Source organism: Vibrio phycocola, from assembly GCF_053850235.1.
The window spans coordinates 1-57,671 of the sequence record NZ_JBSQDJ010000011.1 but is presented as its reverse complement, the minus strand read 5'-3'; the positions used below and the strand labels follow the sequence as shown (position 1 = coordinate 57,671).

General features: G+C 41.0%; 54 protein-coding genes and 1 riboswitch (1 of these 55 running past the window's edge). Of the genes, 18 read left to right on the top strand and 36 right to left on the bottom strand.

Features of this window, described 5'->3' with window-relative positions; translation table 11 throughout:
* On the bottom strand, positions 1 to 880 hold the 5' portion of the coding sequence (locus tag ACWU4D_RS14855; protein WP_456052227.1) for an EAL and HDOD domain-containing protein. It extends 320 nt beyond the left edge of the window; 880 of the gene's 1,200 nt are visible here — the first part of the coding sequence; the start codon lies at positions 878 to 880; the stop codon falls past the left edge of the window.
* Between the two features lie 137 nt (positions 881 to 1,017).
* Between ACWU4D_RS14855 and ACWU4D_RS14850 the strand changes: the two genes are divergently transcribed.
* The 3 genes from ACWU4D_RS14850 (at position 1,018) to ACWU4D_RS14840 (ending at position 3,751) form a co-directional block, all read left to right on the top strand.
* Positions 1,018 to 2,016 (top strand): alpha/beta fold hydrolase, encoded by a 999-nt coding sequence (locus tag ACWU4D_RS14850; RefSeq protein WP_456052226.1) that lies wholly within the window; start codon positions 1,018 to 1,020, stop codon positions 2,014 to 2,016.
* Between the two features lie 107 nt (positions 2,017 to 2,123).
* A complete protein-coding gene (locus tag ACWU4D_RS14845) occupies positions 2,124 to 3,143 on the top strand; it encodes a hypothetical protein (RefSeq protein ID WP_456052225.1) in 1,020 nt (339 codons plus the stop codon).
* A complete protein-coding gene (locus ACWU4D_RS14840) occupies positions 3,140 to 3,751 on the top strand; it encodes a tRNA-uridine aminocarboxypropyltransferase (protein ID WP_456052224.1) in 612 nt (203 codons plus the stop codon). Before ACWU4D_RS14845 ends, ACWU4D_RS14840 begins: the two co-directional genes overlap by 4 nt.
* Here ACWU4D_RS14840 and ACWU4D_RS14835 read toward each other — a convergent pair.
* From ACWU4D_RS14835 to lptM, 7 genes are all read right to left on the bottom strand, one after another.
* Positions 3,740 to 6,235, bottom strand: coding sequence for an EAL domain-containing protein (locus ACWU4D_RS14835; RefSeq protein WP_456052223.1), 2,496 nt, complete (start codon positions 6,233 to 6,235; stop codon positions 3,740 to 3,742). The two genes, ACWU4D_RS14840 and ACWU4D_RS14835, sit on opposite strands and share 12 nt — an antisense overlap.
* Positions 6,236 to 6,319: 84 nt before the next feature.
* The gene (gene yigB / locus ACWU4D_RS14830) at positions 6,320 to 7,036 is read right to left on the bottom strand and encodes a 5-amino-6-(5-phospho-D-ribitylamino)uracil phosphatase YigB (RefSeq protein WP_456052222.1); all 717 of its coding nucleotides are present in this window, start codon (positions 7,034 to 7,036) and stop codon (positions 6,320 to 6,322) included.
* Positions 7,036 to 7,971 carry a tyrosine recombinase XerC gene (gene xerC, locus ACWU4D_RS14825; protein WP_456052221.1) on the bottom strand — a complete coding sequence of 312 codons (936 nt, stop codon included), beginning with the start codon at positions 7,969 to 7,971 and terminating at the stop codon, positions 7,036 to 7,038. Before xerC ends, yigB begins: the two co-directional genes overlap by 1 nt.
* A 2-nt stretch (positions 7,972 to 7,973) precedes the next feature.
* Entirely contained in the window at positions 7,974 to 8,645 is a 672-nt protein-coding gene (locus ACWU4D_RS14820) for a DUF484 family protein (RefSeq protein WP_456052220.1), read from the bottom strand.
* 11 nt (positions 8,646 to 8,656) lie between these two features.
* Entirely contained in the window at positions 8,657 to 9,487 is an 831-nt protein-coding gene (dapF, locus tag ACWU4D_RS14815; RefSeq protein WP_456052354.1) for a diaminopimelate epimerase, read from the bottom strand.
* Between the two features lie 9 nt (positions 9,488 to 9,496).
* Positions 9,497 to 10,750, bottom strand: coding sequence for a diaminopimelate decarboxylase (gene lysA, locus ACWU4D_RS14810; protein ID WP_456052219.1), 1,254 nt, complete (start codon positions 10,748 to 10,750; stop codon positions 9,497 to 9,499).
* Positions 10,751 to 10,777: 27 nt separating this feature from the next.
* Positions 10,778 to 10,897: an LPS translocon maturation chaperone LptM gene (gene lptM, locus ACWU4D_RS14805; protein WP_456052218.1), complete on the bottom strand. Its 120-nt coding sequence runs from the start codon at positions 10,895 to 10,897 to the stop codon at positions 10,778 to 10,780.
* A gap of 74 nt (positions 10,898 to 10,971) precedes the next feature.
* Between lptM and cyaY the strand changes: the two genes are divergently transcribed.
* On the top strand, positions 10,972 to 11,286 hold the full coding sequence (cyaY, locus tag ACWU4D_RS14800) for an iron donor protein CyaY (RefSeq protein ID WP_456052217.1): 315 nt from the start codon (positions 10,972 to 10,974) through the stop codon (positions 11,284 to 11,286).
* Positions 11,287 to 11,358: 72 nt separating this feature from the next.
* On the opposite strand, the gene ACWU4D_RS14795 is transcribed toward cyaY, so the two are convergent.
* The gene (locus ACWU4D_RS14795) at positions 11,359 to 13,890 is read right to left on the bottom strand and encodes a class I adenylate cyclase (RefSeq protein WP_456052216.1); all 2,532 of its coding nucleotides are present in this window, start codon (positions 13,888 to 13,890) and stop codon (positions 11,359 to 11,361) included.
* Between the two features lie 351 nt (positions 13,891 to 14,241).
* Here ACWU4D_RS14795 and hemC point away from each other — a divergent pair, with 351 nt between their 5' ends.
* The 4 genes from hemC to ACWU4D_RS14775 are packed head-to-tail and all read left to right on the top strand — an operon-like array spanning position 14,242 to position 18,368.
* On the top strand, positions 14,242 to 15,186 hold the full coding sequence (hemC, locus tag ACWU4D_RS14790) for a hydroxymethylbilane synthase (RefSeq protein ID WP_456052215.1): 945 nt from the start codon (positions 14,242 to 14,244) through the stop codon (positions 15,184 to 15,186).
* A gap of 4 nt (positions 15,187 to 15,190) precedes the next feature.
* On the top strand, positions 15,191 to 15,949 hold the full coding sequence (locus ACWU4D_RS14785; protein ID WP_456052214.1) for a uroporphyrinogen-III synthase: 759 nt from the start codon (positions 15,191 to 15,193) through the stop codon (positions 15,947 to 15,949).
* Positions 15,946 to 17,184, top strand: a complete 1,239-nt coding sequence (locus ACWU4D_RS14780) for a uroporphyrinogen-III C-methyltransferase (protein ID WP_456052213.1) — start codon at positions 15,946 to 15,948, stop codon at positions 17,182 to 17,184. Before ACWU4D_RS14785 ends, ACWU4D_RS14780 begins: the two co-directional genes overlap by 4 nt.
* Positions 17,184 to 18,368, top strand: coding sequence for a heme biosynthesis HemY N-terminal domain-containing protein (locus tag ACWU4D_RS14775; RefSeq protein ID WP_456052212.1), 1,185 nt, complete (start codon positions 17,184 to 17,186; stop codon positions 18,366 to 18,368). Before ACWU4D_RS14780 ends, ACWU4D_RS14775 begins: the two co-directional genes overlap by 1 nt.
* A gap of 96 nt (positions 18,369 to 18,464) precedes the next feature.
* On the opposite strand, the gene hemN is transcribed toward ACWU4D_RS14775, so the two are convergent.
* The 5 genes from hemN to ACWU4D_RS14750 form a co-directional block, all read right to left on the bottom strand.
* On the bottom strand, positions 18,465 to 19,853 hold the full coding sequence (hemN, locus tag ACWU4D_RS14770; RefSeq protein ID WP_456052211.1) for an oxygen-independent coproporphyrinogen III oxidase: 1,389 nt from the start codon (positions 19,851 to 19,853) through the stop codon (positions 18,465 to 18,467).
* Between the two features lie 160 nt (positions 19,854 to 20,013).
* Positions 20,014 to 20,481: a DUF2489 domain-containing protein gene (locus tag ACWU4D_RS14765; RefSeq protein WP_456052210.1), complete on the bottom strand. Its 468-nt coding sequence runs from the start codon at positions 20,479 to 20,481 to the stop codon at positions 20,014 to 20,016.
* Positions 20,482 to 20,487: 6 nt separating this feature from the next.
* Entirely contained in the window at positions 20,488 to 21,060 is a 573-nt protein-coding gene (yihI, locus tag ACWU4D_RS14760) for a Der GTPase-activating protein YihI (protein WP_456052209.1), read from the bottom strand.
* Positions 21,060 to 21,698 carry a class I SAM-dependent methyltransferase gene (locus tag ACWU4D_RS14755; protein WP_456052208.1) on the bottom strand — a complete coding sequence of 213 codons (639 nt, stop codon included), beginning with the start codon at positions 21,696 to 21,698 and terminating at the stop codon, positions 21,060 to 21,062. The genes yihI and ACWU4D_RS14755 overlap by 1 nt, the downstream gene beginning before the upstream one ends.
* Before the next feature lie 152 nt (positions 21,699 to 21,850).
* Positions 21,851 to 22,468: a c-type cytochrome gene (locus ACWU4D_RS14750; RefSeq protein ID WP_456052207.1), complete on the bottom strand. Its 618-nt coding sequence runs from the start codon at positions 22,466 to 22,468 to the stop codon at positions 21,851 to 21,853.
* 133 nt (positions 22,469 to 22,601) lie between these two features.
* On the opposite strand from ACWU4D_RS14750, the gene yihA reads away from it, so the two are divergent.
* Entirely contained in the window at positions 22,602 to 23,270 is a 669-nt protein-coding gene (gene yihA, locus ACWU4D_RS14745; RefSeq protein WP_456052206.1) for a ribosome biogenesis GTP-binding protein YihA/YsxC, read from the top strand.
* 496 nt (positions 23,271 to 23,766) lie between these two features.
* On the opposite strand, the gene ACWU4D_RS14740 is transcribed toward yihA, so the two are convergent.
* The 3 genes from ACWU4D_RS14740 to hemB form a co-directional block, all read right to left on the bottom strand.
* Positions 23,767 to 23,814: a hypothetical protein gene (locus ACWU4D_RS14740; protein WP_456052353.1), complete on the bottom strand. Its 48-nt coding sequence runs from the start codon at positions 23,812 to 23,814 to the stop codon at positions 23,767 to 23,769.
* A 190-nt stretch (positions 23,815 to 24,004) separates the two neighbouring features.
* Positions 24,005 to 26,803, bottom strand: coding sequence for a DNA polymerase I (gene polA / locus ACWU4D_RS14735; RefSeq protein ID WP_456052205.1), 2,799 nt, complete (start codon positions 26,801 to 26,803; stop codon positions 24,005 to 24,007).
* Positions 26,804 to 27,446: 643 nt separating this feature from the next.
* Positions 27,447 to 28,496 carry a porphobilinogen synthase gene (hemB, locus tag ACWU4D_RS14730; RefSeq protein WP_456052204.1) on the bottom strand — a complete coding sequence of 350 codons (1,050 nt, stop codon included), beginning with the start codon at positions 28,494 to 28,496 and terminating at the stop codon, positions 27,447 to 27,449.
* Positions 28,497 to 28,683: 187 nt separating this feature from the next.
* Between hemB and ACWU4D_RS14725 the strand changes: the two genes are divergently transcribed.
* On the top strand, positions 28,684 to 29,445 hold the full coding sequence (locus tag ACWU4D_RS14725; protein WP_456052203.1) for a TatD family hydrolase: 762 nt from the start codon (positions 28,684 to 28,686) through the stop codon (positions 29,443 to 29,445).
* Between the two features lie 13 nt (positions 29,446 to 29,458).
* Here the strand turns inward: ACWU4D_RS14725 and tatC are convergent, their stop codons facing one another.
* The 7 genes from tatC to rmuC all read right to left on the bottom strand — a co-directional run bounded on the left by tatC (position 29,459) and on the right by rmuC (position 35,528).
* Entirely contained in the window at positions 29,459 to 30,208 is a 750-nt protein-coding gene (tatC, locus tag ACWU4D_RS14720) for a twin-arginine translocase subunit TatC (protein ID WP_456052202.1), read from the bottom strand.
* Positions 30,209 to 30,241: 33 nt separating this feature from the next.
* Positions 30,242 to 30,595 carry a Sec-independent protein translocase protein TatB gene (gene tatB / locus ACWU4D_RS14715; RefSeq protein WP_456052201.1) on the bottom strand — a complete coding sequence of 118 codons (354 nt, stop codon included), beginning with the start codon at positions 30,593 to 30,595 and terminating at the stop codon, positions 30,242 to 30,244.
* An 8-nt stretch (positions 30,596 to 30,603) separates the two neighbouring features.
* Positions 30,604 to 30,834, bottom strand: a complete 231-nt coding sequence (gene tatA / locus ACWU4D_RS14710; protein WP_456052200.1) for a twin-arginine translocase TatA/TatE family subunit — start codon at positions 30,832 to 30,834, stop codon at positions 30,604 to 30,606.
* Between the two features lie 58 nt (positions 30,835 to 30,892).
* Positions 30,893 to 32,530, bottom strand: coding sequence for a ubiquinone biosynthesis regulatory protein kinase UbiB (gene ubiB / locus ACWU4D_RS14705; RefSeq protein WP_456052199.1), 1,638 nt, complete (start codon positions 32,528 to 32,530; stop codon positions 30,893 to 30,895).
* Complete coding sequence (locus tag ACWU4D_RS14700; RefSeq protein ID WP_456052198.1) at positions 32,527 to 33,132, bottom strand: ubiquinone biosynthesis accessory factor UbiJ; 606 nt, start codon at positions 33,130 to 33,132, stop codon at positions 32,527 to 32,529. Before ACWU4D_RS14700 ends, ubiB begins: the two co-directional genes overlap by 4 nt.
* 10 nt (positions 33,133 to 33,142) lie before the next feature.
* Positions 33,143 to 33,910 carry a bifunctional demethylmenaquinone methyltransferase/2-methoxy-6-polyprenyl-1,4-benzoquinol methylase UbiE gene (gene ubiE / locus ACWU4D_RS14695; protein ID WP_456052197.1) on the bottom strand — a complete coding sequence of 256 codons (768 nt, stop codon included), beginning with the start codon at positions 33,908 to 33,910 and terminating at the stop codon, positions 33,143 to 33,145.
* Positions 33,911 to 33,995: 85 nt separating this feature from the next.
* Entirely contained in the window at positions 33,996 to 35,528 is a 1,533-nt protein-coding gene (rmuC, locus tag ACWU4D_RS14690; protein WP_456052352.1) for a DNA recombination protein RmuC, read from the bottom strand.
* Between the two features lie 167 nt (positions 35,529 to 35,695).
* Between rmuC and ACWU4D_RS14685 the strand changes: the two genes are divergently transcribed.
* The 4 genes from ACWU4D_RS14685 to ACWU4D_RS14670 all read left to right on the top strand — a co-directional run bounded on the left by ACWU4D_RS14685 (position 35,696) and on the right by ACWU4D_RS14670 (position 42,533).
* The gene (locus ACWU4D_RS14685) at positions 35,696 to 36,580 is read left to right on the top strand and encodes a DMT family transporter (RefSeq protein WP_456052196.1); all 885 of its coding nucleotides are present in this window, start codon (positions 35,696 to 35,698) and stop codon (positions 36,578 to 36,580) included.
* 177 nt (positions 36,581 to 36,757) lie between these two features.
* Positions 36,758 to 38,125 carry a TolC family protein gene (locus tag ACWU4D_RS14680; RefSeq protein WP_456052195.1) on the top strand — a complete coding sequence of 456 codons (1,368 nt, stop codon included), beginning with the start codon at positions 36,758 to 36,760 and terminating at the stop codon, positions 38,123 to 38,125.
* Positions 38,122 to 39,372, top strand: coding sequence for an efflux RND transporter periplasmic adaptor subunit (locus ACWU4D_RS14675; RefSeq protein WP_456052194.1), 1,251 nt, complete (start codon positions 38,122 to 38,124; stop codon positions 39,370 to 39,372). The genes ACWU4D_RS14680 and ACWU4D_RS14675 overlap by 4 nt, the downstream gene beginning before the upstream one ends.
* A gap of 2 nt (positions 39,373 to 39,374) precedes the next feature.
* Entirely contained in the window at positions 39,375 to 42,533 is a 3,159-nt protein-coding gene (locus ACWU4D_RS14670; RefSeq protein ID WP_456052193.1) for an efflux RND transporter permease subunit, read from the top strand.
* A 99-nt stretch (positions 42,534 to 42,632) separates the two neighbouring features.
* On the opposite strand, the gene ACWU4D_RS14665 is transcribed toward ACWU4D_RS14670, so the two are convergent.
* The 3 genes from ACWU4D_RS14665 to ftnA all read right to left on the bottom strand — a co-directional run bounded on the left by ACWU4D_RS14665 (position 42,633) and on the right by ftnA (position 44,846).
* Positions 42,633 to 43,820: an NAD(P)/FAD-dependent oxidoreductase gene (locus ACWU4D_RS14665; protein ID WP_456052192.1), complete on the bottom strand. Its 1,188-nt coding sequence runs from the start codon at positions 43,818 to 43,820 to the stop codon at positions 42,633 to 42,635.
* Positions 43,821 to 43,926: 106 nt separating this feature from the next.
* Positions 43,927 to 44,250: a universal stress protein UspB gene (gene uspB / locus ACWU4D_RS14660; protein WP_456052191.1), complete on the bottom strand. Its 324-nt coding sequence runs from the start codon at positions 44,248 to 44,250 to the stop codon at positions 43,927 to 43,929.
* A 68-nt stretch (positions 44,251 to 44,318) separates the two neighbouring features.
* Entirely contained in the window at positions 44,319 to 44,846 is a 528-nt protein-coding gene (ftnA, locus tag ACWU4D_RS14655; protein ID WP_456052190.1) for a non-heme ferritin, read from the bottom strand.
* A gap of 301 nt (positions 44,847 to 45,147) precedes the next feature.
* Between ftnA and ACWU4D_RS14650 the strand changes: the two genes are divergently transcribed.
* Complete coding sequence (locus ACWU4D_RS14650) at positions 45,148 to 45,573, top strand: universal stress protein (protein WP_456052189.1); 426 nt, start codon at positions 45,148 to 45,150, stop codon at positions 45,571 to 45,573.
* Positions 45,574 to 45,629: 56 nt separating this feature from the next.
* Entirely contained in the window at positions 45,630 to 46,502 is an 873-nt protein-coding gene (locus tag ACWU4D_RS14645) for a carboxylate/amino acid/amine transporter (protein WP_456052188.1), read from the top strand.
* A gap of 118 nt (positions 46,503 to 46,620) precedes the next feature.
* On the opposite strand, the gene ACWU4D_RS14640 is transcribed toward ACWU4D_RS14645, so the two are convergent.
* Entirely contained in the window at positions 46,621 to 47,400 is a 780-nt protein-coding gene (locus ACWU4D_RS14640; RefSeq protein ID WP_456052187.1) for a class I SAM-dependent methyltransferase, read from the bottom strand.
* Positions 47,401 to 47,576: 176 nt separating this feature from the next.
* On the opposite strand from ACWU4D_RS14640, the gene asnC reads away from it, so the two are divergent.
* Positions 47,577 to 48,044, top strand: coding sequence for a transcriptional regulator AsnC (asnC, locus tag ACWU4D_RS14635; protein WP_456052186.1), 468 nt, complete (start codon positions 47,577 to 47,579; stop codon positions 48,042 to 48,044).
* 47 nt (positions 48,045 to 48,091) lie between these two features.
* On the opposite strand, the gene tsrA is transcribed toward asnC, so the two are convergent.
* Positions 48,092 to 48,373 (bottom strand): H-NS-like global regulator TsrA, encoded by a 282-nt coding sequence (gene tsrA, locus ACWU4D_RS14630; protein ID WP_456052185.1) that lies wholly within the window; start codon positions 48,371 to 48,373, stop codon positions 48,092 to 48,094.
* A gap of 276 nt (positions 48,374 to 48,649) precedes the next feature.
* Here tsrA and ACWU4D_RS14625 point away from each other — a divergent pair, with 276 nt between their 5' ends.
* Positions 48,650 to 50,443, top strand: coding sequence for an aminopeptidase P family protein (locus ACWU4D_RS14625; protein ID WP_456052184.1), 1,794 nt, complete (start codon positions 48,650 to 48,652; stop codon positions 50,441 to 50,443).
* A gap of 77 nt (positions 50,444 to 50,520) precedes the next feature.
* Here ACWU4D_RS14625 and thiH read toward each other — a convergent pair whose 3' ends face one another.
* From thiH to crcB, 7 genes are all read right to left on the bottom strand, one after another.
* Complete coding sequence (thiH, locus tag ACWU4D_RS14620) at positions 50,521 to 51,633, bottom strand: 2-iminoacetate synthase ThiH (protein WP_456052183.1); 1,113 nt, start codon at positions 51,631 to 51,633, stop codon at positions 50,521 to 50,523.
* A 1-nt stretch (position 51,634) separates the two neighbouring features.
* A complete protein-coding gene (locus ACWU4D_RS14615) occupies positions 51,635 to 52,399 on the bottom strand; it encodes a thiazole synthase (RefSeq protein WP_456052351.1) in 765 nt (254 codons plus the stop codon).
* Between the two features lie 2 nt (positions 52,400 to 52,401).
* A complete protein-coding gene (gene thiS, locus ACWU4D_RS14610) occupies positions 52,402 to 52,605 on the bottom strand; it encodes a sulfur carrier protein ThiS (RefSeq protein ID WP_456052182.1) in 204 nt (67 codons plus the stop codon).
* Positions 52,602 to 53,387, bottom strand: a complete 786-nt coding sequence (locus ACWU4D_RS14605; RefSeq protein ID WP_456052181.1) for a HesA/MoeB/ThiF family protein — start codon at positions 53,385 to 53,387, stop codon at positions 52,602 to 52,604. Before ACWU4D_RS14605 ends, thiS begins: the two co-directional genes overlap by 4 nt.
* A complete protein-coding gene (thiE, locus tag ACWU4D_RS14600; protein WP_456052180.1) occupies positions 53,377 to 54,666 on the bottom strand; it encodes a thiamine phosphate synthase in 1,290 nt (429 codons plus the stop codon). Before thiE ends, ACWU4D_RS14605 begins: the two co-directional genes overlap by 11 nt.
* Positions 54,667 to 54,674: 8 nt before the next feature.
* A complete protein-coding gene (gene thiC, locus ACWU4D_RS14595; protein WP_456052179.1) occupies positions 54,675 to 56,579 on the bottom strand; it encodes a phosphomethylpyrimidine synthase ThiC in 1,905 nt (634 codons plus the stop codon).
* A 125-nt stretch (positions 56,580 to 56,704) separates the two neighbouring features.
* Positions 56,705 to 56,803: riboswitch (TPP riboswitch) on the bottom strand.
* Positions 56,804 to 56,850: 47 nt separating this feature from the next.
* Positions 56,851 to 57,234: a fluoride efflux transporter CrcB gene (crcB, locus tag ACWU4D_RS14590; RefSeq protein ID WP_456052178.1), complete on the bottom strand. Its 384-nt coding sequence runs from the start codon at positions 57,232 to 57,234 to the stop codon at positions 56,851 to 56,853.
* Positions 57,235 to 57,671 lie beyond the last annotated feature (437 nt).

The following is a 57,671-nucleotide window of genomic DNA, read 5'->3' as shown; positions in this document are numbered from 1 at the left end:
CCCGTTGTAAAGAGAGGTTATAGAGTTCTCTAGGTTTGGTCTCCGAAAGATAAGAAACAATGGCCAGCGCAATGGGAATTTTAATATTATCTTCTCTGAGGGGAGCAAGAGGGGAATCCAATGATGCACGTTGTGTGCTAGAGAGTTTCAAAAAATCATAAATTATATTGAGTAAGTCATGCTGATTACCAACCAAACTCTCTAATCGATTTATATTTATATCGTTTCGGAAAATTTCGTTAATGAGTTCAAATATAGCCTGACGTTGTAAATTTACCTCTTGATCTTGTATCAAGATGGGTTGATGAAGAAAATCCCCCTGAAACAACTCAAACCCTGCTTCACGACTAGCAATAAACTCTTGCTCTGTTGCAACGCATTCAGCTAAGAACTTAGCCTTACATCCAGCAATGACCTTCGATGTCACAAAATGACAAGCGTAGTCGATTCCGGTAATGGCAATATCGATCTTAATAATATCAAGATAAGGGAGAAATCGTTCCCATTGAGGGGAGAAGACAAAGTCATCTGCGGCCAATTTATAACCACTACGATACAATTCTCGAACAGCCTCATATAAATCATCATCCGGATCGCATGTTTCCAAGATTTCGATAAAGAAAAAGCTTTTGGGCAATGTTAGTGGCAGGCGATTAATAAAGCCATGATGACAAAAATTCACAAAACACCGTGAACTGTTGTAGTTAGGATTGCACCCGTAGCGAGTAAAGTATTCGACAATTAAGCGATAGGTCGCTCGATCGAAAGCAATATGAGTTGGAAATGCATGACATTCACCATCACGAAACAATAGCTCGTATCCCGTCGTGACACGATCTACGTTCAATATTGGTTGTCGTGCCACATAGGTGTAATACATTTCGCTCCTTAACGAAAATAAACGTCACTCTCTTAGCTTAGGATCATCAGAAAATAGCATAATCGTTGCAATTAAGTTTAGCTAGTTTACTCTAATTAAGCCCGATTCATCCACTAACTAGACCAACATGTAACATTATGACTAGAAAAACCGTCTCTACATCACGATATACTCAAGAAACTGGCTATGAACAAGCGATGAGCTCATCGATTAGTGACTTTTGGCAGCAACGAGAGTCGGGTTACCATTCTTCATTCGACGGTTCATTACTACACTGGTGCAAGTTCTCCGCTGCACATCACACCAAAGCCATTTTTATTGTCAACGGGCGAATCGAGACTGTTTTCAAATACCAAGAGCTCTTCTACGATCTCTTTCAGCTCGGTTATGATATCTATTCATACGATCATCGCGGGCAAGGTTTATCCAAATACCCGCACATTGAAGACAGTATTGGTCATGTGGAGCAATTTCAAGATTACGTTTCCGATCTGGAAAGTATGGTCGAGTTTTTTGAATTGGACCACTATGAAAAAAAATTCCTCCTCGCGCATTCTATGGGAGGTGCGATAACGCTCCGCTATCTACAACAAACACCTCAACCGGTGTTTTCTGCTTGTGTCGCTGTTGCCCCGATGGTCGGTTTACCTGTTCCTTGGTATATGCGCCCTTTCGCAATCCAGTATACCCGTTGGTTAAGCCAGAAATCTTCAGTGCCGACCTTTGCTCCAGGGTACGGCCCCTATGAAACTAAACCATTTCTTAATAACCCGCTAAGTCAAAGCAAACAACGTTATAAATGGTTTCGCCAATTGTATAAACAGTTTCCTGAACTCCAAGTCGGTGGGCCAAGCATCACTTGGGTATGGCAAAGCTTGGTGACGGTAAAACAATTGCTAAATGATGCGAAAAAATTAAAAACTCCGCTGCTTATTCTTCAAGCAGGTAACGATCAAATTGTTGAAAACCAAGCACAAGTTAAATTAATGGACAAAGTTCAGACAGTTAACCAAGACGCACATTTGATGGCCATTAAAGGCGCAAACCACGAGCTGTTATTTGAGAAAGACGAATATCGAAATCGTTGCCTAAAGGAATTAACAAGGTTTATTGAACGCTACACAATTTCGTCTTAATTTAACATGAGAAAAAGAAACGCTGACATCGCCGAATCCCAGTTATTTTATAATTAATTTAATACGTGGTTATTACTACGATTCTACCCTATCTGAGACTTTTTAAGATGATACGATTTTTTCGCACATTGCTTCCATTAATCTGCACGATGTTTTTAGTTGCCTGCTCTAGCTCTAATCAGTCATCTTCAAAAGCGAATGACCCAAAACTCGCCAACCTGGCGATCCCTGATTCTATCGACTATCGCAATATCGTATTCCGTGGAAAAATGATTATTGGAGGAGAGACCAATTCCTTTATTCCGTGTGGCACAAATGATCAATACACACTAACACTTTCACCACAGTTAAAAGAGACGCTTGCCGATCAAACTCATTATCCTTATCAAGAATTGTATGGAGAACTCATTGGTTACCTAGATGTTCCAAGTCGATCTGGATTTAATGCCGACTATCGTGCTCAACTCGTGGTCAAACAGATTAACTTTGTTGCAGACGATGCAGTTTTGAGCTGTAGTCAACCTCCGCACCCAACTCAAGCACTAGGTCATTCACCAAAATGGCTAGTATCGATCGAAAATCAAGAAATGGTATTTGTTCCAGGGCAATACAATGTCGCTATAACACGTAAAGAACAGTTCAAGCAGCAAGTACGTTACTATGGTTTAGAGAGCTCTGTCATACTCAGCCCTTCACTCTGTCAATTGCAAGAAGATGGTCACTTATATGGTTGGGTGGCTTCTGCAAAAAGCAATTCAATTCGCTATAAAGGATGTGCTCGTGTCAGTAGCTTTGATGCTTTGGACGGATGGGAAGGTGAATACCAGGCACAGAGCCTGAATAATCAAGCATTAAACATAAAACTGACTCTAGGCAACACTCACGAAGCCATTACTCGATACTTTGACAATCGAACCCAAAGTGAAATCGTCGAGCGTGGTTATTGGCAAATACTGAATGCTACTCAAATCGAAGTCGTTATGACTCAAAACCAAGGACAGTATTTAGTTTCTCGACGAATATTTGATCGAATTGACGGTGGTATCAAAACCGATCAGGAGAAAATTGGTCAGCAGCTCTATCCCATTGGAAACGGTGGGATGCAATTATTTAAAGTCGAACCATGATTCCTTGCTCGAGATGCGGACTAAAATTTCAATGCATTTGTGACAAAATACCACGACTAAAAAGTGGCTTAACGCTGTCACTGATAACTCATGAGAAGGAGTTTGAACGAGAAACCAATACTGGTAAATGGCTGGTTGATTCGTTGCCAGATTGTCAGCGCTATCAATGGAAGCGCACTGAAAAAATCCCAGATTTGATAGATCGTCTTGAACAACCTCATCAAGTACCGCTTTTGCTATTTCCCAACCAAACGAGTCAACCATTGGGTTTGGCTTTAAAAAGAGCTCAAGAATGCCAACTGACTCCGCACTTTTTATTGCTTGATGGAACATGGCAAGAGGCAAAGAAGATGGAACGAAAAAGTCCATGGCTTGATAATATTCAGCGGGTTTCATTCTGCCCTAGTCAATCCTCTCATTACCAACTGAGGAAAAACCAACAAAACGATAGCCTATGTACATTAGAAGTTGCGATAGAATTGCTCTCAGCTTTAAAGGAGACAAAAAATAGTAAACAACTGAAGAGTTTTTTTCATTTTATGATGAAAAGTTACTTAGCAGATAAAAGTGGTCACATGCTGAAAGAAAACAGATATCTACTTGAGTAAGGTAGGCTTTCCAAGGTGATACCCCTGAATATAGTCAATACCCATATTTTCAACAATACGGCAGATTTCTCCATTGTGAACAAACTCAGCCACGGTTTTAGCGTTTAATACATGACACAATGTTATTAACTGTTGAGTAATATGACGCTGCTTCAAATTGGAGTCGATATCTTTAATCAAGCTGCCATCAATTTTTATCACTTGAGGCTCTAGTTTAATAATCTCATCAATATTCGAATAACCACTCCCGAAGTCATCAATGATAATTCTAGCACCTAAGGCTCGCAGCTGATTACATACATCGATCATACGAGAATAGTCTTTAATTTGCTCCGTTTCCAACACTTCGATACCGACGCGGGTTGGATCATCAATTTGCTTTATTGCTTGTTCAAGATGCTCCAACGTATGTTCACTCATAAAGTCTTGAGGTGCGAGGTTAATCGAAAAGGACTCAGAACGGTTTTTCATAATTTCAAAGGTTTTGGTTACCATCTGTCGACTCAAGCGAGTATACAAATGAGTACCTTCGATAATGGGCAAAAACTTACCTGGTTCGATAATACTGCTTCCATCTTGGATTCGTACTAAGCATTCATATGACGCAATTGAATGGTCGGAAGCATCGAATATAGGTTGTGCAAAAGGAACAATATTGTCGTCAAGAATGGCTCGACTCACGAATGACAGCCAACTTAATTGCTCAAGGCGTTTCTCATCTCGCTCAATTAATTCATTTGCGTTGTAAAATCGTTTATTGTTCTGGTCAGCATAGCGTCGTGCCTCTACTGATCTCAGTAATAAATCCTCAACAGGTTGTGCAGGGAAGTCACGTCGACTCACTAACCCACCATTGACCGAAACCGACAGATAATCCACATCAGGTAAACCAAATGGTTCAAAATTCACATTCTCTAGTGCATCGGTGAACTCAGAAAAATTTAACTGTACATATGCGTCATCTAAATCTGTGGTAAAGATAAATGCCCACTCACCTACACCAATCGAAAAGACTTCAAAAGTCGAATACTCTTTTTGCTTAATATAACTTTTGAAATATTCGCTGATATCAAGGAGCAGTTTATCGCCAACTTTATAGCCATACTTTTCATTAATACGGCTAAAGCCTGTCACTTTTAACGTCAATAGGTGTTGGTTGTCTTCGATACTCTCTAATCGTTGATGCAATGCTACTCGATTAGGTAAACCAGTATGATGATCAATACGATAGCTTTGTGTCAGCATATCGGTTTGCTGCTGAATCTGCTCTGCCATCGATTGATTTCGTATATCCAAATCTAAAAAGGAATTTTTAATCAAGCTAAACAGTGGGGATACTGATTTCGCGTAACTTATCGGGAGTTTACTATGGTGATGATTAGTTAAAGTTGAACTCTCTTTTTCTCTCATCGCGATAAAAGTCAAACTATGATGTAAAACCCTTTGCTTACCATCCAGCCGACAAAATTCCCCCATACAGTAAGTGCCATAAGTATTGGCCACATTCTGCATAGGAATTAATTCTGAATTGCCCTCCATAAAGCTTAATCGAGAGAAGCAATTATAGATAAATATCGATTCTGGAGAGCGCTGAATAAGCTTCTGAGAATAAATTTGTATTTTATCCAAGGAAAGGGATGGATGATTATAACAAAACCGTACTTTCGCCCCCTCTGGGATTTCTTTATCAAATAATATCCCTTCACTCCCCATATTTTTTATTGGGGCGTAAACATCTTGATTTTGTTCTTCACCGATAATAAATGGAAAATTTTTGATAAGCTCAAATGGAAATTCATCATTATCACCAAGATATCGATCATAAAGCTCTCTCACAGGTAAATTATCAATCTTTTCGACAACACAACCATCCGTCTTCGTCACAACAAACGATTCACCTAATGGATACCATTCAGTAAATCCACCTACATCGACATATAATTCGCTACCATGAAACGCAACTGCTACAAATGCGCTTTGATAAAGCTTTTCACCCAACAGTACCCACTGACCGTGTTCGGTATTACAGGATGCCCCACCGGCTATCGGGAAATCGATAGGGAGGTCAAACATAGATTGAATATCGTGAGGTTCAGCATGTTCAAAGCGATCGGCAAAACAAACTGCTGCTTTGGTATCTGGAGTGATGTTTAATGATTCAAGCTGTGTGACGTTTGCCTGGATAGGACTTGCAGTATAAGGAACGACAACGCTACTTAACTGTGTTTGTGAAAAAGCAGTAATCACTATCAGAGAATGATGCTCAACGATGTCACCATGTTCAATCAATTGCTCGCTGCTCATACCAATTAATGTGGCATGGGGAAACGATCGCAAAAGGATCTTTGCAAGTGCGCCAACGAGATCCTGTTCGCTATCCGAGAACAATTGGATCAATACACTTGCCCCCTCAAACTTATCTAGAGATTGAAGCTTAAGTTCCAACGACTCGCAATTTTCAACGATAAATGATTGAGTTTCCATAATTTCCAGTTTGATACTTCAACTAACGTATCAAGTGCCTAACACTGACGAGAAAAAAACATATGAGATTATTATTCTACAACTCTAGACTAAAGTTATGAGATCCGCCAACTGATCAATTTCTAAATCAGGTAAGGTTTTGAATTTTATAGAATGGCGTATGGTTAGGGATTTATCATTAAACCAACAGGAAGAAAAACCATTATCCCAAGCCCCATATACATCGGTTATCGGATGATCACCAATATGCAAAATAGAGCTGGCTGGTATGTTTAGTTTCGCTTGTGCGGCTTGAAACATATCTGAGTTAGGCTTTGCACGTCCATCGGGACCTGCTTTTAAGACCATTTGAAAATAGTCCGATAATCCAATTCGGCTTGGATCCACATTGCCATTCGTAATCGCAATTAATGGAATATGTTGAGATAAAATAGAGAGCACTCGGTAAGTTTCATGTGGAACATCGATACAATTACGCAAGCGCAAGACCTCGATAATAGTGTGGTCGGCAGCATGTTTAGCTTTAGGATCATCGTAACCCAAAAGCACTAAGCCTAGTCGAATCTGCTCACGCCGCCATTCTGTTACATCGTGTTTCAAGTTGGGATTCTGAGCGATAACTCTCTGCTTTATCTCAAACCACCATTGACGAGAACACTCCTGTGTTATTGGATAATTTTGCCTCATCCACTGCAAGACCTTCTCCTCTAAGTTCGCGATGACTGGATGATTATCATACAAGGTATCATCGAGATCGAAGGTCATAGCTTTGATAGTCGGCAACGAACGATAACAGCGCATTACTTTTCCTTACGACGTTTTTTCGCTCGTGGATGCGATTGGTCGTACACTTGAGCTAAGTGTTGAAAATCAAGATGCGTATATATCTGTGTGGTCGATATATTTTCATGCCCCAACAACTCTTGCACAGCTCTTAGGTTATTACTTGATTCGAGAATATGAGTAGCGAAAGAATGACGCAGTTTATGTGGGCTGACATGACTTGCGATCGCTTGCTTCTGCCCCCATTGCTCCATCCGTTTTTGAACATTTCGATGTGAGATTCGAGTACCACGTTGTGAAACAAAAAGGGCGACTTCATCGGTATTCGCCAACTCACCGCGCACATGTAACCATTTACTCACCCAATCTTTCGCCTGACCCGAAAATGGCACTTTACGCTCTTTCGAGCCTTTACCGATAACACGTAACTCTCCTGAGCGTAAGTCGATATCTTTAACATTAATATCCACTAACTCTGCCAGGCGCAATCCAGCACCGTATAGCATCTCCATTATAGCTCGATCCCTAATAGATAAAGGGTCTGAGTCATTCATTTCGAGCAACTGATTCAATTCATCGACTTCGATATTTTTCGGTAGAGGTCGCTGTTTTTTCGGTGCTGATACGCCTTTAGCAGGATTTGCGCTCAATATTCCACGCAAGATAAGGAAATCAAAGAAACTTCGTAGTGAAGACAAGCGAGTCGCTAAACTACTTGCTTTCATACCCTCTCTCATGCCTTTACTTACGAGTTGGCGAACCCAAGCTGCATCAACTTTTTGCCATGAATCTACGCCCATCGAGTCTAAATGTATGGCCATCGTAGTTAATTGCTGACAGTAGTTTTTTTGAGTATGAACACTTAACCCTTTCTCATGGCAAAGATAATCGAGAAAGGATTGAAGTGGTTGAGTTAATGAGTCAGGTAAGTCAAAGAGAGTGGATTCCTCCATAACTACTCATCCCAGGGTAAGGTTTCTATCAAGTAAGAAAAAATACTGACAAGGTGACGCAGAAACAAGATATCCATGCAAGGCTGAAAATGACCACCATCCTCACTTGAATAGGCTAAAAACCCTTCGACTAAACCGCTTTTAATCGGCAATACAACATAGGAACCCATTTCAGGCATCAGAGAATTTTCTCCAAATAGGCCATGACGGTCAGCTTGACGCATTCTGCCTAAATACGCTTGTTTTCCGTTTAAGTGGTTAGTCTTAAAACGTTGCCAATACTCTTTATCAAGTAAGTACTTACTTTCTTTAGATTCCATGAAGCGTATATGAGCTTTCAAGTTTAAACTTAATGCTTTCTCTTCAATGGCTTTAATAACTTGATAAAGCGAGCGACATTTGAACATCTGTTGCTGCAGTTCCACAAATTCATGGAAAGTACGATCGTTATTCGCACCAAGAGACATTAGTGCAGTGATCTCTTCTTCAAGTTCTTCTATTTTTTGGCGCTGACGAGTTAACTGGATTTGTACCAAAGATACGGTTCCAGCTTGGTGGTGAGGTAATTGAATTCTCTCTACCAATTCAGGATGAGTTAAAAAGAAATTCGGATTATCCCTCAGATAATCGGCAACCAATTCAGCGGTTAATTCATTTACTTCGGTACTTTGCACGAGATCCCTTTTTAACAAGATATTTGTCCATCAAAAACATGCGTTGCTGGCCCTGTCATATACAGTGGTTTACCCGGTCCTTTCCATTGTATTTTCAATGAACCGCCATGTAGGTCAACATTTACACTTTCATCGAGTAAACCTTGAATAATACCCACTGCAACAGCCGCACATGCACCACTGCCACAAGCTTGAGTTTCGCCAGCTCCACGTTCGTAAACACGAAGTTTAACGTGCTTGCGACTCTTCACTTGCATAAAGCCGGCATTGACTCGCTCAGGAAAGCGCTCATGAGATTCAAGTAATGGGCCTAATGTTTCCACATCGGCAGTTTCTGTATTATCCACCACCGTCACAACATGCGGATTTCCCATGCTAACTGCGCCACAAAATAACGTACTATCCCCCACTCGCAAAATATACGTTTTCTCGGTTTGCTTCGCTTTGAAAGGAATTTTGTTTGGCTCAAGTTCAGGTACGCCCATATTGACGGTAATTTGATCATCATTTTCAATTTTCAGCACCATTTTGCCTTTCTTGGTACTGACGCCAATACTGTATTTATTGGTCAAGCCTTTCATTCGAACAAAACGAGCAAAACAGCGTGCGCCATTGCCACACTGCTCGACTTCGCTGCCATCTGAATTAAATATACGATAATGGAAATCACTATCGGGATCATAAGGCGCTTCAACCACAAGAAGCTGATCAAAACCCACTCCGGTATGACGATTCGCCAAGCGACGAATTAACTCGGGAGAAAAAAATATATTTTGGGTAATGCAATCAACAACCATAAAGTCATTACCCAACCCGTGCATTTTAGAAAAATGGAAATGCATAAACGTCATTTACTCCGGTAATACGTTTTCAAGAGCCCATAGGCTAGAGAGTTCTTCGCGCTTGCGTACAAGATGAACGGTATCACCATCAACCATAATCTCTGCTGCACGAGCTCGAGTATTATAGTTTGACGACATAGCAAACCCATATGCGCCAGCAGATCGAACCGCGAGTAAATCACCTTCTTCCAATACGAGAGAACGATCTTTACCGATGAAGTCTCCAGTTTCACAAATTGGACCGACTAAATCGTATACCATAGCCTCACCTTCACGAGGTACTACCGGTATAATATTCTGCCATGCTTGATAAAGTGCGGGACGCATCAGATCATTCATTGCGGCATCAATAATGGCAAAGTTCTTATGCTCAGTAGGTTTAAGAAACTCAACTTTTGTCAGTAAGATCCCAGCATTAGCTGCAATGGCTCGCCCTGGCTCAAACACCAATTCTAAATGCTTATGGTTATCTAAACGAGAGAGTAGTGCTTTGGCATATTCTGCAGGCTCTGGAGGCTGTTCATTATCGTAAACCACGCCTAAGCCACCACCAACATCAAGGTGTTTAATTTGAATGCCCTGCTCGCCTAAATCATCAATCAATTTTAGAAGGCGGTCTGTTGCATCAATAAACGGTTCAATATTGGTCAATTGAGAGCCGATATGACAATCAATACCGTGAACCTCTAAGTGCTCTAAAGAATTGGCAAATTGATATACCTCTGGAGCACGATCAAACGCAATGCCAAATTTATTATCTCGCAACCCAGTTGAAATATAAGGGTGCGTCTGTGCATCAACATCAGGGTTAATTCGTAGAGATATTGGTGCTTTCACGCCCATCTCTTGCGCAACTTTATTTAGACGCAACAATTCCGGCTCAGATTCTACATTGAAGCATTTAATCTTCAGACTTAGTGCTCGTTGCATTTCTTGCTCGGTTTTACCGACACCAGAAAATACGATTTTTGACGGATTACCACCCGCCGCAATAACACGTTCAAGTTCACCTGCAGATACAATATCAAACCCTGAACCTAAACGAGCTAGGGCGCTTAACACGCCTAAATTGGAGTTCGCTTTAACGGCATAACACACTAAATGAGGATGCTCACCAACGGCATTATCAAACGCTTTCCAGTGACGTTCTATTGTCGCTCGAGAATACACGTAAAGTGGTGTACCAAATTGACTCGCCAATTGCGTTAGGTTGACATCTTCAGCCCAAAGTTGGCCATCATCTTGATAATTGAAGTAATCCAAAACCTTTTCCTTAAAAATCTTTAATATTTATTGTTGTTCTTCATGTTGCGGTGCGGACTCTTGAGGTATAGTCAATGGACCGCTTTGACCACACCCAGTTAGCCCTAATAGGCTCAATAAAAAACATGCTGCGATGGCTTTTTTCATTTTCCAATTCGTGATTATTGATTCAATGCCCCCTATAATCGCACCACAAGCCAGAAAAGCAATAGGACAATGAAATGAACGATACTGAATTTCATCAACTCGTAGATGTTGAATTAGAAAAAATTGAAGAATTAATCGATGATTCAGGTGCTGATATCGATTATGAAAGCCTTGGGAATGTAATGAATCTCGAGTTTGAAGATCGAAGCCAAATCGTTATTAATCGCCAAGAGCCTATGCACGAAATTTGGCTAGCTTCTCGATCGGGTGGCTTTCACTTTAAGCGCATTGATGAGCAGTGGATTTGCTCTAAAACCGGCGCTGAATTAATTGAATTTGTTAAAGGTGAATGTGAAAAACATGCAGGTGAATCAATAGACTGGTGTTAACTCTAGGAAATAAACATGAAAAAGGAGCGTAGCATCGCTCCTTTTTTCTATGGTATGTTCTGCACTTAGAAATTAAGAGCCATTTACCACCGAACTAAGGCGCGATGTAGGAAGCATATTGCTGCGGTAAGGTAGAATGTAGCTTGGTTCACTTTCAGGATGAATGATTTGGTAATACTGAGGTAAATTAAAGTTAATAAATTTTGAAGATACTTTATTATCATCTTTTAAAGACGTATAAAATCCATTCACACTATGGATCATTTCATCTTTCGTCCCACTATATTGGTGGTATACCTCTACTCGGTTACTCTCATCCAAAACATAAATATTAAAGCCAGTATCGGTATCTTCAAAGAAGAACTGAACCAACCCTTCACTCGCAAACCCATCAATGACGTCAGGTAACGGATATTCTTGATCACTATCTAGCATCAGCAATGGAGAGCCTTTAAGCTTACTCGTAGAAATACTGCTGTAAAAGTCGATCGAATTTTCTAATTTCTTAACAGACACACCACGGCGCTCAAAAAAGAGACCATGCATCTGGTCACCAATTCTCACAGCTTTAAATCGACGTCGCTTTTCTGGTTCCATTGGTCGCAAGCGCAAATCAATACACTCAGCCAATAACTGATATACCGCATTTCGCATCACACCACGTAGATTTTTACTGTAGCAAAACACATCGACTGAATCGGGTGGTAACGCATCTTGGTGCATCTTACTCAACACTGTTTTCAATGCCTCAAGCATTGCAGTTTCACCTTTAAAGTGAAGTGAGCGTACTTCTTGCCAGGAGTTACGATAAACGAGATCAATGCTTGTCACTAAGCACTTTTTTTCTTCGCCATAACTTAGGATATCAATATTTTTCAAATCAACTTTTAGTGATCGACCTGACAGCTCAATCGTAGGGTCGGTTTCAAAATTGATAAACATCGCGAGCTGATTAATCTCACATGGACTGGCCAATGCTTGCATCGTTGGGCGGTGTTTATGTAATGAAAAGGTATTACGTAAATCCCCTACCATTTGGTAAAACTTATCGATATCTAATTGTGCATCCCGAACAACAGAATGCAAACGGGTCGATTCTGTGATCAGCCCATTAAAAAAGGCCCAAGCAACGAGCTTACTCAAATATTCGTTATGTTCTAAATAGCGCTGACCAAACATCCGTTCGGCTGAAATGGGCTGCTTATAAAGATACCACCCATGAGGGTTAGTTCGCCCAGGACGTACTTCGATAAAGGTTAGATCAGGTTCATGTAAATCGGGGGAAATTTGAGGATTGAGCAATGTGACTTTACTCGGGAGAACTTCAAATGCGGCATATAACTTTCTGGCTAATACTGAAATATCTTCTGGACTGATCGATGACGTAATCTGGTTCCGGCGCGCAAAGTGAATCAGATTACGATAACTCAGCATTAATGCATCAAGTAAACCACTATGCATAACCTTCACTTGGCCAACCTTCCAATTACGGCGGTTATCCAATTCTTCGACAATGTCGCTTTTCCATTGCCATTGACCAACTAAACTCTCAAGCACTCTACGACGCCATGCGACAGAGCCCAATCCAGGTTGACGAGACAACTTTTCATGTGTTTTAAGATAAAAGCAACGACGTACTAATTCGAGACGAGAATGATCGCCAATAGATTCGAGATAATTCGTCACTTTTTCTAACATTAGAGAATACGCATCCATCCCCGTAAGGTCGGAGTCATGCATAAAGAAACGACGCTTTGTTTCAATGCTTAGAAGCTGAGTATTCGGATACTCCCAAGTATAAGCTTCAAGTAAGATTGCCTTTAGCACTGATTTATAAGGCGCATCGATACTCTTATATAGCTGCCATAAATTGGCACCAAAATACTCTTCTGCAGGAATATGGTTTAAACGACCAAAATCAATCCAATCATCACAATTAATGAATGACTCTTGGCACAAGCGAGAAACATATTCGTCATAACAATCCTCCATCTCTGGAGGAACGATTTGCCATAATAATCGCTTACCAGCAAGTAAAACTGCTGAACGATAGAACTCGTCTAATAAGAGTAGGTGCAATGATGAACCACAGTTATCACCAGACAGTTCATCTGAACAATTTGAACGAAAGCGCTTCTCATCCATCACAAAAAAGTTAGCTTCAACGCCGAGACTTTTTGCCCAATCTGTAACCTTTTGGCATTTATAACCTAATTGTTCACGTTCTTTTTCACTCATTAAGGATGAAACACAGACCCAAACATCGATATCACTCGACGTGCTTTGACCAATCGAAGAGGTACTTCCCATGGTATAAAGTGCGAGTATCTGAGGTTCTGTGATTTTCGGGAGCTTCTTCCCTAACGTGATCTCAGTATTATGAATAAACTTAAGTTGTGACCCATTTGGTTCGAAACCCCATACACCTGAAGGCGTACTGTCGTTGTGGTAACCAGGAATCAATGGGTGATTAAATTGAAAAAGGACGGGGATAAGATGAAAGACATGTTGGCTTTGTAAATCCATTAGAGCTAGCGCACGTTGAGTGCGTTGCTCATTGAGATTATCCAGTCTCTGAATTAATAGATTCGTGTAAGCCAGCAAGCGATATTTCCCAGAATTAACTTAACTCAACATCAATGATCTAGAGCATGGCCAACTCGGCCTAAAAACGTGATCAATGTAACACTTTTAGCTCGGTTGGTAAAGTTCATACCTAACCAACATTCCTACATATTAGGATTTAATTAACAATAAATAATGACGCCAGTATAGTGTCATAAATCCCTTAGCTTAATAATCATAAGCCTAGTATATAAATACGATCTATTTCACATAATTTTAAATAGACCCGTTACATTTATCTCATTAAGCGAGAGGTTGCACGTCAAACTTCTGCTTTGTTGTTCAAGAATGTTAGGATGACACATATCATTTATTCAGCTGTAGGCCCTTATGACAATTAATAAACCAATTCGCATTGCTACTCGTAAAAGTCCACTCGCATTATGGCAAGCTCATTTTGTAAAAGATGCGCTTGAAGAAGCTCACCCAGGGCTTGAAGTCGAACTGGTTACATTTGTCACGAAAGGTGACATTATTCTCGATACTCCACTCGCGAAAGTAGGTGGTAAAGGGTTATTCGTAAAAGAACTCGAAACTGCAATGCTTGAAGATAAAGCAGACCTAGCCGTTCATTCAATGAAAGACGTACCAGTAGAATTTCCAGAAGGGTTAGGTTTAACGACAATCTGTGAGCGCGAAGACCCTCGAGATGCTTTTGTTTCGAATAAGTACACATCGTTAGAGCAACTTCCTCAAGGAGCGATAGTAGGAACGTGTAGTCTACGTCGTCAATGTCAAATAAAAGCCGATCGCCCAGATATCATTATAAAAGATTTGCGAGGCAATGTTGGGACTCGCTTAGGTAAACTCGACGCAGGCAACTACGATGCCATTATCCTTGCAGCAGCGGGCCTTAAACGCCTTGAACTAGAGCACCGTATTGCAAGCTTTATCGAACCAGAGCAATCACTTCCAGCAGTTGGCCAAGGTGCCGTCGGAATAGAATGTCGTTTGGATGATGATCGCTTACATAAACTTTTAGCACCTTTACACCATCAAGATACTGCCGATAGAGTCTTTTGTGAAAGAGCAATGAACAATACCCTTCAAGGTGGTTGCCAGGTTCCGATTGGGAGTTATTCAGTGCTTCAAGGCGATCAAATATGGTTACGAGCACTCGTTGGTGAACCCGACGGTACAAAAATTGTGAGTAACGATATTAAAGGGCCACGCCAAGAAGCCGAAGCATTAGGTATTGAACTGGCGAATAAACTGCTTGATCAAGGAGCAAAAGAAATACTCGATCGCCTTTATAGTGATGAAGAAAAACACTAATTCAATGAATGTCTTAGTTATTCGTCCCGAAGAACAAGGTAAAGCACTATGTCAAAGCTTAAGCAAACATGGGATAAATTGTATTTTGCATCCCATGCTCGACTTAGTGGCGACAGAAATCAATCAGCCTTTGTTCCATCTTGAGCCAAATAACGATAAAGTCGATATTGTAATTGCTGTTAGTCAATATGCGGTTCAGTTTTGTGACCAATTGTTGAGAAAGAACAATCAAAGTTGGCCAATCGATACGCGATATTTCGCCATTGGTCAAAAAACAGCTCAACTGTTGAGCAAATTAAGTCAACAACAAGTAAACTATCCTCAAGTGAGTGATAGTGAACATTTACTTGAAGAAATCAGTCTTGCAGCAGTATCAGGGTTAAATATTGCAATCCTTCGCGGGAATGGAGGCAGAGAGTTACTCGCAGAAACACTACGTGATCGCGGTGCCAATGTCATTTATCGCGAAGTATATCAAAGAGTACCTCGTGCTTTTTATGCAAAATCCAATGTTACATTGTGGCAAGATAGACAAATAGACAGTATTATCGTTACCAGTTATGAACAACTTGAGTTATTAGTATCTCAACTTCCAGTTTGTTATCACCACTGGTTGTTCTCTCTCTCAATTTATGTGCCTAGCGGACGTATCGCTCGTTTAGCTCAAAGCACGGGATTTAGGAATACGATTGCTGTCGGAAGCGCCAGTAATTCAGATTTAGTGGCTGCACTCCAGCCAAGAAATGACAGGAAGACCCAATGACCAGTAAAAATAATAAACCTGAAGTTGAAACGGAAGATAACCAGAAAAAGGTCGACGTGAGCTCCAAGCCAACTGAGTCTAAATCAGCCCAGCCGTCATCCAAAAAAACCGCAGAACCAGTAAAGCCTGCTAACGATAAAGCGCAAGATTTTGCCGCTCTTGAAAAGCAAGCTAAACGTGGTGCTAAGTACGGCACTGTTGCTATCATTATTGCTATCATACTTAGTGGTGGTGCGGCAGGTTACGCCTATAAAATGACCCAAGATTATCAGGCAACAATGGGATCGGTGAATAATACCGTTAAATCTCTAGAAGCCAAACTCAGCCAATCCAACTCTCAATTAAGCTCATCGCAAGATAAAGCTGAAGAGGCTGAAAAGAAAGCGCTAGCCGCTGAAAAGAAAGCCGCTGATGTCGAACGCCGCTCAGAAGTCGAGCTTGCACAACATCAAAAGAGCTTAGAAAGTTTACAGCGCGCTTTTGCTGAATTAAAAGGTCGTCGTACTAACGATTGGCTCCTTGCCGAAGCCGACTATTTAGTTAAGCTGACCGGACGTAAACTATTCTTAGAGCGTGATGTCGTAACCGCAACACACTTAATGGAAAGTGCCGATCAACGCATCGCTGCACTGAATGACCCAAGTCTAGTCCCTTTGCGTAAAGCTATGGCAAACGACATTACCACATTAAAAGCGGTTCCTCTTGTCGATACAGCGGGATTAGTACTTCGCTTGACCACTCTTCAAGATAAAGTCGACAGTCTTCCATTGGCAAATGCAATTTTACCAAATGCACCCGATGCAGAAAAAGCCGAAGTATCTAACGATATAAACAATTGGAAAGACAACCTACTCACTTCACTGAAAAGTTTCTCTGATAACTTCATCACATTCCGTTCTCGAGATGGCAATGTCACTCCTCTTCTCACTCCAGAGCAACATTTCTATTTACGTGAAAATGTGAAATCACAGCTATCTTCAGCGATTAAAGCGGTATACGACGAGCAACAAGAGCTTTACGTAACTGCGCTAAAAACAACGCTAACTTGGTCCAAAGACTATTTCAGCGTCGAAAGCAAAGATGTTGCTGACTTTGATCAAATGATTACTGAACTATCAGAGCAAACAATCCAAGTTGATTACCCAGTTAAGCTTGAAACTCAATCCCTCCTTTCAGACGTAATTAATGAGCGATTACGCCGTGAAGTCACAAGCTTAATCAAGGAGGACAACTGATGCTAAAACTGATGATACTTTTTGTTCTTCTTGGATTGGGGCTGTATGTCGGTACCCAATTCACAGGGCAACAAGGTTATGTCCTCATTTCTATCGCAAATAAAACGCTAGAGATGAGCGTCACCACAATGGTGGTCTTTATCGCTGCATTTTTTGCTGCATTTTTTGTTATCGAGATAATTCTCAAGAAAATTTTCAGTATCACGTCCAATACTTGGAATTGGTTTACCGTTCGTAAACTTAGACGCTCTCGTCGCTTTACTAATGAAGGGATAATCAAGTTAGTAGAAGGTGATTGGAAATTAGCTGAGAAAAAAGTTACTCGTTGGGCGAATCATCACGATATGCCTCTACTTTGCTACCTTGTTGCTTCTGAAGCTGCTGAAGAAATGGGTGATAGAGAAAAACGAGATCACTACCTGAAACTTGCATCTGAGCAAAGTAACTCTATGTTGGCAGTTGAGCTGACTAAGGCTAAGCAACAGATCCATGAAGGGGCATTTGACAATGCTGTAGCCATTTTAACCAAGCTCTCTCAGCCATACCCAAATAACCCACGCTTGCTTAATATGCTCAAGCAATGTTATCTACAATTAGGGCAATGGGCTCCTCTGATGGAGTTATTACCACGCTTGAAGCGCAACAAACTGCTCTCTCTTAGCCAATTTGAAAAGCTAATGGAACAAGCTCAAATCGGCTTTATGCAGCAAGCTGCTGAAACCAAAGAACGCGACGTAATACTTGATCGCTGGAGTCAATTACCGAAAGCTGCGAAAAACAACAGCAAAATTATTGTCGTGTTTATACAGGCATTAATTGGGGCAAATGCAGATACTGATGCCTTCACGTTCTTGAAAGAAAAACTCAAGAAGAACCCATCAGCCGATCTTTATAGTTTAGTGACTGAGCTAGATTTACCGGACATGCACCCTGCTGTTGTCTTACTCGAAACTGCAGTAAATAAAAATAGTAACAACGCAGAAGCCCATAGTGCTCTTGCAAGACTCTATATGAAAAAGGATATGCTTCCTGAAGCTCAGAAGCATTTTGAGGCTGCGTTAGCTATGCGTAGTAATGTTGCTGATTATAGTTATCTTGCAGAAGTATTGGAAAAACAAGATATGGCATTAGCTGCAAGTGATGTTAGCCGCAAAGCGTTGGCGTTAATAAGCCCATCAGAGTAGTCTACTTCCATTAGCCTTAACCAAAAAACCAGCGTAATCGCTGGTTTTTTATTATCTACTCAATTAGATATCGCTCTCTTAACTCCAACAGAAACCCTATATCACACGAGAAAACTGTTGATGCTTTGCCCTAGAACGTAAATAACTATCAAAACACATAGCAATATTTCGAATCAACAAACGGCCTCTTGCCGTTACTTCAATTGACGAGTTATCGACTCGAACAAGATCATCGGCAACAAAACTCGTTAATAACTCCATATCTTGATTAAAATACTGGTTAAAATCGAGATTATATTTCGCTTCAATTTTCTGCTTATCTAACGAAAAGTTGCACATTAATTCTTTAATAACGTCACGACGCACCAAGTCATCTTTATCTAGAGAAACCCCTTTCCAAAGAGCATGACGTTGCTCATTCACTTTAGCGTAATACGTTTTGAGATCTTTCTGGTTTTGCGCATATACATTTCCAACCATAGAAATGGCTGAAACACCAAACCCGATCAAATCACACTCTCCCTGAGTTGTATAACCTTGAAAGTTTCGATGCAACACGCCTTTTCGCTGAGCAACTGCTAATTCATCATTTGGCAACGCAAAATGATCCATACCAATAAACTGATATTTCGCCGACGTTAACATCTTGATGGTTGCCTGTAGGATCTCCATCTTCTCTTCTGCCTTTGGTAAATCAGCATCTTTAATCTTTCGCTGTGCAGAAAACAATTGTGGCATGTGGGCATAGTTAAATACCGAGAGACGCTCAGGTTGCATCTCGATGACTTTCTCTAAGGTATATTTAAATGAAGACAAGGTTTGTTTAGGCAAACCATAGATTAAATCTAAGTTGGTTGAGCGGTAACCGAGCTGTTTTGCGCGTTCCACCAAAGCAACAATAAAATCTTCGTCTTGCTCACGATTGACCAGTTGTTGTACTTCTTTATCAAAATCCTGAACACCAATACTTACACGATTAAATCCTTCACCTTTTAGGTGGTCAAGAATATCGAGCTCAATTTCTCGTGGGTCTATCTCTATACTAATTTCTGCTTCCGACTCAAATGTAAACTCGTCACGAAGCAAGGTCATTAAACGACTAAGTTGAGATTTAGAAAGGAAAGTTGGCGTCCCTCCTCCAAAATGCAACTGACTCACACGTCTTCCTTGCATTAAAGAAGCTCGTTGTTGGATCTCTACCTCTAGAATATCGAGATATTCATCGGCTTTATGCAAATGCCGAGTGATAACTTTATTACAGCCACAGTAGTAACAAAGCTTATGGCAGAATGGAATATGAATATACAACGATAAAGGACGGTCCGGATACTTGGCACATGCCATATCAAATTCAGCAATAGTGAAGGCTTCATGAAATTCTATCGCAGTTGGATAAGAAGTATAACGGGGGCCCGAATAGTTATACTTATCCAACATCTGCTGATCCCAAACAATTTGCTGACGATTGGCCTCAGATCCATTCATTATAGTTTTATCCCTGTATACGGAGCACGAAGGTTATTTTGCCACAATCACGTGAGAATTCGATGAATGACAAAACACAAATGAGTAATAAATATAGTAAATTGCCACCAAGATCACTGATTGAAGTGCGACTTTATCCCCACACTGAATCAGTACTAATTTAGTTATTAGAAGATTGTACTTGCTGGTGAAGATCTTTTAGTTCTTCTATAATAGCAGCAGATAAGCGAGTTTCTGCTTTCATACGAACTAAATTTTGTTCCATGCGAGTCTTCTTTGGAAGCTTGCTACGCTCCTCACCTCGAGGCATGTCTTTTACAACATTATATAACTCGACAATGGAAGGATAAGCGTTCTCTAGCTTGATTCTCTGCGGGCCCTGTAGATACTCCATAATGCAGTATACCCGAATACAAATCTCCGACAAATCACACTGACCTTGAATACCAACCAAGGACAAAGTAGAAACATGTTCAAAAATATTCGCATTCCGTTTTTCTATCGCTTGTTCGTGCAGTTTCTGCTGTTCTTCTTTTTGCTTTTTGAGCTGTAAAAGAAGGTAACCTGCATAGCACGCAAGGCAAATTACAATACAGCCTCCAACGATAACCAACAGAGAAAGACTCATATCCAATTACCCTTTCCATTCATCCAAGTTGGTGTCTTCAAAATCAGATAACAGATCATCATCATCACGTTTCAAAGATTTACTCCGCTCTTTAGCAACAATTGGAGCTTCCATTTGTTCATCTTCATCTTCAAGCTGAACCTCTTCATCCATATCAATACCCAATATTTTCATTAAGGCTTCAATACGGTCTAGGCGCTGGTCGACATAGGTTTGCAAACCTACACCTAACTTCTCGCCATTATCCAGGCGAGCAAGTAACACATTAAATTGAGCATCACTCTCAATTTGAGCCAACTCCTGTTCTGCTAAGACTAAACGCTCGGCTTTAGTTGGTTTTTTCTTTGGCTCAACAATCAAAGGAATTTTCTTTTTACTGCCTAGCCTAGGATCGCGATTCCCGCTCTTCGATGCTTTTCCCAAGTTATCATCCGTTAAGGAATGTCTGGCACCAGACTTTAATCCCTTACGTTTTTTAGATTTTTTTCGCAAGCGTCCTTCAACATCACTTTCTGAACGCTGACGAATCACAATAACATCATCAATTCCGGTGGATCTTACTTTTTTATTTCGACTCATTACTGGAGTTTCCTCAGTAAAACTACATCATTTCCCACAAATTCAATGGCTAAATTATCTCGCTTAGCTAAGTAGTTGAACGTACTTCGACTAAAAAAACTAACGTGCGTGAGATCATTCTTATAATGCCAATGAACAAAGGCGTCTTTATCTATAACTTGCTTGGTCATTACACCAAGCCAACCACCCACCTTAAGCATAGACAGCCATTGCTGCCATACTTTATCAGGGTGATGTAAATGTTCTATCACTTCAGTTGCCATTACAAAGTCATACTGATCTTGCAATACCGCTTCGTCAGGATAATAGAATATATCGTACAATGCGACGTTATGACCATGCTCTTCCATCATTCCTGATAGTGTTGGGCCAGGACCACAACCAAAGTCAATCCCATAACTGTTTGCCGAAAGTTTCTCTAACATTGGGGTTGCAAAGCGAGATAGAAACCGGCGATATCCCTCATCAGCAGGATTATTCTCATGCAAATCATACATCGCTTTTTCTGCTTCTGCATCCAAGCGGTCGTTGACATCTACCCAAACCAAACTGCATGTAGGACACTGTAAGTATTGTCGCCGTTTGTCTCGGTGGTAAACTTCACCTAGAGATTGGTGGCACAACGAACATCGCTGCATAATCATCTCCTGATAATAGGGATGCGCAAGATACCAGAAACAGCCACTAGAGTGGAGAACAAAAGTACTATTTTATCCAAAACTTAGCCACAAAAATGGCCCGAGCATTCCACCCGAGCCATTTTAATATCAATAAACAACAGTAGATTTAACTAGTGAAGCCCACCAACGTATTTAGACAGAATTTCAATGTCTTCATCAGTTAACTTTTTAGCGATATCTCCCATCATTCCATTCAAATCATTTGTCCGCGTGCCATCACGAAACTTCTGTAATTGAAGTTTAACATAATCAGCTTGCTGACCAGCAATTTTAGGAAAACCTGACAATTCTGTACCAAAGCCACGTGGGCCATGACACGCAATACACGCAGTCAAGCCTCGATCTGAGTCCCCAGCAGAATATAAAGCCTTACCTTTATCGACTACATCTTCAGGTGTCGCGTTTTCTGACATCGGTAATGATGCATAATACGCCGCTAGATCTGCCATATCTTGATCGCTTAAAGGCAATGCCATCGCGCTCATTACAGGATCTAAACGACCTTGTGCCCCATTGCTACTCATACCGAGTTTTAGATCTTCTAATTGTTTCTTAAGATAGGCTTCGTGCTGACCAGCCAACTTGGGGTAGTTAGTTATCGTACTGTTGCCATCGGCACCATGACAGGCAATACACGTTTGTGATTTGGCCTTACCAGCTTCTACGCTACCTTGAGACCAAGCAGAGCAACTGGCTAAAAGACCTAAGATGAGTACTAATTTCTTCATGACATTCCGTTATAATTATCAAGCTTCCAGAACTCTCGTGGTATAATTTATTCCTTACAACGAGCACGGTAATTTTACACTAATTAAACAAAAAGTAATCATTTGACAACTAAAAGTCTAGATGGAGTTAACATTGAGCGCAAAAATTCACTACCAAAACACGCATTTCATCACGAGTGCACCTGATATTCGCCATCTTCCCGATGATGACGGAATTGAAATTGCGTTCGCTGGGCGTTCTAATGCCGGTAAATCAAGTTCATTAAATAGACTGACTAACCAAAAATCTTTAGCTAAAACAAGTAAGACTCCGGGTAGAACGCAACTTATTAATCTATTTAAAGTAACGGATAAGTGTCACATCGTCGACCTTCCAGGGTACGGTTTTGCACAAGTCCCGCTCGAAATGAAAAAGAAGTGGCAAAAGTCACTTGGAGAATACTTACAAAAGCGTGAATCTTTAAAAGGCTTAGTGGTTCTAATGGATATTCGCCATCCAATGAAAGAGTTAGACCAACAATTAGTTACCTGGGCCGTTGAGTGTAATATCCCAGTGCAAGTGTTGTTAACCAAAGCTGATAAACTGAAAAGTGGCGCTCGAAAAGCTCAATTATTGAAAGTTCGTAACGACTCCAAAAGTTTTGGAGGAGATGTGAGAATCGATCTTTTTTCGTCACTTTCTGGTATAGGGGTAGATATCCTACGCCACAAGCTCGATGAATGGTTTGCCCCTGCACTGATTGAAGAGTCAAACGAAGAAACTGTCGATTTAGAATCACATAACGGCGATGAGCCGGAATAAAATGAACTGACTCCCTTCTTAATTTTTTTAGCCGACGACACACTATCAGACTATTTGTAACTTAAATACTCCGTGCACAAAAAACCCCACCATCCTGGTGGGGTAACGGGAGAGATATACTTTTGTTTTACGTTATTATGTAGTCAGCATCCCTTAAACCTCAGAGACTTTCAATCTTCCACGTCACATTATTCGTAAAAACAAAATACCCAATAAGCTATTGATAATAGTTAAATATTAAAACAAATATCCGCCCAAAAAGACTTACTTCACAAACAGAATTAATTGATAATGAGACATACAGCATATTACATAAATGTGATATTTAATCACTTTAATTAACACATAGGTTAATTCAATAACAGACGAGACTATTAGATTCAAAAAGCACAAAAGATGAGGTCAAACTCAAAATAAGAATAGATTTTAAAGATAAAAAACAATAAGTTACAACAATAAAAAACGCCCTGACCAAAAGTTGATCAAGGCGGCTGAATTAGCTTAATCCAATAACGTGAAACAAAAGGTCTGGAAGATAGAACATCTTACCTCTGTACCCTACGACTATTAATTTACAGTATTCTGATAAAAGATCAAACTTTATATGTAGTTAATTTTCATTTTTTTATGTAAAACTACATAAACATATGAATTATCATTTCTTTTTTTTCATTGAAAATAATCAATCAACAATAGGAAAACCCTAACTAACCCACCATATAGCTAGATTCCAACTAGTGAGCCTCATCCCAATTGACACCTCTTCCAACTTCAGCAATAAGAGGAACATCTAATTCCACGGCAGATTCCATCAATTTCTGTACTTTACTTTCAATCTCTGACAAGTACTGGTCCTGAACCTCCAAAACCAACTCATCATGAACTTGCATTAACAACTTCACTCTTCCTTGACCTTCTTGTTGAATCCATTCATCAACGAGCAGCATTGCTTTTTTAATAATATCTGCCGCCGTTCCTTGCATTGGAGCGTTAATAGCAGCTCGTTCAGCTGCTTTACGCCTCATACCATTCGAAGACTTAATTTCCGGTAAATAGAGTCGACGCCCAAATATGGTTTCAACGTACCCTGTTTCACTCGCCTGTAAACGGGTATCTTCCATATATTGCATCACGCCAGGGTAGCGCTCAAAGTAAGTGTCCATGTAATGCTGAGCTTCACCTCGTGGAATCCCAAGTTGTTTAGCAAGTCCAAAGGCACTCATTCCATAGATCAACCCGAAGTTGACCGCTTTCGCCTGACGTCTCTGTTCACTGCTCACTTGATCTATAGAAATCCCCAAAATTTCAGCTGCGGTTGCACTATGTATGTCTTTACCTTGTTTGAAAGCATCGAGAAGCGCTTTATCTCCCGATAAATGAGCCATAATACGCAATTCAATCTGTGAGTAATCGATAGCCACCAATGTCCAATCAACCGGCGCTATAAACGCTTGTCGAATACGACGCCCTTCTTCGTTTCTGATTGGGATATTTTGTAAGTTTGGATCGGTTGATGATAAACGCCCAGTCGCGGTGACCGCTTGATGATAAGAAGTGTGCACCCTTCCAGTGTCTGGATTAATCATCTTAGGCAGCTTGTCAGTATAGGTAGATTTCAACTTAGCTAATCCACGATGTTCAATAATCAGTTTAGGAAGTGGATAATCCAGAGCGAGCTCTTGCAATACTTCTTCATTCGTTGACGGAGCGCCTGATGGCGTTTTTTTGATAATAGGCAAACCCATCTCTTCAAACAGGATACCTTGGAGCTGTTTAGGTGAACCTAAATTGAATTTTTTCCCCGCCATTTCATACGCTTTTTGCTCTAACTCATCAAGACGTATCGCAATCTCTCTTGATTGCGCATTTAGCTTCATGTCATCAATAAGCACACCAGTCCGCTCCATACGAGATAAAACAGGCACTAGGGGAACTTCGATAGTTTTATAGATATCATCCATTCCACTACTCTGCTCAAGGCGAGAATAAATCGCATGATGCAAGCCGAGCGTTACATCGGCATCTTCTGCTGCATAGACTCCAGCCTCATCAATATCAATTTGATTGAACGTAAGTTGGTTTTTGCCCTTCTTGCCAGCCACTTGTTCAAAAGAGACGCAACTATGTTGAAGAAAACGCAGTGCTAAGCTATCCATATCATGCTTACCACCAGTACTATCAAGTACATAAGAAGCAAGCATAGTATCGTGCTGAATGCCACGTAACTCGATGTCATAACGGGCTAATATGCTCATATCAAACTTAAGATTTTGTCCAACCTTAGCAAGTTGGTCATCTTCAAGCAGCGGTTTCAACTGAGCAATTACCCAATCACGTTCTAATTGGACCGGCGCATCTAAGTAATCATGAGCAACCGGAACATAAGCTGCTTCTCCTTCCGCCGTCGCAAATGACAAGCCAATGAGATTTGCTGTCATATAATCTAAACCATCGGTTTCGGTATCAAATGCAAACAGTGAGCTCTTCGACAGCTTATCAAGCCAAACTGCGAACTCTTCTTTTGAATACACAATCTGGTAACCACTACGATCAATTTTCGTTGTGGTTATTGGAGTAGAAACACTAGTGTTGTCTTTGTTCGAAACCGTTATACGACCGGATTTTTCATTTGCTTGAACAACCCCGTCTCCGCCTTCTAAAAGATCATTAAGCCAAGATTTAAAGGCCATTTGACCGTATAGCTCAACAAGCTGGTCTTTATCTGGTTGGGATTTTGTTAGCGATTCTGGAGTGCAATCTAATGCGACATCCAGCTTTATTGTGGCTAGCTGGTAAGATAAATAGGCATTCTCTTTGTTATCTTCCAATTTCTTCGCCATATTTTTCGAACCACGAAAACCAAGTGGGGCTATTTTATCTAAGTTTTCATATAACTCATTTAGACTACCCACGCCTTGTAGCAGTGCCAATGCGGTCTTTTCTCCGACTCCAGGAACACCTGGAATGTTATCGACCTTATCACCCATTAACGCTAAGTAATCAATAATCAGTTCAGGTGGAATACCAAACTTATCAACAACACCTTCTCGATCCATCACAACATTAGTCATAGTATTAATCAATGTGACATTTTCATCGACCAGTTGCGCCATATCCTTATCTCCAGTACTAATGAGTACTGGAATACCCGCTTGTGATGCTTGACTAGCCAGTGTTCCAATCACATCATCCGCTTCAACGCCTTCGACACAAATAAGGGGTAATCCAAGCGCTTTAATAATTTTATGAAGAGGTTCAATTTGGCAACGAAGCTCATCGGGCATCGATGGTCTGTTCGCCTTATATTCAGGGTACATATCATCACGAAAAGTTTTACCTTTCGCATCAAAGATGACAGCAAAATGCTCTGTAGCAAACTGGCGCATTAAACTGCGGATCATATTAAGTACCCCATAAACCGCATTGGTCGGGATATCACCATTGCTCATCGTGCTTGGGTAAGCATGAAATGCACGGTACAAATAAGAAGAGCCATCGATCAAAATTAGAGGTTTATCTGGGATGCGAGCCATAGTCTATAGGTATCCAAAAAGCGTCATTAACGTTAGCGCACTAGGATGCCATGAGTCGCAAAGCGATTCCATGTTGAAGCTCGATTTTCATTCTCTATTACGAAAAAAGATCCATATTCATAAGAGCTACTCTGTGGATAACTCTGTTTATACTTTACATTGCATCACTTTGGAACAATAAATCAACAAGTATTTAAACAAATCAAACAATTGATTTAAAACGTTAAATATTAAAAATATGTAAATATAACCAGTTATTTTCTTGATAAATTTCTGTGGATAAATTCTTATTGTGCACTATTATTGAACACATTTTCTCACTAATAGAAATAAAAAAAGCGACATTCAATTAAGAATGTCGCCTAGCAAAACACAGAAAACGTTTTTATATTAACCAATTCTGATAAAGCTATAAATACACTGGAAGCAATGTGAGCAATGTCGTGTCAAGCGGTCTACAAGTCATCAATCAAAGCTAATGATAAATAGTGCGTTATCGTAACTTTTCTTGAATCCCTTTTCCCTCAAGACACCTAAATAATAACCATTCTCATTTAAATGTCAACACTTAATGAGAATAAATATCATTAATATTTAAAAAGATGTATACACGTTCATATATACTCAATCACTAACTATGTATTTATTCACCTTTCTCTTTTAAATATTGGGCTGCTTTTGCGTTATCTTCTGCCATCCACTCGGCTACTTGTTTGGCAAAGTACGTTAATATGCCATCAGCCCCAGCGCGCTTAAAGCACAACAATGACTCTAAGACCGTTTCTTTTTCTTTCAACCATCCATTATCAATTGCGGCTTTATGCATCGAATATTCACCAGAGACCTGATAAGCAAACGTCGGTACTTGCAATTCCTGCTTCACTCGGCGTACGACATCGAGATATGGCATACCAGGTTTTACCATGACCATATCTGCACCTTCATTGATATCCATCGCGACTTCATGCAGTGCTTCATCTGAATTTGCAGGATCCATTTGATAGTTTTTCTTATCTGCTCCCTTGAGGTTTGAAGCCGAACCGACTGCATCTCTAAACGGACCATAGTAATTCGACGCATATTTAGCCGAATACGCCATAATCTGAGTATGAATAAACCCAGAGGTCTCCAATGCATCTCGTATCAAGCCAATACGTCCATCCATCATATCGGATGGAGCGACAATATCCGCACCAGCCTCTGCATGCGAAAGAGCCTGTTTTATCAGCACCTCGGTTGTTTCCTCATTGAGAACATAACCGGTGTCATCAATAATCCCATCTTGGCCATGAGTGGTAAAAGGGTCTAACGCAATATCCGTCATCACCCCCATTTCAGGCACTTTCTCTTTAAGCATACGAACCGCTCGCTGCAGTAACCCTTCAGGGTTGTATGCTTCTACAGCATCCAGGCTTTTGACTTCTTGACCAACAACGGGGAAAAGAGCGATGGTAGGAACACCAAGCTGAGCCAAATATTGCGCTTCTTCCAGCATTAAATCGATTGATAAACGTTCTATTCCAGGCATAGATTCGACTCTCTCTCGTCGATCTTTTCCCATCAAAATAAACATAGGGTAAATCAGATCGCTCACTGAAATTTGATTCTCCGAGACCAAACGACGGGTATATTCATGTTTACGTAACCGACGCATCCGGCGTTTGGGAAATTCACCTTGGATGGATACTGACACATTCTACTCCTTAGTTAACTTACCTTTGAAAGCTCAGTTTGGCTTTCAGGCTTGTAAAATTCTACAGAAATCATAACACTGTATGTTTCATACTCCAGCCGAGAACAACGAATAATTGAAAAAATGATCTCTATCTCACAATCCCTTATACTCAATTTCACCACATACTGCTTGGATACTGCATACAATGATTGACACCCATGCTCATGTTTACGCAAAAGAGTTTGATCAAGACCGTGAACAAGTGATTCAACGCGCTCTGGAGCAAGGTATTGATACTATTTTATTGCCCAATATAGACCTTGATTCAATTGAGCCAATGATCGCGACTGAACGCGCGTACCCAAATATTTGTCGCTCGATGATGGGATTACACCCATGTTATGTCGATAATCATATTGAGCAAACACTCGCGACTATAGAGTCCTGGTTTGACCAGCATAACTTTATTGCTGTTGGAGAGATTGGCATCGATCTTTATTGGGATAAGACCTTCCAGGCTGAGCAAGAATTTGCATTTACTCGTCAACTGGATTGGGCAAAGCAGCGTAATTTACCCGTTGTAATTCATACCCGAGATTCAATGCAAGAAACCATCAAATTACTTACACAACAACAAGATGGCAAACTTCGAGGCGTATTTCATTGTTTTGGTGGCAGTTTAGAGGAAGCAAAAGCGATCAACGAACTTGGCTTTCATTTGGGAATCGGTGGCGTATCTACATTCAAAAATGGAGGAATGGATAAAGTCATCCCTCATTTAAATATGGATTATCTCATTCTAGAAACGGATTGCCCCTATTTAGCACCAGTGCCTCACAGGGGAAAACGCAATGAACCAGCATATACACAACTGGTGGCTAAACGAGTTGCTGAACTAAAAGAGCTCAGTATCCAACAGGTTGACACAATCACAACTCAAACAGCTCGGACCCTATTCCAACTGTAAAAGCTCACTAATTTTACTCAGTTTCGATACTATCGTCGTCATCGCGACGACGATAAAATCGCGCAAAAAAGACTCCGACTTCAAACAAAAAGCACATTGGAAGAGCCAATAGTGTTTGAGAAATAATATCTGGAGGCGTTAAAAACATTCCAACGATAAACGCCGCGACGACAATATAGGCACGTTTAGACACCAAATCTTCCGGCGTTGTCGCTCCTGTCCAACACAACAGAATAATCGCAACTGGAACTTCAAATGCAATACCGAAAGCCAAAAATAGCGCCAAGACAAAATCGAGATAGCTAGCAATGTCCGTCGCGAACTCTACGCCACCGAGTGCAATGGTCGTAAAAAACCCAAAAACAAGTGGAAAAACAACATAATAAGCAAACGCAACACCACAATAAAAGAGCAACGAACTCGAAAACAAAAGCGGCACGACCAGTCGACGCTCATGCTTATACAAACCAGGTGCGATAAATGCCCACACCTGATATAGGATTAACGGCACCGCAACAAATACGGAAACGATCATCGTCAACTTTAATGGTGTAAAAAATGGCGAAGCAATATCGGTTGCAATCATCGTCGCGCCATTTGGCAGACGTTCAACTAAAGGTTGTGAGACAAACTCGTAGATCGAATCTGAAAAATAAACCAAACAAACAAAAATAACCAATACTGCAACGATGCTACGCAATAAGCGATTGCGCAACTCCAGCAGGTGGCCAATTAAAGGAAGTCCTTGTTCTGAGGTGGACATGAGAGCCTCGTCGCTGTATCAATGAAACCAAAGTTACTCGGCGTTAGAAGTATCTTTCTTTGGTTGGGAAGTACTTTCTGCTTGTTCAGGAGGTTTTGAATAAGGCCTCTGTACATCTTGTGCCGCCTTTTTTAGTGCTTCAACAGACTCGTGAAGTTCCGGGGAAAGATTCGCTAAATCCGTCTCTTCAGCCTTGCGCAAATTTTCGTGCAACTCTTGAATTTTAAGCTCATGAGCAAGCTCGTCTTTCACGCTATTGGCCATACGCTTGGCACCATTAATCGTTCTCGATACGGTACGAATCGCATGAGGTAGACGTTCTGGCCCTAATACGACAAGAGCGACCACCGAAATAAGCACTAACTCCCAAAAGCCTATATCAAACACAATAAAGTCTACTCTTTATCTTTTTTGTCGCTGAATTCAGCCGACTTAGCATTATCTTCTAGGTTATTTTCGGCAAAGTCTGCGTCTTTCTCTTTGCTTTGAGGTTCATCAGCAATTGCTTTTTTGAATCCTTTCACAGCACCGCCAAGATCGCCGCCTAAACCACGAAGCTTTTTAGTACCAAATAACAGTACAACAATAACTGCAATAATAGCCAGTTGCCAAATACTCATACCCATAAAATCTACCTTTCCTCATATATTCGCTAAAATCGGATAATAACTTATAACACAAATTCTATTTGTAACAATAACTACGCCAACTAAATAACCAAGCTGCGATGCCCACGCCTCCCAATATGAGAGAAAAGTCAGAATATTTACCCTCTAATAAAATCACAGCACAGAGGATCAACGTCGCGCCGACACCAAAAAAGAAACGCCCTGTTGTTTGGTTGCGGCTCGTCTGAGTATAGCTTTGATAAATTTTATCAACTCGCTGACTCATCAATCGACTTTGTTGTAAGCTCTCATATACTAACTCCGGCAATTCCGGCAGCTTCTCAGCCCACAATGGCGCTTTATCTTTGATTGCATTAATCACGGCACTTGGCCCCATTTGATCCATCATCCATTTTTCCAAAAATGGTTTTGCCGTTGACCATAGGTCAAGTTGTGGATAAAGCTGACGCCCTAACCCTTCGACATACAACAGTGTTTTCTGCAATAAGATTAACTGTGGCTGAACTTCCATATTAAACCGACGTGCAGTTTTAAACAGGTTAAGTAACACATGACCAAATGAAATTTCACATAAGGGCTTTGCGAAAATAGGTTCACACACGACTCGAATCGCCGATTCAAACTCATCTATATTGGTATCATATGGTACCCAACCTGAGTCCACATGCAATTGCGCTACTCTGCGATAATCTCGATTGAAAAAAGCGAGAAGGTTCTCGGCCAAATAGCGTTTATCGTCTTTGTTTAAGGTTCCTACAATCCCACAATCTAAGCCGATCCACTGTGGGTTTTCTGGATGATTTGGGTTAACAAAAACATTTCCAGGGTGCATATCTGCATGAAAGAAGCTATCACGAAACACTTGAGTGAAAAATACACTAACGCCACGCTCGGCAAGCAACTTCATATCAGTTCCGTTATCATTTAACCCTTCAATATCGGAAACCTGAATGCCATATATTCGCTCAGAAACCATGACATTTTTATTACTAAGCTCAGAAATAACCTCAGGGACATAGAGTTCTTCACTATTAGTGAAGTTTCGACGCAGTTGAATCGCATTCGCCGCTTCTAAACGTAGGTCCAATTCATCCAATAACGTTTTCTCATATTCGCGAACAACTTCGACAGGCTTTAGGCGTCGAGCTTCAGGTAACGCTTTGGAGACAATACGAGCCATACGATACATCAAATTAATATCCGCGGTTATTACAGGGCGAATATCCGGACGAATCACCTTAATGACCACTTCTCGACCATTGGACTTCAGCTTTGCAGTATGAACTTGAGCAATAGAAGCAGAGGCAAGAGGTTCAATATCAAAGTCGTCAAACCATGTTTCAACAGGGCCTCCCATCGACTCTTCAATTTGGGCTTTTGCTAGTTTTCCATCAAAAGGGGCAACCTTATCTTGGAGAAGAGCTAATTCATCAGCAATATGGGGAGGGAAAAGATCACGACGAGTCGACATCATTTGACCAAACTTAATCCAGACCGGACCAAGCTCTTGCAACGCGGCTTTGAGCCTCTCTCCTATTGGTTTTTCTGGATGCTGATTGTGCAACCAAAATAACATTTTGCGTGCCAGAAGAGGGGTTTTAAGCAACTGGTGATCGGGTAATAACTCATCAAGCCCATACTCAAGCTGTACTTTTACAATTCGATATAGTCTCTTCACTTCACTGAGATTCATACTTTATCCGTGATTGTTCGAAAACGTGACTCAATCCGTGCAAATTGACTCGCAACATCATCGACCTGATCGCAAAAGTGGGCGATCTCTAAAGGCGCTGGAGCAATGCGCCATTCTTCTGTAATAGCCTGAGCCAAATGAGATTGATGCTTTTTCATCGACGATTTTAGCGTAGCATTCACCGATTTAACCCCTCGGCATAGTGTATGACTCACCACATCACCAGTTAACCTCGAAAGCCACTCTTCTAAATCCGGCTTACTGTCGCTCATTAATTGGGCAAACTTTTGAGCAAGCTGCATATCACCTTCAAGAATTAACTTATCTTGCTTAATCAATTGAGTGATATTGGCTTGTTCTTTTAGCTGAGGCAAAGTGGCTAGAGAAAGTGAAAGATAACAATCAAGATCCCCTTCATAGTCCGCTAGAACATCGATTTGCTGACTAAATACAAAAGTAAGCGTCATCGATAATTCTTTTAAATGAAGTTGAATGACTTTACCTTTCATTCGAGCAAGTTGGCGCCCTAAAGCTGGATCATCTTGAATCAATCTATTTAATACGACTTCAATGGATGCAGTAATCAGCGGTGTCACCGGCATACAAGACCCCTTAAAATTTATAGCCACGGTGCAAGGCAACAATTCCGCCTGTCAGATTAAAATACATGGTGTTATCAAACCCAGCATTATCCATCATTCCTTTCAATGTTTCTTGATCAGGATGCATTCGAATCGATTCCGCCAAATAGCGATAACTGTCCGCATCATTCGCAATAACCTGTCCCATCTTGGGTAAAATGTGGAATGAATAATTATCATAAATCTTCGATAAAGGTTTTAGAATTGGTTTAGAGAACTCAAGGATTAACAAGCGCCCACCCGGCTTTAACACACGATACATCGATCGAATAGCCGCATCTTTATCGGTCACATTGCGTAAACAAAAACTAATGGTGATACAGTCAAAATAGTTATCTGGGAATGGCAGTTCTTCCGCATTAGCTTGTACATAGTGAACATTCCCGACAATACCACTATCGCGTAACTTATCCCTGCCAACGTTCAACATTGAATTGTTAATATCTGCCAAGATGACATGACCGGTTTCACCAACAATACGAGAAAACTTCGCTGTCAGATCACCAGTACCACCACCAAGATCAAGAATGCGTTGACCACGTCGCACGCCACTACAGTCAATGGTATAGCGCTTCCAGAGCCGATGTACTCCACCTGACATCAAGTCATTCATCATGTCGTACTTTGCAGCAACAGAATGAAAAACTTCGGCGACTTTCTGAACTTTCTCTTCTTTTGCTACCGTTTCAAAACCAAAATGCGTTGTTTCTTGGTCGTCTACTACTTTTTCTTGTTGCACTCGATACCTACCATTCAAATAGTACTGAACGTAGCATGGGTGGTTTTTTAAACAAAACCAGAAACCTACCTCATGCAGTTTTAATCTAGTTTACTTTATCCTCAGCTTCTTGTCTTTCCGTGATAGCGGCATTTTCAACTAAAGCATTTTGTTGAGAAGCATCAGCCCACTTAGAAGATATTGAGCGCTTAACTTCGACACCAAGTTCTTTAAAACTTTCTGCTTGTCCAATTACGTTCCCTCTTCCCGTCGTCAGCTTATTCATAGCCCCTTGATGATATTGGTTTGCTTTTTCTAAAGAAGCGCCAAGTTGCTCCATATCATCCACAAATAAACGTAATTTGTCATATAGCTTACTGGCTTTATTCGCTATCACCTTGGCATTATGATTTTGCTTGTCATTGCGCCATAGATTATCAATGGTACGAAGGGCTACTAGCAGTGTTGTTGGACTAACCAAAATAATATTATTTTCCATCGCCTCTTTGACCAAATTGGGCGCAGCTTGAATTGCTACCTGAAAAGCGGGTTCTACTGGAATAAACATCAGCACATAATTGAGGCTCGAAATACCTTTTAGCTTATGGTAATCCTTTAAACTAAGGCCTTTAATATGTGCTCTCAAAGCAAGTATATGATCATTCAACGCCTTTTCTTTTTGCTGATTTGTCTCTGCGTGAAAATACCGTTCGTACGCCAGTAGTGCCATTTTGGAATCAATAACGACTTGTTTATCGTGAGGTAAGTTGACGATAACGTCGGGTTGATAGCGCTTCCCAGCTTCATCTTGCAAGCTAACTTGCGTATGGTATTCATGGCCTTCTCTCAAACCAGATTCAGCTAAAACTCTCGCGAGGACGACTTCTCCCCAATTCCCTTGCTGTTTATTGTCACCTTTTAACGCCTGAGTTAAGTTGAGCGCTTCTTTTGACATCTGCTCATTCAGCCGTTGTAGGTTTTTTAATTCATGGACGAGGGTATGGCGCTCTTTGGCTTCATGGCTAAAATTATCATTTACTTGTTTCTTAAAGCCTTCAATTTGCTCTTTGAGTGGTGTTAATAGTCCATCAAGGCTCTGTTTGTTCTGTTGATCGACTTTTGCAGTTTTTACCTCAAATAGTTGGTTAGCCAAATGTTCAAATTGCTGCTTTAGCCTCTCTTCAGCGTTTTCCAAAAGCAGTAACTTTTCCTGGCTTGATTCCAATTGCAAATCAAAACGCGCTTGCTGCTCTCGATTTTTTGAGTCGAGCTTGGCGTTTTGCTCTCGCAGTAGAGCCAACTCTTCCATATACTCGTGACGTTCGCGTTTTACTTCCTCAAAATATCGCAATTTTTCCACAGTCGCAGCCCACTTGCCGTGGACCTGTTGCAGTTCAAATGCCGCTTTGTCACGCTCCTGATCCAACTCATTCAGTTCGCTTTGAGCTTGAGCCAACTCTCTGCTTAACTGATCAACGTGCTGTTGATTCAGTTGCTGAGTATTTTCAAGTTGCAACTCCCATTGCCGCTGTTGAAATCGAGCCTTCTGGCTAAGCCAAATAAAAACCACCCCACCCATAATGAAGCCGCTGCTTAAAATCGTAATCAAAAATTGCTGGTGCTCAACAATCCAACTCATCATAGATAAGGTTCCTAGGCTAAATGCATATCAAAATGGTATTCAGATACTGGATAAATGTCCAGCTTTTCACTTTTTACTGGCACTAAATAACTGAAATGTAGCACTAGACAAGCGAACTAGTTTCACGGCAACATAACGTATATTCAATTAAAACGATGTAAACTATGAATGAAAAGCGAGCGATGACCTTTGCTCTCGCAGCGGTATTATTATGGTCTACAGTAGCCACCGCCTTCAAACTGACTCTATCTCAATTCACGCCAATACAGATGCTAACCGTTGCATCTGGCGTTTCCACGTTGGCTTTGCTCATCATCTGCAAAGCGCAAGGAAAGCTTAGTCAAGTCATCCCTACGTTAATGAAAAGCCCCAAATACTTTTTTATTCTCGGCCTAATTAACCCGTTAGCTTACTACCTAATTTTATTTAAAGCTTATGCGCTACTTCCTGCTTCTCAAGCTCAAACCATTAATTACAGTTGGGCAATAACGCTAACCTTTATGGCGGCGCTAGTACTAGGACAACGTATTCGACCTCAAGACTATATAGCCGCTCTTCTTTGCTACTTTGGCGTCATCATTATTGCAACTCAAGGGCAATTACTCACACTGAAATTTGATAGCCCTCTCGGAGTTAGCCTAGCCTTACTTTCAACTCTACTTTGGGCGGGTTATTGGATTTTAAATACCAAAAATACCGCTGATCCTGTGATTAGCGTACTACTTGGGTTTTCAATTGCATTGCCATTTTGTGCAGGGCTTGCATGGTGGGAAGGAGAAAGTTGGAATCATATCGATAAATTTGGCTGGCTTAGTGTCACTTATGTTGGGTTGTTCGAAATGGGGATCACTTTCATTTTATGGTTGAGTGCCTTAAAACTAACGAACAATACTGCAAAAATCAGTAACCTCATTTTTATTTCGCCTTTTATCTCCCTGATCTTACTCAACAAGATTGTTGGAGAAGAAATCCCCCCAGCCACACCGATTGGACTATTCTTTATCATCGCTGGACTCATTATTCAGCAACGCAAACGTAAGAAAACGTAAAGTTAAAGGCTCGTAATAATTAAAACAACTAAACTTAACGATTAATTCCAACCCTTTACGTGACAACAAAAATTTATAAATATGTATATTACGTGCTACAGCCTTAGTACGAAATTAACCGAGTCTTAACCCAACCTGATGTAATTTTTCTCAGCAATATCAACAAAGGAAAACATAATGGGTTCTTATTATTACCGACAGTCGACTTTTATCCTAGCAGCGATAGCTCTACTTTCAGGTTGTGCGAGTCAATCGGAACAAGATTATGTTGCGGTAGCGCAAAACTCAGTTAAGGAAATTCCTGAGTGGGCCGATCAGAGCACTGAAGCGACGGAACAAACCGAGCTGACGCAACTCATGAGTATTCCTGAATTAAATGCACTGATTGATCAAGCTATGGCATCGAATCCAAGTTTACAGCAAACGATTTTAGCTCTAAAAGTCGCATATGCTGAAAAAGGCATTACTGCCAGTGATAGATTACCGGATTTAAGCGCGGCATCATCAGTTAACGATGATAATAAAAGTAGCGACTCTTACAGCAATGAGCTCTCCGTTAGTTGGGAAATTGACTTTTGGAATAAGATTGGCGATCAAGTCAATGCAGCAAACAAAGACATAGCCGCCAGTCGTGCGGATCTTCAGAATGCAAAAAATGCATTAGCCGCCAATATAATGCGCTCATGGCTACAAATTAGCTTACAAAAGCAGAAAATCGAGATAGAGAGTACTTATCTTGAATTGTTAGATGATATTGAAAGTTTGATCTTAGAAAGATATCGCTCCGGTTTAGGGGATCTTGAAGATCTTGATACAGCAAGAACCAACAGCGCCGTTACGCGCTCGACCTTAACTGAATACAATGAGTTATTGGCACAGTATCAAAGAGCATTGACGTTAACCTTAGGTCAGGTCAACAAGAACATCTCATACAATATTCCTGCTGAATTTTCTGAAGTAATGATACCGCTCGCTTCTCTTCCAGATCAAACCATTGCAAATCGACCTGATGTAAAAAGTGCAATGTATACCCTTGAGGCAGAAAAACTGAGAACCAGTGCAGCACATAAAGATCGCCTGCCCTCCTTAAATTTAAATCTGGCCGTAAGTGATTCCGCATACTCTTTTAGTGATGCACTATTTACCAATCCAATTTGGAGTTTATTAGGCCAACTTTCAGCTCCAATATTTGATGGTGGAAAACTGAAAAATGAAGCTAAACAAGCAGAATTAATCCAACAGACAGCATATTGGAACTATCAAGATACATTATTAACAGCAGCAAATGAGGTGGATGATGCAATTGGTCAAGAACGATCATTAGGCTTGCAAGAGCAGCATTATACCGAAGCATTAGAAAGTGCATTACGCAGTTTTGAAAGCTACAAAGATAAATATCAACAGGGACTCGTAGACATCTACGATCTTGTTAGTATTCAAGAAAACACTTTTGATATTAAGTCTCAACTTGCTCAAGTTCAGTACGAAAGACTGACTAACCGAATTGATTTGGGCCTTGCGCTAGGCCTAGGAGTTAACCAATGAATATAAAACCTTTACCAATTGTTGTAACCTTATTATCGGTAGTATTTCTAGCGGGTGCCGTTGCCGTTACTGTTAAAGATATGCCAGAAGGTAAAGGAGGACGAACAGGTAATGGCGCTCCACCAGCAGGGGCTTCACAGCAAGAATTACCCGCTCCTAATGACGCCTCAAAGAGCAACAGGGCAAAATCGCTACAAAATCAAGTTGCGATACCTAGTGTGGTAGTGGTTCATGCTGAGTCCAATTCCTATGAGGCTCTGATCACTGGCTATGGTGAAGCCTCCGCAAAATACAGTGTAGAATTCAGTGCAGAAGTCTCCGGGCGCATTACCTCAACAGCCTCTCAGTTTGAGTCAGGAAAAGTGGTGAAGAAAGGCGATATTTTCGCTCGAATCGAGAGTATTTCTTACCAGCAAGCAGTAGTACAAGCAAAATCCGATCTAGCTCAAGAAAAACAAGACTACTTGGAAGAAGAACGTCAAGGTAATCAAGCTCAAGTTGAATGGAAGCGCTCAGGGCTCAAAGGTGAACCGAGTTCCGCACTAGTGCTTCGCGAACCGCAATTAGCCGTAGCAAAAGCCGAACTTGAAAATGCCGAAATCAGTCTCAAAAAAGCGCAAAGTGATCTCAACAAAACAGTAATACGAGCGCCTTTTGATTCTCTGATCGTAAATACGAATATTCAACCGGGTAGCTATGTAACCGCGGGAACAACAGTGGCAACACTCTATAGTGTTGACCAAGCTGAGATAGAAATTCCACTTTCAGCCAGCCAATGGAACAATCTCCCAGACATTTCTAACGCGACATTATCTAACAAAAACACACCTAAATGGCCAGTTCAATTATTGAGCTCTGAAGGCAATCAGCAATGGAATGGTTACGTCTCGCGTATCGAGCAACATATTGACTCTTCTACACGCCAGCGCTCTTTAATTGTGACAGTTGACACCCCATTAGATAGCGATGTTGGCTTGTATCCTGGTACGTTTGTTAAAGCGCTTATTTCAGGTAAAACATTAGATAATACATGGGAACTACCAGCATCAGCTATCTCACAAGATGGTGATATTTGGTTTATTACTTCAGAAGGTACGCTAGCCAAAGTTGCTGCTAACAAATTATTTGAAAAGTCTGGTTCTGTTTATGTATTACCCATTGAAGGCAAAACTTCTGCGGATGTCGTTAAACGTCCTTTAAGCAGTTATGTTCCGGGTATGCGTGTGTCACCTAAGCAGGAAGGTTAACTATGAGTGTTGGAAAAGCAAGTTCTGGTGACGGTATTATCGGTTGGTTTGCCCGCAATTCGGTAGCTGCAAACCTCTTACTATTGGGCACGATTATTATCGGCGTGATGTCTTTAAGTGATTTGCGAAAAGAGGCGTTCCCCAGTTTAGCCCCAGATAGAGTCACCGTTGGTGTTACCTATGATAGTGGTGATGCAGAGCAAGCCGAAGAAGGACTTGCGATAAAAATTGAAGAATCTTTAGAAAGTGTTGCTGGCATCGAGCGTATTACCTCAACGTCAACGGCCAGTGGTAGCATGGTCGTCATTGAAAAAACCAGCGATTACGATCTCGACACGCTATATGATGACATTAAGAGCAATGTTGATGCCATCAATAACTTTCCGTCTGAAGCTGAAAAACCAACCATAGAAAAAGCCACAAGAGAAGAACATGCAATTTGGGTTCAGTTCTATGGAGAAGCTGACCGTTCCACCTTTCAAGCGTTAGCTGAAACACTCAAGGCCGATCTACTTAGTAAGCCAGCAATACGTGAACTCGACATCAAAGGGACATTGGATCCAATGATCTCGGTTGAAGTTGATGAAGCGAAGCTACAAGGGTATGGGCTCACCTTAAGTGATGTTTCTGACGCGATTAATGCCGAGTCAACGAGTTCTGTTTCAACGAGCTTACGTAACAAAGAGAAGGTCGTTCGTCTAAAGACCTCTCAACAAGCCTATCAGATGGAAGAGTTCTCAGCTATCCAACTGCTCACTCTTGAAGATGGAACCCAAATTTACCTTGGTGATGTCGCATCCGTTAAAGAAACATTCGAGGAAGACAGTTACGCACTCTCTCGCTACAACCAATTTCCGGGTATGGCAATCGAGATCGTCATGGATGAATATGGCGATGTAACCAAAATAGCAGAACAAGCTAATGAAGTTGTTGCTGATTGGCATTCTCGCAACTTACTGCCCAAGAATGTGGAACTAACAACATGGTATGACTCCAGCCTCTTGATTAAAGACCGACTCTCTCTGCTGGTAAAAAATGCCGTTTCTGGTATTGCGATGGTCTTTATCATTCTCGCTTTATTCTTGAATTTACGCGTTGCATTTTGGGTGGCCGTCGGCCTTCCATTTGTCTTTTTCGGCACTCTTTACTTTATGACCGATACATTTGTCGGCTTGACCATAAACCAAATGACCACCTTTGGTTTCATCATGGCGTTAGGAATCGTTGTCGATGATGCAGTTGTAGTCGGAGAAAGTATCTACTCCACGAGACGAAAAGAAGGAGATACACTCGAAAATACAGTACGGGGCACCTTAAAGGTTGCCGTGCCTACAATCTTCGGTGTACTAACAACCGTTGTGGCTTTTTTCGCTATTTCAAATGTCGAAGGTCGATTAGGTGAAATATACGCTCAGTTTGCGACAGTGGTGACGATTTGTTTGCTTTTATCATTAGTGGAATCGAAATTAATTCTGCCTTCGCACCTTGCTCACCTCAACACACACCGTAAACAAGGCAAAAACCTTTGGAATCGGATTCAACATGGTGCAGATAGTGGCTTACAGTGGTTTGATGATGTCATTTACACCCGTATGATCGGCTTAGCTCTGGAGTTTCGTTATGCCGTTTTGATACTGTTTATGTCAATGATGGTGATTGTGATAGGGCTTCCTTTGAGTGGTAAAGTTGGCGTTTCATTTTTCCCAAGTATTGAAGGAGATACTGTCTCAGCGTCTGTTGATATGTACGATGATGCCAGCTTTGGCCAGACGGAAGCCGCTATGTTGCTTTTGGAACAAAAAGTAATAGAAGCCGATGCGAACTTAGTCAAAAAATATGGCTCTGAAGACAGTGAAATATTAAGTTTACAAGTGCTTTCTGAAAGCGATAGTAGCGGTACAGTCACAGTGTCAATAAATAGTGATAGTGTGTATGGCTCAAGAGAGCTATCACAAGAGTGGCGTAAGTTATCAGGCTTGCCAGAAGGCATCAATAAGCTAGATTTCATCTCTAGACGCCGAGTGATAGATGCATTTAAAGCTGAGATAAAAGCGTACGACACTGATACAGTTCTTGCTGCTGGCAGAGAGCTAAAAGCTAAATTAGCTCAAATAAAAGGTGTGAGCGGTATAGAAGACAACTTGACTCCAGCGGAGCCTCAATATCGCTTCGAATTAACCGAACAGGGCCGAGCTATGGGGCTTGATACATCTGGTGTTGCAAGTCAGATATTGCGCGCATTTGGTGGGTCAACAGTTCAGAAGTTCCAACGCAATAAAGATGAAGTTCGAGTTCGGGTTCGATACCCACAAGAAAGCCGTCAAACGCTAGCAGATATTATGGAAGCTAGAATTAGAACGGATGATGGCAGTGTGGTTCCTCTTAGCTCTGTTGTTAAAGTGCACTCAGAATACCAACAAACCAGTATCACTCGTATTGATAGCCTGAGAGCGGTATATGTTAGCTCTGCTGTTGATAAGGATGTTATTGCGGCAAACGAACTGGTCAATCGAGTCAAAAGCGAGATTGTTCCCGATCTATTAGAAAAATACCCTAGTTTAATCATTGAGTTCGCAGGGGAAGCAGAGCAACAAGCGGAGACAACAAACTCGATGAAGAATGTGTTTGTACTCGCGCTTATCGGCATCTACGCACTAATTGCAATACCATTACGCTCTTATATCCAACCATTGCTAATCATGACTGCAATTCCGTTTGGTATTGTCGGGGCGATTTTGGGGCATTATGCGAGCGGTTTAACCATAAGCATTCTTTCATTAAATGGCGTACTAGCGTTGAGCGGTGTGGTAGTAAACGACAGTTTACTGCTGGTATCTCGTTACAACGAGCTTGTGCGTGAGAGAGGAATGGAAGTAAAACAGGCGATTGTTGAGGCTTGTACTAGCCGTTTAAGAGCGGTCTTTCTAACATCGATTACCACCTTTGCCGGTTTGATGCCTTTGTTAGCTGAGACTTCCGTTCAAGCGCAATTCTTGAAACCAGCCGCAGCCTCTCTGGCATACGGAATTTTGTTTGCAACTATAATCACCCTAATATTGGTTCCATCTTTATTATTGGTGCATCATGAAAGTGAACAATGGGTCAAGAAGTTATCCTCATGGTTTAACAAAGATAAAAAATCAGTAGAAGGCTCGATGTAGCCGACAAAAATTCAAGAAATATCTCGGCTCTCTTTTGACCCTAAAAAATCAATAGAGAGCCACTCTAGGGGCTACAACGATAAAAAGGGCCGTATCTTACTACGCTCTCTGCCCCGCAACCCAACCACTAGACCAACACCACTGGAAATTATAGCCTCCAAGCCAGCCGGTAACGTCTAGCACTTCACCTACAAAATAGAGTCCAGGGACGTGTTTACACTCCATGGTTTTTGATGAAATTGCATCGGTATCAACCCCACCTAGTGTAACTTCAGCGGTACGATAGCCCTCAGTACCATTAGGAGCAATAATCCATTGTTCTAATTGCGTAACAACCTCGGAAAATTCTTTAGCATTAAACTGCTTTAACGGTTTATCCACCAGCTCATTTCGATTGATTAACACGTCGAGTAAACGTTTCGGTAAAACCTTGGATAAAGTATTTTTCAACGACTGATTTGGGTGTGCTTCTAAGCTCTGATTTAATAGTTGCTCGATGTCATCATTAGGAACCAAGTTTATCGATAAAGGCTCTCCAGGAAGCCAATAAGAGGATATTTGGAGCACGACTGGCCCAGATATACCTCGATGGGTAAATAACAAAGCTTCGTTAAAAACAGTTCCACTTTTGGAGGTTATTTCTGCTGGGATGGAAATACCAGAGAGTTCCACAAGTTGCTCTTTATCTTTCACATGCAGTGTAAAGGGAACGAGTGCTGCTTTTGTTGGGTTAACGTTCAACCCAAATTGCTCAGCAACTTTGTAGCCAAATGGTGTTGCGCCAAGCTTAGGCATGGATAAACCACCAGTAGCAACCACTAGTGACAGGCAGCTGACTTTACGGCCATTTACGGTGATATCAAATCCGGTTGGAGTCTTATTAATGGTTTGTACATCAACTTGATAACAAGCATCTACCGTCGGAATATCACATTCTTTCAGTAAAACATTGACGATGTCCTTGGCACTATCTAAACAGAACAATTGACCATGTTCGCGCTCTTCATAGGCAACCCCGTAATCAGAAACTAAACCAATAAAGTCCCAATTCGTATATTGGGAAAGCGCTGATTTAACGAAATGAGGGTTAGAGCTGAGGTAGTTATTTGATGACACATCATAGTTGGTGAAATTACAACGGCCACCACCTGAAATCAGAATCTTTCTACCTGGCTTTTTACCGTGATCAAGCATTAGAACATCACGGCCACGCTTACCGGCTTGTGCTGCGCACATTAACCCTGCAGCGCCAGCTCCTATAACGACCACATCTACTTGCTCTTTCATCGTCAACTCTCTTGAAATAAAAAAGGATGCGCTCGGGGCACATCCTTTATTGAATTGACGATCATTGTACTCACAAACCTATAGTTTGCCAATTAACCTAAGTTACTCAGAGAATAAATGCGCCAAACATAGTGACTCCGAAGAGCGACATAGATAGTACAAACAACTGTCTAACTCGTTCACATTTGCCAATAAACAGCTCATCATGATGATGAAGATACTCTTTGCTTTTCAAATAATGAAACAGACGTACCTGCTTTGTCATATTCCCATGTGTGGAAAAAAAACCACGGCCATCAACTTGTTGATACAGCAGCGGATGAGCTTCCCTCATGATATAAATAAGTGAACGAAGCGTCGTCAGATAACGTGCAAAATTAACTAACGTTACTAACATCAAAGTAAATAAAATCAAGTCTACACTGATCATATTTTCCCCCTTAACCTTCATGAGGTGTTCAGAGAAAAGACGAACCATGTATTGATCTCTTAGATTGTCTATTCTTCTGAAGCATCCATCACTGAAGATGAACCTTTAGTAGCCATAACAGCTAAGTCTTTATCAATGAAGAACAGCGCTTTGCCGTCTTCGCCAACAAGCTCAATTTTATCTAAAATACCTTTAAACAACTTCTCTTCCTCATGTTGTTCTGCAACGTACCATTGAAGAAAATTAAAGGTGGAGTAATCTTGTGTTGTAAACGCCGCATGAGCCAATTGATTAATTTTTTCTGTAATCATTTGCTCATGTTCATAAGTCTCGCGAAATACATCTCCCAAGCTTTCAAATTCATACTTTGGCGCTTCAATACTTCCTAGAATTGGCAACGATCCAGTTTCACTTACGTAAGTAAATAAACGCTGCATATGTTCCATTTCTTCGGCTGCATGTATACGCATAAAGGCTGCTGCGCCTTCGAAGCCTTTATCTTCACACCAAGCACTCATTTGTAAGTATAGATTGGATGAGAAGAATTCGAGATTTATTTGATCATTTAATTGATCAACCATCGTTGCTGATAGCATTTTAGCTCCTAGTTATCGCATTTTATGGTTAAACAATATAACACTGATCTTATCATTTCCACCACTAAAGCGTTAGCATGATGTTATCGAATTGTTAAGTTGAGCGCTGTATGAAACGAACCGCAATGACATAAATATTTCTATATCAAATAATTAGAATTTTGATACTAAATTAATGCAAGTCACCCTCTTGAAGTCACGAAATGATCTCGAGTCTTAAGGTAAAGTTTGATCCTCACAACAATTATTCTTGTTTCATAATGCTAGAGTAAAAAAGAGTTCTCAAATAGGAGTCGATACAATGAACTATGAACATATTTTAGTCGCGGTAGATCTTTCTGATGAAAGCAGTACTTTGGTTAAAAAAGCGACATTTCTTGCCAAAGCCTTAGACTCGAAAGTTTCATTTATTCATATTGATGTTCATTACAGCGATCTATATTCTGGACTTATCGATATCAATTTAATAGAAACTCAACACCAATCGGCTGAAGCGTCCAAACAGGCTCTCGCAGCACTCGCAAAAGAAGCCGATTACCCAATTGAAAGCACTTATGTTGGGAGTGGCGATTTAAGTAATGAAATATGTGAGTGTATAGAGGCTCACAATGTCGACTTGATCGTATGTGGACATCACCAAGATTTTTGGAGCAAACTTCTCTCCTCGACTAAGCTCTTAATAAACTGTTCTCCAGTAGATATGTTAATCGTCCCATTAAAAGACTGACGAATTTCCAAAACTTAGATAGACTGCCGCCATGATTCACTAACTACTGTAATTTCATGGCTTATCTTTCTGCTGTTACCCTCTTATGGGCATTCTCATTTAGTCTGATCGGTGTTTACCTCGCCGGTCAGGTTGATTCTTGGTTTTCGGTGCTTATGCGCGTCGCATTAGCCAGTCTAATCTTCTTTCCCTTCATTAAATTCAAACAAGTGCCAAAATCATTAGCTATAAAACTAATGGCTATTGGTGGAGTTCAGTTGGGATTAATGTACTGCTTCTATTACAAATCCTTCTTACTACTTTCCGTCCCAGAAGTTTTGCTCTTTACTGTTTTCACACCAATTTACGTAACATTGATTTACGATGCCTTGAGAAAAAGGTTTTCTCCATGGTACTTACTCACTGCCGTAATTGCGGTTATGGGTGCCATGTTCATAAAGAGAACGGATATTAACCAAGACTTCATCGTAGGATTTCTCGTCGTTCAGGCGGCTAACTTATGTTTCGCAATTGGTCAGGTGGCCTATAAACGAGTTATGGAGCAAGACAATACTCATCTACCACAGCACAGTGTGTTCGGTTTTTTCTACCTTGGAGCACTGGTTGTTGCCACGATCGCATTCATATTATTTGGCAGCTTGGAAAAACTCCCAACGACCTACGTTCAGTGGGGAATATTGACATACCTTGGTGTGATCGCTTCTGGTCTAGGATATTTCGTATGGAATAAAGGAGCTTGTATGGTCAACTCTGGGGCTCTTGCTATCATGAATAACGTTTTAGTTCCGGCAGGGCTAATCGTTAACATCGTCATTTGGAATCGAGACGTAGATCTTGTCAGTTTATCGATTGGCGGAGCAATCATTGTATTTTCGCTTTGGTTTAATCAAACTTGGGTTAAATCTCGAGTTGAACACAACCCCAAGTAAGCACTTACTACCAACAACACTCTTTATAATAGTGGTTTAAACTAAAAGTACTATCCGCGTCGTTAATCCCGATCTGATAGTACTTTTGGTTGCCCATCTATTCTCGATACAATTTAGACTAAGTCATAGCTGCATTGACGTAAACGTCAAATCGATTTTTCTTCGTTTCAATGGTCATAGAAGGTCGTAGATCATCTAACCAAGGAGCATAACTTGGGCGTTTAACCACAACTCTTTTTGTTGCAAGAGTTAACGCTGGGTTCAATAGCTTGTCTGCATCGCTATCCTCCCCGACCAAGGATTGAAATACGCGCATCTCTTTCTTAACTAATGCCTGTTTTTTTCTATTTTCTGGATGTGGGTACATAGGGTCCAAATAAACAACATCTGGACGAGAATAAGTGGAATCATCAAGCAGTGATATAAGCGCATCATGACTAGAGCGGTGAATCATCGTTATTCTTTCACTGACCCATTCCCCGATCTCTCCATCATGCTTAGCACGCGACAAACCATCATCAAGAATGGCAGCTACTACCGGGTGACGTTCAATCATATCAACCTTACAGCCCATAGATGCCAACACAAACGCGTCCCGCCCCAAGCCAGCAGTTGCATCTAAAACCGAAGGTGTTACCCCCTTATTTAGACCTGTAGCTTTTGCAATTGCCTGCCCTTTTCCTCCTCCAAACTTCCGCCTATGCGCAACGGATCCACCAACAAAATCCACACATATTGCGCCAAGCTTACGCTCATCAAGTTTGCGCAATTCCAATTGGGTTTCCGTTAAAACTAAAGCAAATAAGCTATCGTTATGATGCTCTAAGCCCCATTTCTCGGAGAGCTGCTGGAGGTAAGCCTCTCCACCTAAACGTTCACAGACTAATTGAATGTGCACAATTTCTTCCTAACTCATTCTAGTGGTACAGGTAGAGCATTGCTCTATATATCGAAACAAGCCTATACCATAGGGTATTTGACGCCTGTTCTCACGCTTTATACTTAACAATTTTATTCGCTTTGTTACACTAGTCATTACATACTGTCATTTAACTCGAACATCAAGGAATAATGATGCATTCCAATACGACAGCGAAACTTGACGATCTCGATCGTGCTATTTTGAAGATATTGATGGACGATGCCCGTACACCTTATGCAGAAATGGCAAAGAAATTCAACGTTAGTCCAGCGACAATCCATGTTCGCATCGAGAAAATGAAATCTGCCGACATTATTCAAAAAACGGAAGTGGTCGTAAACACTAAAAAGCTTGGATACGACGTATGTTGCTTCATTGGAATTAACCTAAATGCTGCTCGAGATTATCATTCGGCTTTAGAAAAGTTAAATGCTTTAGATGAAGTGGTAGAAGCTTACTATACCACGGGGGCTTATAATATTTTTGCCAAGTTGATGTGCCGCTCAATTGAAGAACTGCAATATGTTTTAATTGATAAACTTCAGACAATTAATGAAGTTCAGTCTACCGAAACATTAATTAGCTTACAAAACCCTATCAATAGAAATGTAAACCCATAATGAACTATTAGATTGTGTCATACTATTCTATGAGACTGTTGTAGCCATTATTTATTGAGATAATTTAGCAATTCTTCTGCCGAGATTCCTTTGTCAGCGATCTCTTTAGCCAATGTGTCGATTTGCTCATTTTTTCTAGAGTCAATAACTTGATTAAACTGATAAACAAGATCACGTAGAACCGGAACTGGTACTTGTTTTGCAGCACTACGAACTCGCTCACTACTCTGATTACCAAGCTCAATCAGTACTTTTCCGAACATAACCTTCTCTGGAGATTCTTCCATTTGCTCTAGCAAACGAGCCATTTCATAGGTTGTCATTGACATGCTTTATCATTCCAAATATGGGTGGTTAGAATATTTGAGAGGTGCATTAACGATGCGCAATATACTTGGTATATTGCGATAATAAAAATAGTCTAACACCGTAAGTGAATCTCTCGTAATAATATTAGTCCGCTTTTTCAACAAAGTCTTTTTATATTCTTTTTTTCATTTTTAAGCTTTGTTTTTGATTTGATAGCGTCCTTAAAAAAGCGTAGCTTATATTTTGCTGATTATCACATTTACCGCTTACTTTTTAATCTATGAGGAACAATGACTATGCACGAGCTTACCTTTGAAAGGATATCATCAATTCGCCAGTGGTTAGTTGAAAATGATCTCGACGCTTTTATTGTCCCACACGAAGATGAATACTTAGGTGAGTATATTCCAGCACACAATGAACGCCTTTATTGGGCAACCGGCTTTACCGGCTCAGCTGGAGTTGCGGTTATAACGCAAAAAAGAGCGGCAATCTTTGTTGATGGTCGTTATACCGTCCAAGTTACGAAACAAGTACCTGAATCGCTATTTGAATTCCATCACCTCATCGAAGATCCCTTTTTGACTTGGGTATGCTCTACTCTACCGAACTCTAGTAAAGTTGGGTTTGATCCTCGTATGCATCGTGCTCGTTGGCTTGAGAATGCTCAAACCTCTTTGAATGGCGCTTTAACTCTTATTCCAGTAGATCGGAACCCCATCGACGAACTTTGGCTCGACCGTCCCCAAGCCATCTTATCCCCGGTACGCTTGATGCCACTAGACTTAACTGGCCAATCGAGTCAAGACAAGCGAACGATCATTGCCAGTAAACTAAAATCTTCGAACCTCGATTGCGCGATTTTAACTCAACTTGATTCCATCTGTTGGCTACTAAATATTCGTGGTCTTGATGTATCCCGACTACCAGTTTTACTTTCACATGCGATCATTCACAACGATTCAAGCGTCGACTTTTTTATATCGCAGGATCGCATTGTCGAAGGTTTTGATTTGCATGTTGGTCCCGACGTAAACGTAGTGGATCCTATATTACTTCAGGACTATCTCAATAGGTTGTCAAACAAACGGGTGTTAGTTGATCCTGTGAATACCAATTCGTGGATAACATTAACCTTGCAAAATACTGATGCACATATCGTTAATCAGGACGATCCATGTTTAATGATCAAGGCTGAGAAAAATAGTATTGAAGTCAAAGGTATGAAGTCTTGTCACGTTAGAGATGGAGCAGCCATGGTCAAATTTTTGACGTGGTTAGATCAACAAGTTTCGACTAAAAATTGGTTAAACGAGGCTCAACTTTCTGACCAATTAGAACTGTTTCGTCGTGAAGACGACACTCTCGTTGATCTGAGCTTTGATACTATTTCAGCAGTGGGTAGCAACGCAGCGATGTGCCATTATAATCATGTCGATCAGGTTCAACCTGGTACATTAAGTGAAAACTCACTCTATCTCGTTGATTCTGGAGGCCAATACCTTGATGGTACAACGGATATTACGCGTACTATTGCGATTGGCACGCCTTCAGCTGAAATGAAACAACAGTTTACGCTTGTGTTAAAAGGGCATATCGCACTTGCTTCTGCTCGTTTTCCTAAAGGCACTACTGGCCATCAACTCGATATTTTGGCTAGACAACATTTATGGTCTTATGGTTATGATTACGACCACGGAACTGGCCACGGAGTTGGGCACTTTTTAAGTGTTCATGAAGGTCCACAACGCATCAGTAAAGCGCCGAATACCATAGCGATGTTACCTGGAATGGTCGTGTCAAACGAACCTGGATACTACCGAGAGAACTGTTTTGGTATCAGAATAGAAAACTTGGAACTGGTTGTTCAATTTGAAACTGATGGTGATATGAGTGTATTAGGGTTTGAGTCATTGACACGGTGCCCTATCGATAAACGCGTTATTGAATCAAGCCTACTACTGGATCATGAAATTCATTGGTTGAATCAGTACCATGAAAAAGTTTGGAACGATGTGTCCCCTTTAGTTGAAGGAGACACACTTGCTTGGTTAAAATCTGCTACGGCTCCGCTTGACCATCAACAATAATTAATATAATTCACTATTTATCAATTAGTTACGAAGAGTTGATCATATCGTAGTCTATGTTTCACATGAAACATAGACTATCCAGAAAATACTGGTTCCCAATCTTTCCATACTGGCTGTAAACCTTTTGCAATTAGTGCAGACGCGACATCATCAGCACTTCTATCATCACCAGTGCTAAATTGTTCCAACTCCTGATCATCATTTGAATACCCTCCGGGTTGGGTCTTAGAAGCAGCAGAAATACTGGTAATAGCGATAGGAATTGTATTATCTCGCATATCAGGCGACTCTCTTGTCGAAAGAGATAATTCAACCTCATTGCTTAGCATTCGAAAAGCACAGATTGCTTGGACCAATTGGCGGTCACTCATGACAGATTTAGTTGCTACTCCACCAGTACACGGTCTTAGCCGAGGAAATGATATAGAATATCGGCTCTTCCAATACATCTTCTCGAGATAGCTAAGGTGATGAGCGAGATACATCAGATCGACACGCCAATCATCCAAACCAATTAACGCTCCCAAACCAATTTTATCGATCCCTGCGCGCCCTAAACGATCAGGCGTATCTAGCCGAAAGTCGAAGTTAGATTTATTTCCACGCTTATGATGCTCTGCATACGTAATTCGATTATAGGTCTCTTGGTAAACCATTACCGCATCTAGACCAACACCAATCAACTGTTGATACTCTTCTTGTTCAAGCGGCTGAACCTCCATAGCCAAATAATTGAACTGCCTCTTCGCAAGTGGCACAACATCCTTAAAGTATTCTAATCCAACCTTTGACTCATGCTCCCCAGTTACGAGAAGCAAACTGTCAAACCCCATATTATTTAGTGCGACTAACTCATTCCCTATTTCATTGAGATCTAATGTTTTACGCTTAATCCGATTTTCCATTGAAAATCCACAATACGTGCATACATTTGAACAAAGGTTTGATAGATACAAGGGCACGTACATATTGACTGTATTACCAAAACGGTTACGAGTTAACGATTGCGCTTTCTGGGCAATTTGCTCAAGGTACGGTTCAGCAGCAGGTGAAAGTAACGCACAAAAGTCATCAAGTGTTAGAGACTTTTTACCTAGTGCACGAGTAACGTCACTTTCTGTTTTCGAGTAAATACATAGCCTAATATCATCCCAATCAAGTTTTTTAATATATTCCGAGAAACTCATACTAATTCTCCAAAAACTGGGTTAATGGGCTACTCGCAATCGCGGTATTACTGACGGCACCTAATTTAGCCAAGTGAGCCTTGCGCCCTGCTTTTATTGCCAAATCAAATGCTATTGCCATTTGCTTAGGGTCCCCTGCAGAAGCGATAGCGGTATTTACAAGCACAGCGTCGGCTCCCATTTCCATCGCTTCAGCAGCATGAGAAGGTGCTCCTATACCCGCGTCTACCACAACAGGAACGGTTGCTTGTTCGATGATTATCGCTAAAAAATCACGGCTAGCTAGTCCTAGATTACTGCCTATTGGCGATCCTAATGGCATAACGGCGTGGCACCCCACTTCTTCCAAATGCTTGCAAAGCACTGGGTCAGCATGACAGTAAGGTAAGACAATGAACCCGTCATTTACTAACACCTCAGCCGCTTTTAGGGTTTCGATTGGGTCCGGCATGAGATATTTTGGATCTGGATGAATCTCCAGTTTTACCCAATTTGTATCCAGGGCTTCTCTGCTAAGTTGTGCCGCATATACAGCATCTTTGGCGTTTTTTGCACCTGAAGTATTGGGCAGAAGTGATATATTATTCTCGATTAACGGAGTAAGAATGTCATCGAATGGTTTATTGACGTCGACTCGGCGTAGTGCCATTGTCGCTAGCTCCGAGCCACTTGCTAGGATAGCGTCAATCATTTGACTTGAGCTTGAAAACTTTCCAGTTCCGGTAAAAAGACGGGAACCAAAGCTTTTATTTGCGATTTTTAACATCATCACCCTCCCGCGACAATATTGAATACAGAGATCTCGTCATTACACTCAACACAGGCAATATCCCAACTTCCTTTCGGGACAATGATACTGTTAATAGACACTGCACACCCTACAGTCGGAATGTTCATATTTGAGAGTAGTGAGGATAACGTGGTCATATCATCCACAGCGACTTGGTCACCATTGAATATTATGTTTATCATTTTGATTCTCCACAGGTTGACCCGCATATCTCGCAGCACGGATCTCGTTGTATTTCAAACTCGCTAAATTTTCGTTGTAAGCCATCATATATTGTTAAATGTGTACTATTAACCTGAAGTTCTGCTTCTGCGATCGCGAGTAACTTCAGCGCTTCGACTGCCTGAAGTGACGCAACTACGCCAGTAACAGGAGATATAATTCCAACCGTTGCACAGTTGGTATTTAAAGAATCGACCGAACTAGGGTCAATTAAGCATTGGTAACATGAGGAATTTGGCCGGTTATAGTACGTTGCTAATTGGCCCACCCAACCGGATGCTGATCCACTGATTAGCGGTGTTCTAGTTTTATGACAGACTTGATTTAGTAAAAAGCGAGATTCAAAGTTGTCGCTGCAATCTATCACTACGTTCGCAAGTTCTACTTCTAGTGATAATTGAAGAGCATCCATTCTCTTATTTATCGCGCGAACACGAGTGGTAGAACTCTTAGAAACTAATGAATTCCTTAGCGTATCTACTTTGGGTTTTCCAATATCCTGGTGCGTGTAGTTCAATTGACGTGGCAAGTTGGACAACTCAATTACATCATCATCACTAATCACTATCGAACCGATCCCACTGCTAACCAAATAGGTACTCACTAATGTACCTAGGCCGCCACAACCAATAACTAAAACACTGGATCTATCGAGGCATACCTGACCTGTTTCTCCAAATTCTGGCACTGATATCTGACGGTGATATTGGACAAAGTCACAATCTCTGGTGTTATGCTCCATCAGTAACTCCGTTCTCTAATGAAGAGCTCTTTTTTTGTATTGCATCAAAGTGATGTAGAGTTTTATCCAAATCGTTCGACTCTGTTATTGCACGAACGACGGCAATGGAATCAACGCCAGTATCGAGTACAGCCTGCGCGTTGGTTATGTCTATTCCACCTATCGCGCATGTTGGAATATGGACTCCTAGCACTTCACAACTCTTAACAATAAACTCGTTATACAGTTTTAGCCTTTCTAGTCCTTGAGGTTTTGAAGGCATCTCCTTAGTTGTTGTTGGGAAAATGTGCCCTAACGCGATATAACTTGGCAAGATACTTAGAGCACGCACGATTTCATAATAGCTGTGCGTCGAGACACCTAGACGCATTCCGTTTGCTTTGATAGCAGTTAAATCAGCCGTACTAATATCTTCCTGACCGAGATGAACACCATATGAATTATGCCGAATCGCAAGGTGCCAATAGTCGTTAACAAAGAACTGTATGCCCTTTGCCCTACTTAGCTCCGTCGTTCGTTCTAACTGAAGTTCATAATCGGAGGATGGCGATTTGTCTCTGAATTGAACTGTCGTCACCCCTTTTTCAATAAGATCATGAATCAACTTTTCATTAGATACTACTGGATATAAATTGAATTTCGGCAAATCAACGGCTGGAAAACCATCGCTCGGCGTAATATTTTGATTAATAGTGATATTGATTTTCGCTGTGTTCAAAGTAAGGAAATCGAACTGAGAATGAACCCACGTTTCACGTGAAACGTTGCGGCCAAGATGAGCAAGGAGAAGAGAATCATGAACTGAAAAGTTTAAACAGAGGGATGCCACAAACCAACCTAAATGGCCAGCTTGTGTTTCCTCTGAACTATAATCAAACCAACTAGCCGAGCTTAGTTCACATGGATCCTCTCCACTGATGTGCCAACGCTCTGCAACCTCACCAGGCTTTCCCGAACAAGTTATTTCGACCAATGAACCAATGTCATTGACCAAAGGTTGAGGATGATTAACTTGAATCGAGCTATCTAAATAATTGAAACTAACTAGCTCGTACTCCGAATTTGCAGATGAATCCAGAGTGCTTGCCAAAGGAAAAACTGAAGAGTTTATCTCGACGATATATCGCTTACCGCCCACGCAAGCAGAAATATGATGAGATTCTGTTTCCAGAAAATTAAATTCAATTCTTCCTAACCCTGATTGGTACGCGGCCTCGAACGCTCGCTCAATCGGGCCCATAAGGCCCGTTAAATAATTAGGTAGTTTAATAGTTACCATATCAACTCCTAATCGACGCTAGCTGGATGATAAAGCTCTGACCCTTTTTCCAAAAACTCTTGGGACTTTCGATCCATTTCTGCCTGAACTTCCTTAACCTCTATCGAGAGTTCTTGATTCTTCGCATATTCCCTAACTTCTTGAGATATTTTCATAGAGCAAAATTTAGGACCACACATCGAGCAAAAGTGGGCAACTTTACCTGATTCCTGAGGTAACGTTTCATCGTGATAGGCACGAGCAGTTATCGGGTCTAAAGATAAGTTAAATTGGTCTTCCCAACGAAACTCAAAACGAGCCTTAGAAAGCGCATTATCTCGAATTTGGGCGCCTGGATGGCCTTTTGCCAAGTCTCCAGCGTGTGCTGCGAGCTTATAAGTAATCAAGCCAGTTTTTACGTCCTCTTTATTCGGTAGACCAAGGTGCTCTTTAGGTGTCACGTAACAGAGCATAGCGCATCCATACCAGCCAATCATGGCTGCACCTATACCAGATGTAATATGATCATACCCAGGCGCGATATCGGTCGTTAGAGGCCCTAGAGTATAAAACGGTGCTTCGTCACAATGCTTTAGCTGCTCATCCATATTGGCTTTAATCATATGCATAGGCACATGTCCCGGCCCTTCAATCATGACTTGCACATCATGCTTCCATGCTATTTTTGTTAACTCACCTAACGTGCGTAGCTCCGAAAACTGCGCTTCATCATTAGCGTCAGCAATAGATCCAGGGCGCAGACCATCGCCTAATGACAACGAGATATCATAAGCCGCACAGATTTCGCAGATTTCTTCAAAATGAGTATATAAAAAGTTTTCCTTATGGTGAGCCAAACACCACTTAGCAACTATAGACCCGCCTCTAGAAACAATTCCAGTCACTCGACTTGCTGTCATAGGGACGTAACGGAGCAAAACACCGGCATGAATAGTAAAGTAGTCAACACCTTGTTCCGCTTGTTCGATTAATGTATCGCGCATAACCTCCCACGTAAGGTTCTCTGCGATTCCTTTAACTTTTTCGAGGGCTTGGTACATAGGAACCGTACCGATAGGCACAGGGCTGTTACGCAATATCCATTCACGTGTCTCATGTATATTACGTCCTGTAGACAAGTCCATTACTGTGTCAGCTCCCCAGCGAGTAGACCAAACCAACTTTTCCACTTCTTCCTCTATTGAAGAAGATACAGAAGAGTTACCAATATTCGCATTTACTTTAGTGAGGAAGTTCCGACCAATGATCATTGGTTCAGATTCAGGGTGATTAATATTTGCTGGAATAATTGCTCGCCCTTCAGCGACCTCACGACGAACAAACTCAGGGGTAATAGCGTCAGGCAAGTTGGCTCCAAAACTATGTCCTGGGTGCTGACGGGTTAATTGTTCGTCTTCATATTGCTCATGGCGGCTATTTTCACGAAGTGCAATAAATTCCATCTCTGGAGTAATAATACCTTGTCGAGCATAATGGAGTTGAGTAACACATTTACCCGGCTTCGCACGCTTTATATCAGGTAGTTGACCATAGCGAAGATCATCAAGTGTATGATCAGATAGGCGAATATTGGCGAATTCTGAACTAGCACTGGCTAACGTTGTTGTATCAGATCGTTCGGAAATCCAAGTATCTCTGATTCTTGGCAAACCGGAGTATAAATCGACGGTGTAGTCTGGGTCAGAATAATAACCAGATGTATCATATACACATATTGGTTCATTAGGTTGATATACAGGGTTCTTCTTATCTGTTCCTATTAACGTATCGGAAAGTGATATTTCACGCATAGGAACATTAAGATCTGGGCGAGAACCCTTAATATAATACTTTTTTGAATTTGGATAAGGTGTTGATTTAATTGAATCAATAAACTTTTTAGCTAAAATTCTAGATTCTTTACGAGTCGACATGCATTTACCTCTAACAAGTGTAATAGGAACAAATGCTTATCGGATCAATGCTACAAGAGGTGTGACGTGTAACGACACTAAAGGATAGGTAAAGTCTTAACCAAAGAAATTGGTAAATTGACTATAAAATATCTTCTCCTGTTCCCTTCGCAGGTATTAGCCTGATCAGGTTCAACGGATCCCGAATTAACGGTCTCAGCCATATGGCACTCCGACAAGTGAAAATATTATAAGACTTAGGTTAGTAATAACCAAGAGGAATTAATTAAAATCATGCTTTAGTTAACAGTTGAAAGCCTAACCAAGCAGCTGAAATACTCAATACAACGTTAAGTACAATATTTACCCCCATTTTAATGAATGCTCCCTGCTGCATCAGTACAACATTATCCATAGAAAATGTAGAGAAAGTGGTTAATGCTCCAAGAAAACCTAGACCAATAATTTGACGCCATGGCTCAGTTGGAATCAATTGTCCTTGAAGAGCCGCTGCCAAAATTCCCATCATAAATGAACCAATGACATTTACAGTTAATGTGCCATAAGGAAACCCCTTACCTAATAATGACACACAAAACTCTGAAATTAGATATCGAGAGCAGGCACCAAATGCGCCTCCAATAGCGATAAAACTCAATATAGAAAACTGTCCCATAAAAATCCCTTACTTTAATTAGTAATATAATACCGTGAATTTGCATAAAACAGAGAAGAAATTCGAAAATTAAAACGAGATAATCTGTTAGAAAAAATTCAGATTTAAAAAGTTACAGGAGTCACTTATAAGTAGAGATCTTTCAATAGCTCTCAATTTCTATTAATCTATCGGAAACAACTTAAAAATACGTAGCGCAGTTCCAACCTTGTATGGAAAAGCATCCCCCGGCATGACAGGCCGCTTTCTCTAAACAAATAAGCTAACCAACTGAACTGCCGCTCTACTTTCACAAACACAGCTACAGCACAATCTCTAACAAACAAGCACAAAAAAGCCTTAGCATTTCTGCTAAGGCTTATGTGTAAATGGCGGAACGGACGAGACTCGAACTCGCGACCCCCGGCGTGACAGGCCGGTATTCTAACCAACTGAAC

Coding starts and splice junctions, on each gene's coding strand:
- ACWU4D_RS14850 (WP_456052226.1), top strand. CDS start 1,018: ATGACTAGAAAAACCGTCTCTACATCACGATATACTCAAGAAACTGGC.
- ACWU4D_RS14845 (WP_456052225.1), top strand. CDS start 2,124: ATGATACGATTTTTTCGCACATTGCTTCCATTAATCTGCACGATGTTT.
- ACWU4D_RS14840 (WP_456052224.1), top strand. CDS start 3,140: ATGATTCCTTGCTCGAGATGCGGACTAAAATTTCAATGCATTTGTGAC.
- ACWU4D_RS14835 (WP_456052223.1), bottom strand. CDS start 6,235: ATGGAAACTCAATCATTTATCGTTGAAAATTGCGAGTCGTTGGAACTT.
- yigB (WP_456052222.1), bottom strand. CDS start 7,036: ATGCGCTGTTATCGTTCGTTGCCGACTATCAAAGCTATGACCTTCGAT.
- xerC (WP_456052221.1), bottom strand. CDS start 7,971: ATGGAGGAATCCACTCTCTTTGACTTACCTGACTCATTAACTCAACCA.
- dapF (WP_456052354.1), bottom strand. CDS start 9,487: ATGCATTTCCATTTTTCTAAAATGCACGGGTTGGGTAATGACTTTATG.
- lptM (WP_456052218.1), bottom strand. CDS start 10,897: ATGAAAAAAGCCATCGCAGCATGTTTTTTATTGAGCCTATTAGGGCTA.
- cyaY (WP_456052217.1), top strand. CDS start 10,972: ATGAACGATACTGAATTTCATCAACTCGTAGATGTTGAATTAGAAAAA.
- hemC (WP_456052215.1), top strand. CDS start 14,242: ATGACAATTAATAAACCAATTCGCATTGCTACTCGTAAAAGTCCACTC.
- ACWU4D_RS14785 (WP_456052214.1), top strand. CDS start 15,191: ATGAATGTCTTAGTTATTCGTCCCGAAGAACAAGGTAAAGCACTATGT.
- ACWU4D_RS14780 (WP_456052213.1), top strand. CDS start 15,946: ATGACCAGTAAAAATAATAAACCTGAAGTTGAAACGGAAGATAACCAG.
- ACWU4D_RS14775 (WP_456052212.1), top strand. CDS start 17,184: ATGCTAAAACTGATGATACTTTTTGTTCTTCTTGGATTGGGGCTGTAT.
- hemN (WP_456052211.1), bottom strand. CDS start 19,853: ATGAATGGATCTGAGGCCAATCGTCAGCAAATTGTTTGGGATCAGCAG.
- ACWU4D_RS14765 (WP_456052210.1), bottom strand. CDS start 20,481: ATGAGTCTTTCTCTGTTGGTTATCGTTGGAGGCTGTATTGTAATTTGC.
- yihI (WP_456052209.1), bottom strand. CDS start 21,060: ATGAGTCGAAATAAAAAAGTAAGATCCACCGGAATTGATGATGTTATT.
- ACWU4D_RS14755 (WP_456052208.1), bottom strand. CDS start 21,698: ATGCAGCGATGTTCGTTGTGCCACCAATCTCTAGGTGAAGTTTACCAC.
- ACWU4D_RS14750 (WP_456052207.1), bottom strand. CDS start 22,468: ATGAAGAAATTAGTACTCATCTTAGGTCTTTTAGCCAGTTGCTCTGCT.
- polA (WP_456052205.1), bottom strand. CDS start 26,803: ATGGCTCGCATCCCAGATAAACCTCTAATTTTGATCGATGGCTCTTCT.
- ACWU4D_RS14725 (WP_456052203.1), top strand. CDS start 28,684: ATGATTGACACCCATGCTCATGTTTACGCAAAAGAGTTTGATCAAGAC.
- tatC (WP_456052202.1), bottom strand. CDS start 30,208: ATGTCCACCTCAGAACAAGGACTTCCTTTAATTGGCCACCTGCTGGAG.
- tatA (WP_456052200.1), bottom strand. CDS start 30,834: ATGGGTATGAGTATTTGGCAACTGGCTATTATTGCAGTTATTGTTGTA.
- ubiB (WP_456052199.1), bottom strand. CDS start 32,530: ATGAATCTCAGTGAAGTGAAGAGACTATATCGAATTGTAAAAGTACAG.
- ACWU4D_RS14700 (WP_456052198.1), bottom strand. CDS start 33,132: ATGCCGGTGACACCGCTGATTACTGCATCCATTGAAGTCGTATTAAAT.
- rmuC (WP_456052352.1), bottom strand. CDS start 35,528: ATGAGTTGGATTGTTGAGCACCAGCAATTTTTGATTACGATTTTAAGC.
- ACWU4D_RS14685 (WP_456052196.1), top strand. CDS start 35,696: ATGAATGAAAAGCGAGCGATGACCTTTGCTCTCGCAGCGGTATTATTA.
- ACWU4D_RS14680 (WP_456052195.1), top strand. CDS start 36,758: ATGGGTTCTTATTATTACCGACAGTCGACTTTTATCCTAGCAGCGATA.
- ACWU4D_RS14675 (WP_456052194.1), top strand. CDS start 38,122: ATGAATATAAAACCTTTACCAATTGTTGTAACCTTATTATCGGTAGTA.
- ACWU4D_RS14670 (WP_456052193.1), top strand. CDS start 39,375: ATGAGTGTTGGAAAAGCAAGTTCTGGTGACGGTATTATCGGTTGGTTT.
- ACWU4D_RS14665 (WP_456052192.1), bottom strand. CDS start 43,820: ATGAAAGAGCAAGTAGATGTGGTCGTTATAGGAGCTGGCGCTGCAGGG.
- uspB (WP_456052191.1), bottom strand. CDS start 44,250: ATGATCAGTGTAGACTTGATTTTATTTACTTTGATGTTAGTAACGTTA.
- ftnA (WP_456052190.1), bottom strand. CDS start 44,846: ATGCTATCAGCAACGATGGTTGATCAATTAAATGATCAAATAAATCTC.
- ACWU4D_RS14650 (WP_456052189.1), top strand. CDS start 45,148: ATGAACTATGAACATATTTTAGTCGCGGTAGATCTTTCTGATGAAAGC.
- ACWU4D_RS14645 (WP_456052188.1), top strand. CDS start 45,630: ATGGCTTATCTTTCTGCTGTTACCCTCTTATGGGCATTCTCATTTAGT.
- asnC (WP_456052186.1), top strand. CDS start 47,577: ATGCATTCCAATACGACAGCGAAACTTGACGATCTCGATCGTGCTATT.
- tsrA (WP_456052185.1), bottom strand. CDS start 48,373: ATGTCAATGACAACCTATGAAATGGCTCGTTTGCTAGAGCAAATGGAA.
- ACWU4D_RS14625 (WP_456052184.1), top strand. CDS start 48,650: ATGCACGAGCTTACCTTTGAAAGGATATCATCAATTCGCCAGTGGTTA.
- thiH (WP_456052183.1), bottom strand. CDS start 51,633: ATGAGTTTCTCGGAATATATTAAAAAACTTGATTGGGATGATATTAGG.
- ACWU4D_RS14615 (WP_456052351.1), bottom strand. CDS start 52,399: ATGTTAAAAATCGCAAATAAAAGCTTTGGTTCCCGTCTTTTTACCGGA.
- thiS (WP_456052182.1), bottom strand. CDS start 52,605: ATGATAAACATAATATTCAATGGTGACCAAGTCGCTGTGGATGATATG.
- ACWU4D_RS14605 (WP_456052181.1), bottom strand. CDS start 53,387: ATGGAGCATAACACCAGAGATTGTGACTTTGTCCAATATCACCGTCAG.
- thiE (WP_456052180.1), bottom strand. CDS start 54,666: ATGGTAACTATTAAACTACCTAATTATTTAACGGGCCTTATGGGCCCG.
- thiC (WP_456052179.1), bottom strand. CDS start 56,579: ATGTCGACTCGTAAAGAATCTAGAATTTTAGCTAAAAAGTTTATTGAT.
- crcB (WP_456052178.1), bottom strand. CDS start 57,234: ATGGGACAGTTTTCTATATTGAGTTTTATCGCTATTGGAGGCGCATTT.